The 55,047-nt window shown below is 64.9% G+C and carries 55 protein-coding genes, 1 tRNA gene and 1 pseudogene (2 of these 57 running past the window's edge); 31 read left to right on the top strand and 26 right to left on the bottom strand.

Annotation, left to right across the window (positions count from 1 at the left end; genetic code table 11):
- Positions 1 to 41: transfer RNA gene (locus tag B9Y86_RS17130), tRNA-Pro, on the top strand (it extends 33 nt beyond the left edge of the window).
- A 130-nt stretch (positions 42 to 171) separates the two neighbouring features.
- Here B9Y86_RS17130 and B9Y86_RS17125 read toward each other — a convergent pair.
- Entirely contained in the window at positions 172 to 498 is a 327-nt protein-coding gene (locus B9Y86_RS17125) for a hypothetical protein (RefSeq protein ID WP_085488359.1), read from the bottom strand.
- A 187-nt stretch (positions 499 to 685) separates the two neighbouring features.
- On the opposite strand from B9Y86_RS17125, the gene B9Y86_RS17120 reads away from it, so the two are divergent.
- The 5 genes from B9Y86_RS17120 to B9Y86_RS17100 all read left to right on the top strand — a co-directional run bounded on the left by B9Y86_RS17120 (position 686) and on the right by B9Y86_RS17100 (position 8,253).
- On the top strand, positions 686 to 1,912 hold the full coding sequence (locus tag B9Y86_RS17120; protein ID WP_085488429.1) for an ROK family transcriptional regulator: 1,227 nt from the start codon (positions 686 to 688) through the stop codon (positions 1,910 to 1,912).
- A 140-nt stretch (positions 1,913 to 2,052) separates the two neighbouring features.
- Complete coding sequence (locus tag B9Y86_RS17115; protein WP_085488357.1) at positions 2,053 to 3,408, top strand: extracellular solute-binding protein; 1,356 nt, start codon at positions 2,053 to 2,055, stop codon at positions 3,406 to 3,408.
- Between the two features lie 2 nt (positions 3,409 to 3,410).
- The gene (locus B9Y86_RS17110) at positions 3,411 to 4,361 is read left to right on the top strand and encodes a carbohydrate ABC transporter permease (protein WP_085488355.1); all 951 of its coding nucleotides are present in this window, start codon (positions 3,411 to 3,413) and stop codon (positions 4,359 to 4,361) included.
- Between the two features lies 1 nt (position 4,362).
- Complete coding sequence (locus B9Y86_RS17105) at positions 4,363 to 5,199, top strand: carbohydrate ABC transporter permease (RefSeq protein ID WP_085488353.1); 837 nt, start codon at positions 4,363 to 4,365, stop codon at positions 5,197 to 5,199.
- Between the two features lie 24 nt (positions 5,200 to 5,223).
- Positions 5,224 to 8,253 (top strand): alpha-mannosidase, encoded by a 3,030-nt coding sequence (locus B9Y86_RS17100; RefSeq protein WP_085488351.1) that lies wholly within the window; start codon positions 5,224 to 5,226, stop codon positions 8,251 to 8,253.
- A 10-nt stretch (positions 8,254 to 8,263) separates the two neighbouring features.
- Here the strand turns inward: B9Y86_RS17100 and B9Y86_RS17095 are convergent, their stop codons facing one another.
- From B9Y86_RS17095 to B9Y86_RS17065, 7 genes and pseudogenes are all read right to left on the bottom strand, one after another.
- Positions 8,264 to 9,292: an agmatine deiminase family protein gene (locus B9Y86_RS17095; protein ID WP_085488427.1), complete on the bottom strand. Its 1,029-nt coding sequence runs from the start codon at positions 9,290 to 9,292 to the stop codon at positions 8,264 to 8,266.
- 57 nt (positions 9,293 to 9,349) lie between these two features.
- Entirely contained in the window at positions 9,350 to 12,229 is a 2,880-nt protein-coding gene (locus tag B9Y86_RS17090; protein ID WP_085488349.1) for an aminotransferase, read from the bottom strand.
- A 409-nt stretch (positions 12,230 to 12,638) separates the two neighbouring features.
- Positions 12,639 to 14,312 (bottom strand): annotated as a pseudogene (locus tag B9Y86_RS17085) (amidase); the annotation flags it as partial.
- Positions 14,313 to 14,439: 127 nt separating this feature from the next.
- Positions 14,440 to 15,036 (bottom strand): TetR/AcrR family transcriptional regulator, encoded by a 597-nt coding sequence (locus B9Y86_RS17685; protein ID WP_280522317.1) that lies wholly within the window; start codon positions 15,034 to 15,036, stop codon positions 14,440 to 14,442.
- Between the two features lie 80 nt (positions 15,037 to 15,116).
- Positions 15,117 to 15,335 (bottom strand): hypothetical protein, encoded by a 219-nt coding sequence (locus tag B9Y86_RS17075; RefSeq protein ID WP_085488342.1) that lies wholly within the window; start codon positions 15,333 to 15,335, stop codon positions 15,117 to 15,119.
- Between the two features lie 31 nt (positions 15,336 to 15,366).
- Positions 15,367 to 16,350 (bottom strand): Ppx/GppA phosphatase family protein, encoded by a 984-nt coding sequence (locus tag B9Y86_RS17070; RefSeq protein ID WP_085488340.1) that lies wholly within the window; start codon positions 16,348 to 16,350, stop codon positions 15,367 to 15,369.
- Positions 16,351 to 16,360: 10 nt separating this feature from the next.
- Positions 16,361 to 16,828, bottom strand: a complete 468-nt coding sequence (locus tag B9Y86_RS17065; protein ID WP_085488338.1) for a DoxX family protein — start codon at positions 16,826 to 16,828, stop codon at positions 16,361 to 16,363.
- A 103-nt stretch (positions 16,829 to 16,931) separates the two neighbouring features.
- Here B9Y86_RS17065 and B9Y86_RS17060 point away from each other — a divergent pair, with 103 nt between their 5' ends.
- From B9Y86_RS17060 to B9Y86_RS17050, 3 genes are all read left to right on the top strand, one after another.
- Positions 16,932 to 17,228: a hypothetical protein gene (locus B9Y86_RS17060; RefSeq protein WP_085488336.1), complete on the top strand. Its 297-nt coding sequence runs from the start codon at positions 16,932 to 16,934 to the stop codon at positions 17,226 to 17,228.
- A 105-nt stretch (positions 17,229 to 17,333) separates the two neighbouring features.
- Entirely contained in the window at positions 17,334 to 17,897 is a 564-nt protein-coding gene (locus B9Y86_RS17055; protein ID WP_085488425.1) for a PadR family transcriptional regulator, read from the top strand.
- Positions 17,898 to 17,902: 5 nt separating this feature from the next.
- Positions 17,903 to 19,624: an ABC1 kinase family protein gene (locus B9Y86_RS17050; RefSeq protein WP_085488334.1), complete on the top strand. Its 1,722-nt coding sequence runs from the start codon at positions 17,903 to 17,905 to the stop codon at positions 19,622 to 19,624.
- Between the two features lie 6 nt (positions 19,625 to 19,630).
- Here B9Y86_RS17050 and B9Y86_RS17045 read toward each other — a convergent pair whose 3' ends face one another.
- Positions 19,631 to 20,641 (bottom strand): LacI family DNA-binding transcriptional regulator, encoded by a 1,011-nt coding sequence (locus B9Y86_RS17045; protein ID WP_085488332.1) that lies wholly within the window; start codon positions 20,639 to 20,641, stop codon positions 19,631 to 19,633.
- Between the two features lie 224 nt (positions 20,642 to 20,865).
- Between B9Y86_RS17045 and B9Y86_RS17040 the strand changes: the two genes are divergently transcribed.
- Genes B9Y86_RS17040 through B9Y86_RS17025 form a run of 4 tightly spaced genes read left to right on the top strand, consistent with a single transcriptional unit; the run spans position 20,866 to position 26,366 of the window.
- The gene (locus tag B9Y86_RS17040; protein WP_085488330.1) at positions 20,866 to 22,149 is read left to right on the top strand and encodes an extracellular solute-binding protein; all 1,284 of its coding nucleotides are present in this window, start codon (positions 20,866 to 20,868) and stop codon (positions 22,147 to 22,149) included.
- Positions 22,150 to 22,160: 11 nt separating this feature from the next.
- Entirely contained in the window at positions 22,161 to 23,177 is a 1,017-nt protein-coding gene (locus B9Y86_RS17035; RefSeq protein ID WP_085488328.1) for a carbohydrate ABC transporter permease, read from the top strand.
- Positions 23,177 to 24,052, top strand: coding sequence for a carbohydrate ABC transporter permease (locus B9Y86_RS17030; protein WP_085488326.1), 876 nt, complete (start codon positions 23,177 to 23,179; stop codon positions 24,050 to 24,052). The genes B9Y86_RS17035 and B9Y86_RS17030 overlap by 1 nt, the downstream gene beginning before the upstream one ends.
- Before the next feature lie 4 nt (positions 24,053 to 24,056).
- The gene (locus tag B9Y86_RS17025; RefSeq protein ID WP_085488324.1) at positions 24,057 to 26,366 is read left to right on the top strand and encodes a beta-xylosidase/alpha-l-arabinosidase; all 2,310 of its coding nucleotides are present in this window, start codon (positions 24,057 to 24,059) and stop codon (positions 26,364 to 26,366) included.
- 9 nt (positions 26,367 to 26,375) lie between these two features.
- Here B9Y86_RS17025 and B9Y86_RS17020 read toward each other — a convergent pair whose 3' ends face one another.
- A complete protein-coding gene (locus tag B9Y86_RS17020) occupies positions 26,376 to 26,972 on the bottom strand; it encodes a GIY-YIG nuclease family protein (protein WP_244894820.1) in 597 nt (198 codons plus the stop codon).
- Between the two features lie 92 nt (positions 26,973 to 27,064).
- On the opposite strand from B9Y86_RS17020, the gene B9Y86_RS17015 reads away from it, so the two are divergent.
- Positions 27,065 to 27,634: an ECF transporter S component gene (locus tag B9Y86_RS17015; protein WP_085488320.1), complete on the top strand. Its 570-nt coding sequence runs from the start codon at positions 27,065 to 27,067 to the stop codon at positions 27,632 to 27,634.
- A gap of 265 nt (positions 27,635 to 27,899) precedes the next feature.
- On the opposite strand, the gene B9Y86_RS17010 is transcribed toward B9Y86_RS17015, so the two are convergent.
- Complete coding sequence (locus tag B9Y86_RS17010; protein ID WP_085488318.1) at positions 27,900 to 28,943, bottom strand: NAD(P)-dependent alcohol dehydrogenase; 1,044 nt, start codon at positions 28,941 to 28,943, stop codon at positions 27,900 to 27,902.
- 73 nt (positions 28,944 to 29,016) lie between these two features.
- The gene (locus tag B9Y86_RS17005; protein ID WP_085488316.1) at positions 29,017 to 29,529 is read right to left on the bottom strand and encodes a MarR family winged helix-turn-helix transcriptional regulator; all 513 of its coding nucleotides are present in this window, start codon (positions 29,527 to 29,529) and stop codon (positions 29,017 to 29,019) included.
- Between the two features lie 39 nt (positions 29,530 to 29,568).
- Here B9Y86_RS17005 and B9Y86_RS17000 point away from each other — a divergent pair, with 39 nt between their 5' ends.
- Positions 29,569 to 30,480, top strand: a complete 912-nt coding sequence (locus B9Y86_RS17000) for a DMT family transporter (RefSeq protein WP_085488314.1) — start codon at positions 29,569 to 29,571, stop codon at positions 30,478 to 30,480.
- On the top strand, positions 30,477 to 30,869 hold the full coding sequence (locus tag B9Y86_RS16995; protein WP_085488312.1) for a PPOX class F420-dependent oxidoreductase: 393 nt from the start codon (positions 30,477 to 30,479) through the stop codon (positions 30,867 to 30,869). Before B9Y86_RS17000 ends, B9Y86_RS16995 begins: the two co-directional genes overlap by 4 nt.
- Positions 30,870 to 30,897: 28 nt before the next feature.
- Here B9Y86_RS16995 and B9Y86_RS16990 read toward each other — a convergent pair whose 3' ends face one another.
- Entirely contained in the window at positions 30,898 to 32,718 is a 1,821-nt protein-coding gene (locus B9Y86_RS16990) for a DEAD/DEAH box helicase (protein WP_085488310.1), read from the bottom strand.
- Positions 32,719 to 32,752: 34 nt separating this feature from the next.
- Complete coding sequence (locus B9Y86_RS16985) at positions 32,753 to 33,109, bottom strand: MmcQ/YjbR family DNA-binding protein (RefSeq protein WP_085488308.1); 357 nt, start codon at positions 33,107 to 33,109, stop codon at positions 32,753 to 32,755.
- 30 nt (positions 33,110 to 33,139) lie between these two features.
- Between B9Y86_RS16985 and B9Y86_RS16980 the strand changes: the two genes are divergently transcribed.
- Positions 33,140 to 33,835, top strand: a complete 696-nt coding sequence (locus B9Y86_RS16980; RefSeq protein WP_085488306.1) for a hypothetical protein — start codon at positions 33,140 to 33,142, stop codon at positions 33,833 to 33,835.
- 15 nt (positions 33,836 to 33,850) lie between these two features.
- On the opposite strand, the gene B9Y86_RS16975 is transcribed toward B9Y86_RS16980, so the two are convergent.
- The gene (locus B9Y86_RS16975; RefSeq protein WP_085488304.1) at positions 33,851 to 34,849 is read right to left on the bottom strand and encodes an LLM class flavin-dependent oxidoreductase; all 999 of its coding nucleotides are present in this window, start codon (positions 34,847 to 34,849) and stop codon (positions 33,851 to 33,853) included.
- Positions 34,850 to 34,919: 70 nt separating this feature from the next.
- A complete protein-coding gene (locus B9Y86_RS16970; RefSeq protein ID WP_176223414.1) occupies positions 34,920 to 35,174 on the bottom strand; it encodes a DUF4190 domain-containing protein in 255 nt (84 codons plus the stop codon).
- A 380-nt stretch (positions 35,175 to 35,554) separates the two neighbouring features.
- Between B9Y86_RS16970 and B9Y86_RS16965 the strand changes: the two genes are divergently transcribed.
- The 4 genes from B9Y86_RS16965 to ligD all read left to right on the top strand — a co-directional run bounded on the left by B9Y86_RS16965 (position 35,555) and on the right by ligD (position 39,847).
- The gene (locus tag B9Y86_RS16965) at positions 35,555 to 36,838 is read left to right on the top strand and encodes a quaternary amine ABC transporter ATP-binding protein (RefSeq protein ID WP_085488423.1); all 1,284 of its coding nucleotides are present in this window, start codon (positions 35,555 to 35,557) and stop codon (positions 36,836 to 36,838) included.
- Positions 36,835 to 37,779, top strand: coding sequence for an ABC transporter permease (locus B9Y86_RS16960; protein ID WP_085488300.1), 945 nt, complete (start codon positions 36,835 to 36,837; stop codon positions 37,777 to 37,779). The genes B9Y86_RS16965 and B9Y86_RS16960 overlap by 4 nt, the downstream gene beginning before the upstream one ends.
- A 71-nt stretch (positions 37,780 to 37,850) precedes the next feature.
- Positions 37,851 to 38,753, top strand: coding sequence for a glycine betaine ABC transporter substrate-binding protein (locus B9Y86_RS16955; RefSeq protein WP_085488298.1), 903 nt, complete (start codon positions 37,851 to 37,853; stop codon positions 38,751 to 38,753).
- A 71-nt stretch (positions 38,754 to 38,824) separates the two neighbouring features.
- Positions 38,825 to 39,847, top strand: coding sequence for a non-homologous end-joining DNA ligase (gene ligD, locus B9Y86_RS16950; RefSeq protein ID WP_085488296.1), 1,023 nt, complete (start codon positions 38,825 to 38,827; stop codon positions 39,845 to 39,847).
- Positions 39,848 to 39,879: 32 nt separating this feature from the next.
- Here ligD and B9Y86_RS16945 read toward each other — a convergent pair whose 3' ends face one another.
- On the bottom strand, positions 39,880 to 40,929 hold the full coding sequence (locus B9Y86_RS16945) for an ATP-dependent DNA ligase (protein WP_085488294.1): 1,050 nt from the start codon (positions 40,927 to 40,929) through the stop codon (positions 39,880 to 39,882).
- A 9-nt stretch (positions 40,930 to 40,938) separates the two neighbouring features.
- Positions 40,939 to 41,130, bottom strand: a complete 192-nt coding sequence (locus B9Y86_RS16940; RefSeq protein WP_085488292.1) for a hypothetical protein — start codon at positions 41,128 to 41,130, stop codon at positions 40,939 to 40,941.
- Between the two features lie 261 nt (positions 41,131 to 41,391).
- Here B9Y86_RS16940 and B9Y86_RS17640 point away from each other — a divergent pair, with 261 nt between their 5' ends.
- Both B9Y86_RS17640 and B9Y86_RS16930 read left to right on the top strand, forming a co-directional pair.
- Positions 41,392 to 42,297 carry an aggregation-promoting factor C-terminal-like domain-containing protein gene (locus tag B9Y86_RS17640; RefSeq protein WP_176223413.1) on the top strand — a complete coding sequence of 302 codons (906 nt, stop codon included), beginning with the start codon at positions 41,392 to 41,394 and terminating at the stop codon, positions 42,295 to 42,297.
- 74 nt (positions 42,298 to 42,371) lie between these two features.
- Entirely contained in the window at positions 42,372 to 42,674 is a 303-nt protein-coding gene (locus tag B9Y86_RS16930) for an ArsR/SmtB family transcription factor (protein WP_176223412.1), read from the top strand.
- 19 nt (positions 42,675 to 42,693) lie between these two features.
- Here the strand turns inward: B9Y86_RS16930 and B9Y86_RS16925 are convergent, their stop codons facing one another.
- The 4 genes from B9Y86_RS16925 to pnuC form a co-directional block, all read right to left on the bottom strand.
- Positions 42,694 to 43,380: a DUF305 domain-containing protein gene (locus B9Y86_RS16925; protein ID WP_244894819.1), complete on the bottom strand. Its 687-nt coding sequence runs from the start codon at positions 43,378 to 43,380 to the stop codon at positions 42,694 to 42,696.
- Positions 43,377 to 44,063: a thioredoxin-like domain-containing protein gene (locus B9Y86_RS16920; RefSeq protein WP_085488290.1), complete on the bottom strand. Its 687-nt coding sequence runs from the start codon at positions 44,061 to 44,063 to the stop codon at positions 43,377 to 43,379. The genes B9Y86_RS16925 and B9Y86_RS16920 overlap by 4 nt, the downstream gene beginning before the upstream one ends.
- 79 nt (positions 44,064 to 44,142) lie before the next feature.
- Complete coding sequence (locus tag B9Y86_RS16915; RefSeq protein WP_085488288.1) at positions 44,143 to 45,282, bottom strand: AAA family ATPase; 1,140 nt, start codon at positions 45,280 to 45,282, stop codon at positions 44,143 to 44,145.
- Complete coding sequence (pnuC, locus tag B9Y86_RS16910) at positions 45,279 to 45,926, bottom strand: nicotinamide riboside transporter PnuC (RefSeq protein WP_139824961.1); 648 nt, start codon at positions 45,924 to 45,926, stop codon at positions 45,279 to 45,281. Before pnuC ends, B9Y86_RS16915 begins: the two co-directional genes overlap by 4 nt.
- A 122-nt stretch (positions 45,927 to 46,048) precedes the next feature.
- Here pnuC and B9Y86_RS16905 point away from each other — a divergent pair, with 122 nt between their 5' ends.
- Positions 46,049 to 47,317 (top strand): mechanosensitive ion channel family protein, encoded by a 1,269-nt coding sequence (locus B9Y86_RS16905; protein ID WP_228515453.1) that lies wholly within the window; start codon positions 46,049 to 46,051, stop codon positions 47,315 to 47,317.
- A gap of 75 nt (positions 47,318 to 47,392) precedes the next feature.
- Here B9Y86_RS16905 and B9Y86_RS16900 read toward each other — a convergent pair whose 3' ends face one another.
- Complete coding sequence (locus tag B9Y86_RS16900; protein WP_085488282.1) at positions 47,393 to 48,568, bottom strand: alcohol dehydrogenase catalytic domain-containing protein; 1,176 nt, start codon at positions 48,566 to 48,568, stop codon at positions 47,393 to 47,395.
- Between the two features lie 162 nt (positions 48,569 to 48,730).
- Between B9Y86_RS16900 and B9Y86_RS16895 the strand changes: the two genes are divergently transcribed.
- Complete coding sequence (locus B9Y86_RS16895) at positions 48,731 to 49,672, top strand: J domain-containing protein (RefSeq protein WP_085488280.1); 942 nt, start codon at positions 48,731 to 48,733, stop codon at positions 49,670 to 49,672.
- A gap of 42 nt (positions 49,673 to 49,714) precedes the next feature.
- Here B9Y86_RS16895 and B9Y86_RS16890 read toward each other — a convergent pair whose 3' ends face one another.
- Complete coding sequence (locus B9Y86_RS16890) at positions 49,715 to 50,086, bottom strand: RNA-binding S4 domain-containing protein (protein WP_085488278.1); 372 nt, start codon at positions 50,084 to 50,086, stop codon at positions 49,715 to 49,717.
- Positions 50,087 to 50,161: 75 nt separating this feature from the next.
- Here B9Y86_RS16890 and B9Y86_RS16885 point away from each other — a divergent pair, with 75 nt between their 5' ends.
- Positions 50,162 to 50,785 (top strand): alpha-ketoglutarate-dependent dioxygenase AlkB, encoded by a 624-nt coding sequence (locus tag B9Y86_RS16885; protein ID WP_085488276.1) that lies wholly within the window; start codon positions 50,162 to 50,164, stop codon positions 50,783 to 50,785.
- A 7-nt stretch (positions 50,786 to 50,792) separates the two neighbouring features.
- Here B9Y86_RS16885 and B9Y86_RS16880 read toward each other — a convergent pair whose 3' ends face one another.
- A complete protein-coding gene (locus B9Y86_RS16880; protein WP_085488415.1) occupies positions 50,793 to 51,413 on the bottom strand; it encodes an FMN reductase in 621 nt (206 codons plus the stop codon).
- A gap of 127 nt (positions 51,414 to 51,540) precedes the next feature.
- Between B9Y86_RS16880 and B9Y86_RS16875 the strand changes: the two genes are divergently transcribed.
- From B9Y86_RS16875 to B9Y86_RS16855, 5 genes are all read left to right on the top strand, one after another.
- Positions 51,541 to 51,744, top strand: coding sequence for a DUF1653 domain-containing protein (locus B9Y86_RS16875; RefSeq protein ID WP_217809225.1), 204 nt, complete (start codon positions 51,541 to 51,543; stop codon positions 51,742 to 51,744).
- Entirely contained in the window at positions 51,744 to 52,694 is a 951-nt protein-coding gene (locus B9Y86_RS16870; RefSeq protein WP_085488272.1) for an NUDIX hydrolase, read from the top strand. Before B9Y86_RS16875 ends, B9Y86_RS16870 begins: the two co-directional genes overlap by 1 nt.
- Positions 52,695 to 52,802: 108 nt before the next feature.
- The gene (locus tag B9Y86_RS16865; protein ID WP_228515454.1) at positions 52,803 to 53,279 is read left to right on the top strand and encodes an FHA domain-containing protein; all 477 of its coding nucleotides are present in this window, start codon (positions 52,803 to 52,805) and stop codon (positions 53,277 to 53,279) included.
- The gene (ftsR, locus tag B9Y86_RS16860) at positions 53,280 to 53,981 is read left to right on the top strand and encodes a transcriptional regulator FtsR (RefSeq protein WP_085488270.1); all 702 of its coding nucleotides are present in this window, start codon (positions 53,280 to 53,282) and stop codon (positions 53,979 to 53,981) included.
- Positions 53,982 to 54,227: 246 nt separating this feature from the next.
- Positions 54,228 to 54,713, top strand: coding sequence for a MerR family transcriptional regulator (locus B9Y86_RS16855; RefSeq protein ID WP_044443442.1), 486 nt, complete (start codon positions 54,228 to 54,230; stop codon positions 54,711 to 54,713).
- 85 nt (positions 54,714 to 54,798) lie between these two features.
- Here the strand turns inward: B9Y86_RS16855 and B9Y86_RS16850 are convergent, their stop codons facing one another.
- Positions 54,799 to 55,047, bottom strand: the 3' end of a protein-coding gene (locus tag B9Y86_RS16850) for a ParA family protein (protein WP_085488411.1). The gene runs 570 nt beyond the window's last position; only the last 249 of its 819 coding nucleotides appear in the window; its start codon lies off the right edge, out of view — the gene reads right to left on this strand; its stop codon occupies positions 54,799 to 54,801.

The raw sequence follows: 55,047 nt of genomic DNA, 5'->3' as shown, positions 1-55,047 counted from the left end.
TGGGGGTCAAGGGGTCGCAGGTTCAAATCCTGTCAGCCCGACAGAAGAAGCCCTGATGAGAAGAAGTTCTCATCAGGGCTTTCGTTGTTTTAGGACTCGGTATTTTCTGGTCGGATTCCTCGATCGCGTAATCCGTCGACGCACGAGTGGTGCTGGCGGAGGTCCGGGGCTCTAATAGACGGGGTGGTCAGCCGTGGACACGAGAACGGCAGCTACCACGGTGATGATCGCGAGCGCAACGGCCACGACCCAGCACCAGCGCGGCATCGGCCGGCGGATCACAGCGACCAGGTGCACGAGGAGTGCAAGCGCCGCAATCGCGACCACCACAGTGCCGACCATCGCAGGCATGAATACCGCGACGTGTTTGCTCGCATAACCGTCGTCGACGGGTGGGAGGTAGTAGATCTCGGGGATTTGGGTCGCCACGACGATCAGCCCGAGCAGGGTGATCACGAGCAAGGCTGAGGCGGCGACGATACGCCGGGCGCGGGACATGTCTCTAGTATGCAGAAAAGCGAGCCTCCTATCGCGTCGGTGCTGCGACGCGGCAGGTGTCTGTGGGCACGAGTCGTTTACCGCTCTCTGTAGGCGGCTTGTGCTGGTTGCCCTCGAGTCCCGGCCGCGCGATCCGGCATACTTGCGGATAATGAGGCCACCGGGGCCTGTGCAGGGCAAGGGGATCATGCGACGAGGTTCGAATCTTCACGCTCTCGGGGGCTTCAACCAGACCGTCGTGCTCGATACCATTCGTCGCACGCCAGAAGGTCTCAGTCGGGTGGAGATCGCCGAGCAGACGGGACTCAGTGCCCAGACGGTGTCGAATGTGTCGCGACGTCTGCTCGACGCGGGGGTGATCCGCGAAGCCGGCATCCGGAACCTCGGAGTGGGCAAGCCACGAACCATCCTTCAACTCGACCCTTCCGGGCACTACTCGATCGGAGTGCACATAGACCCGGCAGTGCTCACCTTTGTGCTGCTGAACATCGAGGGCGAGATTCTTACTCATACGACGAGACGCACGCCGTCGGCCGCCGACCCGGGGGCTGTCATCTCGCTGATGCGTGACTCCATCGAGGAGATCATCCTGTCGTCGGGAATCGATCGGGAACGCGTGCTCGGCGTCGGCATCGCATCGCCAGGACCGATCGACATGGCCAGGGGGGTCGTGATGGATCCGCCCCTGCTGACCAGTTGGCACGGCGTGGCTCTGCGCGACGAACTCGAGACCGCTACGGGGTTGTTCGTTCTGCTCGAGAAGGATGTGACGGCCGCCGCGGTCGGAGAGCTGTGGAAGAGCACCGGAAGCGACCGCGACGACTTCTTGTACTTCTACTACGGCACCGGAGTGGGGGTCGGCCTCGTGCTGGACCGCGAAGTCGTGCGCGGCCCCACCAGCAATGCGGGCGACGCGGGACATATCGTGGTTGACCCGACGGGACCCGTTTGCCGTTGTGGGCGCCGGGGCTGTCTCGGCGACGCGATCAGTCCCGTGACGATCGTGCGCTCGGCCATCGACCGCGGCGTGATCGAAGATCCGGGCGCGGAGCTAGACACCGCCTTCATCGACGAGGCGTTCAGTCGGGTGGCGTTGCTGGCGCGTGGTGGTGACGATCGTGCGCTCGGCCTCATCGACAATATCGCGAGGGATGTGGCGGAGGCGATCGTGACGATCGTCAACCTGCTCGATCTCGATCAGGTCGTGCTCGGCGGGCCCTACTGGGGACGTGTCTCGGATTTTCTTCTGGCTCGTATGCCTGAGCTCATCAACGGTTCTGCCGCGCTCGCGACGCTTCGGCGTGTGAGTGTGACCGGCTCTCGGATCGGGGACGACGGCGCTGCTGTCGGGGCAGCGTGTCTGGTTCTGGATGCCACTCTGACGCCCCGGTCGGCCACTCTCTTCATCTCGTAGTGGTGGGGGTGCCGTGGGCGGCGATCGTCGTTCAAAATAATCCTTGACAGTAATTAGTCCATCGGATTTAGTTATAGCGACGAGGTGTCGTCGGCAATGGTGTCGAGGGGAACTGCGTCCGCGGTTCAAAGGAGAGCTCAATGAAGAAATCACTCTTATCCGCCCTGTCACTCGGGGCGGTGGCGGCGCTGGTCCTCACCGGATGTTCTGCGGGCGGCGCCGATACCGAGTCGAAGACCATCAAGGTGGCGTATCAGAAGTTCGGCTCGTTCGTTCAGGTCGATGCGCATATGAAAGCCGTCAAGAAGGAATACGAGGCCAAGCACAAAGGTGTCACCGTCGAGCTCGTGCCGATCGAGGCGCAGGAGAACGACTACGCCACGAAGCTCGCGCTCATGAACAAGTCGGCGGCCACAGCCCCCGACGTGATGTACGAAGACACCTTCCGCGTGCAGTCCGACAGCGATGCCGGCTATCTGGCTCCCCTCGACGACTACACGTCGAAGTGGACGGAGTGGGACAGCTTCTACGACAACGCCAAGAGCGCGGGTCTCGGAAGCGATGGCAAAACCTACGGAATCCCGATGGGCACAGACACCAGGGCTATCTGGTACAACAAGGACCTCTTCGCCCAGGCGGGTCTGCCCGTCCCCTTCGAGCCCAAGACATGGCAAGACGTACTCGACGCCGCCGAGACGATCAAGGCGAAACTGCCCGATGTGATCCCGCTCAACGTGTACTCCGGCAAAGCGCAGGGTGAGGCCTCCTCGATGCAGGGCTTCGAGATGCTGCTCTACGGCACCAAAGACACCCTGTACAACGCGGACTCGCAGAAGTGGGTCACGGGTTCGAAGGGTTTCCGTGACTCTCTCGCCTTCATCAAGGACGTCTACCAGGGCGGACTCGGCCCGACCCCGGAGCAGGCACTCGACAAGAATGTGGGCAACCTCGTCTCGGGCGAGTGGCTGCCGCAGGGCAAGCTGGCGATGGGCATCGACGGCTCCTGGCTGAGTGGAACGTGGCTCGAGGGCGGCACCGCTCCCTGGCCCGAGTGGAACACCGTGATGGGCCAGGCCCCGATGCCCACCCAGGACGGCGGCAAGCCGGGCTCCACGAGCATGTCGGGTGGCTGGACGCTGGCGATGGGATCGAAGTCGCAGAACAAGGACGCGGCCTGGGACTTCATCTCGATGGCGCTCAACAAAGACAACTCGCAGTCCTACGACATCGCGGCAAGCCAGATCGCCGTGCGGGACGATGTGTCGAAGGACCCTGACTACCAGGCAGCGAACCCCACCTTTGGCTTCTTCTCCGGGATCGTGGCGAATACCCACTTCCGGCCCGCAACCAGCGACTATGCCCAGATCTCCACGGCGATCACCGTCGCTATGGAGGCCGTCATGACCGGCCAACAGAGTGTCGACGACGCGGCAGACGCGTACGACAAGACAGTGGTCGGGATCGTCGGCGACAAGAACACTGAGAGCGCCGACTAATCATGTCGCTGCCAACGCTGGCACCCACCGCCAAGCGGCCCGGTCGAGACGAGACTCCTCGACCGGGCCGCCGGCCCCGACGCGGCGCCCGACGCTCCCTGGTGCGGAGCATTCCGCTTCTTCCCGCTGTCGTACTACTCGCGATCTTTCTCCTCGGTCCGGTCATCAGCTCCTTCTACGGCTCCTTCACGAATGCGTCGCTCTCGGGATCGACGGCCCAGAATTCGAACTTCGTCGGCCTGGACAACTACTCGGCACTGTTCGCCGATCCGGACTTTCCGAAGTCGGTGCTGTTGACGCTCGTCTTTCTGATCGCGTCGGCGATCGTGGGGCAGAACGTGCTCGGCCTCGGCCTCGCGCTGCTCATGCGGACATCGAATCGCCTGGTGCGTGCGATCGTCGGTACGTTCGTTGTCACCGCCTGGGTTCTGCCCGAGATCGTCGCCGCCTTCGCTGCCTATGCCTTCTTCAACGACACCGGCACCCTCAACGCCATGCTGTCGGCAGTCGGGCTGGAGGGGCCGAACTGGTTGTACGCCCTGCCCATGCTCTCGGTGATTCTCGCCAACATCTGGCGGGGCACGGCGTTCTCGATGCTCGTCTATTCGGCAGCCTTGCAAGACGTGCCGACCGAGATCACGGAGTCGGCCGAGGTCGATGGGGCGCGCGGGTGGCAACGGCTGATCTTCATCACCGTTCCCATGATCCGTCGGAGCATCTCCACCAATCTCATGCTCACCACTCTGCAGACGCTGTCGGTCTTCACCCTCATCTTCGTCATGACCGGCGGCGGCCCGGGTACCGACAGCTCCACGCTTCCCGTTCTCGCCTATCAAGAGGCCTTCCAGTTCGGTCAGCTCGGTTTCGGAACGGCGATCGCCACGATCATGCTGCTCGTCGGGGCGGCGTTCTCTATCGCCTACATTCGGGCGCTCAAACCGGAGGTCGATTGATATGGGTATGACCTCTCCGAGCGGACGCGCGATGAAGACTGCGTCGAACGGCGTGCTGCTGCTCGTCGCCCTCGCCTTCGCGCTTCCGTTGATATGGCTGCTGCTCGCATCGGTGGATACGAGGGCAAGTCTCTCGATCAAGCTGCCCGACACATTCTCGTTGCAGAACTACATCGACGTGCTGACACCCGAAACCGCGTTCGTTCCTCTGCTGAACAGCACGTTCCTGGCCGGCGGCTGCGCCGTGATCACGGTGATCGTGGCCGTGCTGGCCGCGTATCCGCTCTCTCGCTACAGAATGCGCGTGAACAAGCCGTTTCTCTATGGAGTGCTCTTCGGCTCATGCCTTCCGATCACCGCGATGATGGTGCCGGTCTACGCGCTGTTCGTGGCGTTCAACCTCATCGACTCGCTCGTCGGGACGATGCTGTTCTTGGCCGCGACGAGCCTTCCCATCGCGATCTACATGACGAAGAACTTCATGGACAGCGTGCCGGTGAGTCTCGAGGAGGCTGCCTGGATGGATGGGGCATCCATGCTGACCACCCTGACGAGAATCGTGATCCCGCTCATGCGTCCGGGACTCGCCGTGGTGTTCATCTTCGTCTTCATCGGCGCCTGGGGAAACTTCTTCGTACCGTTCGTGTTGTTGCTCTCTCCAGACAAACTGCCGGCCGCCGTGAGCATCTTCTCGTTCTTCGGGCAATACGGCACGGTCGCCTACGGGCAGCTTGCCGCGTTCTCCCTTCTCTATTCACTCCCGGTCATCACGCTGTACGTCTTCGTATCGCGGGTCCTCGGTGGATCGTCGGCCATGGCCGGCGCCATCAAGGGCTGACGTCAACTCTCAAGGAGAATCATCGTGCACGAGAACACCGCGCTCATCCGCGCCCGCATCCGCCGTTTCGTGAGCGAGCGCATCACGCCCGCGCTCTATCGCAGCTCCAGTCCGCTCACGATGAGCGCCTGGGAGGTGCCCGACGAGCCGGTACCCTTCGCCGAGGCGATGAATCAGGGCTTCCAGCCGTTCGAGACGGGAACGCTGTGGGGCAAGCCCTGGGGAACGACATGGTTTCATGTCACGGGAGTCGTTCCGGAGGAGTGGTCGAGGTTCAACAATCTCGACACCCGCACGGAGATCCTCGTCGACCTCGGGTTCCTGTCGGGTCAATCCGGCTTCCAAGCGGAGGGACTCGTCTACGACCCGCAGGGTCGAATCGTCAAAGCGGTCGAGCCCTTCAACAACTATGTGCCGATCACTGCGGGGCCCGGCGGTGTCGTCGATGTCTACATCGAGGCGGCGTCGAATCCGGATGTCGGTAGCGACTGGAGCTTCCAGCCCACCGCCGTCGGCGACAAGGCCACGGCCGGCACGGATCCGATCTACCGCATGCGCAGAATGGACATCGCTCTGCTCGACCGCAGGGTCTGGCAGCTCGACAGGGACATCTGGACCCTCCTCGGTCTCATGGAGGAACTGAGCGCCGACCTGCCGCGGACCGCTGAGATCCTGCGGGCGCTGGAGGCCATGGTCGACGCGATGGACCCCGACGACGTGAGCGGAACCGCCGAGCTGGGCCGAGGCATCCTGGCACCGGTTCTCGCCCTGCCCGCCTACGCGAGCGCCCACCGGGTCGTCGCCGTCGGGCATGCCCACATCGACTCCGCCTGGCTGTGGCCGGTGCGCGAGACGATCAGAAAGTGCGCTCGCACATTCTCGAACGTCCTCCAGCTCATGGACGAGGACCCCAACTTCATCTTCGCCTGCTCGTCGGCGCAGCAGTACGCCTGGATGAAAGAGCACTATCCCCAGTTGTTCGAGCGGATTCGTGAGCGCGCCATCGAAGGACGCTTCGTGCCTGTCGGCGGAATGTGGGTAGAGTCCGACACCAATATGCCGGGCGGCGAGGCTCTGGCGCGACAGCTGCTGGCGGGCAAGTCGTTCTTCATGCGCGAGTTCGGGGTGGAGCCGCTCGAGGTGTGGCTGCCCGACTCGTTCGGGTACACGGCGGCGTTCCCGCAGATCGTGGCCGCGGCGGGATCGAAGTACTTCTTGACGCAGAAGATCAGCTGGAACGAAACCAACACCATGCCGCACCACACCTTCAACTGGGAGGGAATCGACGGCACCCGCGTGTTCACCCACTTTCCCCCTGTCGACACGTACAACTCGGTGCTCTCGGGAGAGGAGCTCGCCCGAGCCCAGCGCCAATACGCCGAGAAGGGCGCGTCGAACGTGTCGCTTGTGCCGTTCGGCTACGGAGACGGTGGAGGAGGCCCGACCCGGGAGATGCTGGCCGCCGCGGAGCGCACCGAATCGCTGGAAGGATCCCCTCGGGTGAGCATCGCCACACCGCGAGCCTTCTTCGAAACGGCAGAGGCCTCGTATCCCCACCCGCCCGTCTGGTCGGGTGAGCTCTACCTCGAGTTCCACCGGGGAACCTATACCTCTCAGGCGAAGACCAAGTCGGGCAACAGGCGCAGTGAGCACCTGCTGCGGGAGGCGGAGCTGTGGGCGACGGCTGCCACGATCCGCACCGGAGCGGAGTACCCCTACGACCGCATCGAGCGGGCTTGGCAGACGGTGCTCCTCAACCAATTCCACGACATCTTGCCTGGCAGCTCGATCGCCTGGGTGCATCAGGTGGCCGAGGAATCGTACGCGGCCGTGCGAGAGGAACTCGATGACGTCATCGCCACGGCGCTCGCGGCCTTGGCAGGCCCGGATGCCGGTGGCCCGGTCGTATACAACCCGTCGCCGTTCCCGGTCTCGGGCATTCCCGCCTTCTCGGCCGGGGTTCGCGCGGAGGCATCGACGCCGCGCGTGACGCCGAATGGCGGCGGCTTCGTGCTCGAGAACGATGCGGTGCGGATCGAGATCGATTCCAGGGGACTTCTCGTGTCGCTGGTGGATCTCGGCACGGGGCGCGAGGCTGTTCCGGCGGGTGAGCCAGGCAACGTTCTGCAGCTGTTCCGCGATACCCCCACGCAATGGGATGCCTGGGACATCGACCAGCACTACCAGCGCAACGGCGTCGAGTTGCTCGACGCGGACTCGGTCGAACTGGTGCCGGAAGGCAAGGGGAGCGTCGCCGTTCGGGTGACCCGCAGCTTCGGGGCGTCGACGGTGTCGCAGGAGTTGCGTCTTGACGCCGATGAGCCGACACTGCACATCAGTACGAGCGTCGACTGGCACGAGCGACAGAAGCTTCTCAAGTTGGCCTTCCCTTTCGATGTGCACGCCGACAGGGCAGCGTCCGAGATCCAGTTCGGCCACATCTATCGGCCCACCCACGTGAACACCTCATGGGATGCGGCGCGCTTCGAGACGTGCGCGCACCGTTGGGTGTTCGCCGCCGAGCCTGGCTTCGGGGTGGCTGTCGCCAACGACTCCACCTACGGCCACGACATCGGTCGACGTACCCGTGCAGACGGAGGAACCACGACGATGGTGCGTGAATCGCTGCTCCGCGCGCCGACCTTTCCCGATCCCACCGCAGACCAGGGTGTGCACGTCTTTCACACCTCGGTGGGCATCACCCCCGATGTGCTCGGCGCCGCCGAGGCGGGCTACCGTCTCAATCTGCCGCTTCGGGAGGCGCCGGGAGCGGCCGTGGCCCCCGTGGTGACCAGCGAGAACCCGGCCATCGTCATCGAAGCAGTGAAGCTGGCCGAGGACCGTTCGGGAGATGTGATCGTGCGGCTCTACGAGGCGCGCGGTTCGAAGACGACGGGCGCCGTCGCCTTCGGATTCCCTTTTGCGGAGGTGACGGAGACCGACATTCTGGAGCGAGCGAGTCGTCGCCTGGCGATCGACTCGAACTCAGAGGACGGGGTGCGGCTCACGCTCCGAGCGTTTCAGCTGGTCACGCTTCGGATAGCGAGGCGCTGAGGGAGGGGCGTCACGCGACGAGAGGCACCGCGGGCTGCTGTTGCGTGATGCAGTGGATGCCGCCACCGCGGGCGAAGAGCTCGCGGGCGTCGACGGTCACGACCGTGCGTCCGGGATAAGCATCGGAGAGGATGGCGCGTGCCTGGGCATCGGCCTCGACCTCGCCGAAGCCGCACGCGATGACGCCTCCGTTGACGACGAGGTGGTTGACGTAGCTCCAATCGACGAAGCCGACGTCGTCGCGCAGGGTCGACGGGGCGGGAAGATCGGTGATCTCGACAGAGCGACCGAGGGTCTCGAACGCTCGCTCGAGTTCGCCGCGAAGTAGCGCGCTCACCTCGGCATCCGGATGCGCGGGGTCGCGTTGGGCGTGCAGCAGGACGCGGTCGGGCGAGGCGAAGGTCGCGACGATGTCGACGTGGCCGTTGGTGCCGAACTCGTCATAGTCGCGCGTGAGACCGCGCGATAGCCAGATCGCCTGGCTGGAGCCGATGGTGCGGTTCATCTCGGCCTCGACTCGAAACCTGTCGGCGAACGGGTTTCGCCGAGGATCGAGCTGGACGGTATCGGTCAGCAACACGGTGCCGGCGCCGTCGACCTGGAGGCCGCCACCCTCTGCGACCAGCGTGGAGCTGATGATCTCGGCGCCGACATGCTCGCCGACCACCCGTGCGATGTGAGCGGACTTCGTCCACTCGGCCCAGGCAGGCGCTCCCCATCCGTTGAAGATCCAGTCGACCGCGCCAAGAGTACCCGGCCGCTCGTCGTCCACCACGAACGTCGGTCCTATGTCCCGCATCCAGAACTCGTCGAGCGGTGCCTCGACGATCTCGATCGACGAGTCGAGCATTCGACGAGCGCGAGCGATTTCGGTTGGGTCGACGACCATCGAGACGGGTTCGAAGGGGAGGATCGCGTGTGCGACCGCCGTCCAGGCCGCATAGCCTGCCTCCCGCTCTGATTCGTCGGAGCCGAGCGTGAAACCCTCACGGGGAAAGGCCATCCAGGTTCTCGTGTGTTGGGCTGTCTCTGAGGGCATGCGCCACATAACGGGCTCCTTCTCTTTCTCTTCGTATTCGAGGGGTGCTCGAGCGGGTCACCAGCCCGTAACGAGAACACGCGAGAGCTGATCGGCGAAGTAGTCGACCGATTCCCGTGTGATGCAGAGGGGAGGTTTGATCTTGAGCACGTTCTGGTGGTCGCCTGTGGGCTGCATGATGACGCCGAGCTCGAGCAGACGATCGCAGATCGCCGCGGTCTCCTCGGTCGCGGGTTCGAGCGTCTCGCGATCCCTGACGAATTCGAGGCCGAGATACAGCCCGGAACCATGGACGGTCCCGACTATGTCGTGCTCCCTGCCGAGTGCCTCGAGCCGGTTCTTGAGGTGTGCGCCGACGACCCGAGCGTTCTCCTGCAGGCCCTCATCGCGAATGACGTCGAGCACGGCCATGCCGATGACGGCAGACACGGGCGATCCGCCCGTCGACGAGAAGAAGTACCCCTGCGTGCGGTAGCGGTCAGCGATCTCCCGACGAGTGATGACGGCGCCGATCGGCTGCCCAGCGCCGATCGACTTCGCTACGGCGACGACGTCGGGCACGACCCCCTGTTGCTGGAAGCCCCAGAACCACTCGCCGAGCCGGCCGAAGCCGACCTGCACCTCATCGGCGATCGCGATTCCTCCGTGTCTGCGAATCGCTTCATAGACCTGCGAGAGGTATCCGTCGGGCAGGGCGACGCCGCCCGCATTGCCGAAGTAGGTCTCGCAGATGATGCCGGCGGGTGGGGTACCCGCGGCGGCGAGTTCGTCGATCAGCTGCACGGCCTGTGGTCCGTAGCCGGATGCGTCGGCGCCGCGCAGCTCGCCGCGGTACGAGTTCGCCGCCGCGACGGTGTGCACCCACTCGGGGCGGGTCGAGAGTGCCGACGGGTTGTCGGCGACGGATGTCGACACGGCGTCGCTCGCGAAAGTCCAGCCGTGATAAGCCTCGCGCATCGCGACCATGTCGGTGCGCCCCGTCGTGGCCATGGCGAGGCGGATCGCCAGGTCTGCAGCTTCCGAACCCGAGTTGACGAAGAAGACGGTGTCGAGTTCGTCGGGCAGGGTGGCCGCAATCCGCTCGGCGTAGTCCGCTATCGCACGGTAGTTGAACCGCGAGTTCGTGTTGACCAACCGCAGCTGTCGGTACGCTGCCTCGACGACGCGCGGATGCGCGTGTCCGACGGACGCGACGTTGTTGACCATGTCGAGATACACCCGGCCGTCGACCCCGACAAGATATTCGCGCCACCCTCGTTCGATCTGCGGTGGCACCGAATAGTAGTGCTCTTGCACCTCGGCCAGCACGGCCTCCCGCCGGGCGAGAACGTCGTCTGGTGCGGATGGCTCGCCAGCGGGCAGACCGAGGGCGGGGGCGGGGTCGCCCAGCACTGATCGCCACCCCGCGGCGAGGTCCGCGGAGACGAGGTGCGGCGCATCCGGTGTCTCGCCGCTCGCGTGTTGCACACAGAGCCGGGTGCGCGCGGGGAGCATGCCACCCGCTGTATCGACTCCTGCGCCCGAGATCGTGAGCGTCTCGTCGCCCACGGTCACCGAGATCACACCGGGGCGGACGCGGGAGACCTGAGCCGATGCGAGTATCGGCGTCGCGGATGCAAGCCAGAGTGTCGTGCCGGTGGGGATGGTCGCGGGCGCCGACGGTGTGCGGGTCGGAGCCCCCGCAAGCACCGCGCTCCACGCGGGCAGGAACACCGCCTCTGCGCCGGTGTCGAGCTGCGCGATCGCTGCCTCGTCGATGCTGCTCGCCCTCAGCCACGCGCCGTTGTCGTTCAGCGGCGAGACCGTGCCGCCGTCGAGTGCGACCACCCGATCGAACGGGTCGAGCAAGGGCACTGCGCTCCACGACGGGGCCGAACCAGGCTCGAGCCCGAGGGCATCTCGGATTGCGCCGGTCATGACGTCAGACGGCACCGACGCGGCCACCGAGAGGATGCGGAACTCGCGATCGAGTGCGGCGTCGGCGTAGCTGTTCGCCTCGTCGAGCCGCACCTGTTGCCGACCACTCAGCACGAGCACGGCGCCGCGAAGGATCACGAGCGGCCACAGCGCCGCTATCTCGTCGTCGTCGAGTGGACGTAGGGCATGAAACGCGCGCACGGCAGGCAGAGCGGTGGCCGGTGTCGCGCCGTCATGGTGCAGCAGTGATGAGACCGTGATGGCGATTTCGCCGACCCGCCATGATGCCGACACATCGCCGAAGTCGATCACCGCATCGGGGAGCCGCTCCCCGACAGGCCTCAGTACGTTGTCATCGGTGATGTCGAAGTGACCGGCCTGCACAGGCAGGGTGTTCTGCACCGGCTCGAGAGCGCGCAGCGCCCGCTCCGCCGACTGCTGCACGAACGTTCGAACGGATGCGTCGGGTTCGAGAGGCAGCAGGGTCTCGACGACGCGTCGCGCGTAGCGCAGATCCCATTGCAGAACTCGACTCGTCGCCACGTGCTCGAACGTCTCGAGTGCCACGCTCACCCGGGCCGAGAGCTCGCCCATCCGTTCGACCACGGCGGGCGAGAGATAGTCGGAACCCATCAGTGTGCTGCCCGAGATGTTCTCGATCACCCGTGCATGGAATCGGCCCTCTGACGTCTCCCACCAGTCAGACAGGGGACCGAGGGGTCCTTCGACGATGCGGGGGATGCGCAGGGTCTCGTCGTGGTCGGCCACCATCGCGGCGGCGCGGTCTTGCATGTCGATCTCCGCCTCGCTGAACACGGGGTTGCTTATCTTCAGAACCCCGAGAGGATGGCCGGAATCTCGGGAGAACAGGCGGAAATTCTGATCCTGCTGGCTGCCGAGCGAGCGAGCCTCGACGTCGAGTCCGAAGCGCGAGGAGACGAGGTGCAGCACTTCGGCCACATCGAGAGTCGGCGTCGGAAGTTCGACCTGCGCGAAGTAGTCGAAGGGTGTGCCCGACATGATGCTCCTTGTGAGGTGGTGGGGTGGAGGGTGCCGTGTGGTGGCGTCGGTCAGGGAATCAGAGGGGTGCGTCGATGCTCGTGCCGACCGCTCCCGCGACCGATCCGTCGGCGCTCCGCGCCACGACGATGACGAGGGGGCCGTAAGCCGGTCGCCATTCGCTGTGGGGATGCGCGTACGCGTCCGCATCCATTCGTCGTGCGCCGACGATCTGATGGCCCTGTCGTGTCGCGGTGACGCGGTGACCGTCGATGAACGTCGCGTACTCATTCGCCGCCCCCGCCGTGACGGTAGCTGAGAAACGCACGGTCGTGTGTGCGTTCGACACCTCGACCTCGACCGCATCGATGCGCACCGCGAGTGCGCTCGCGGAGGGCGGGAGTGCGGTGGGGAACAGTGTTTCGTCGGCGAGAGGGGGAGTCCGCGGTGGGGTGACCCGGCGCGGTCGGAGGCTCGAGATGGCCGCTGCCAGTCGGAGAAGTTCGACATCGTCATGAGCGGGGCCCGCCACGGTCACGCCGACCGGCATGAGCGTGTCGGCCATCGCTCCGAGGGGAATCGTGACGGTCGGGATTCCGAGATGCCGGGGAACGAGATTGCCGTTCGACACCCAGACGCCGTTTCGCCAGGCGATCTCAGCGGATGCTGGATTGACGTCGGCATCCGCAGGCCCGACATCGGATGCTGTGGGAAAGATCACCGCGTCGAAACCTTCGGCGCTCAGCCAGTCCTCGAAGTCGACCTGGCGGGTCTTCTCGAGGCCGCGCAGGCCCGATTCGAGCGTATCGATCTGCATGGCGTCGGCGACCCCCTGCGATGCGCTCGCGACGTACTCGGAGACCTCGTAGGCGAGGTCGAAGTCGAAGACGCCGTAGCGGTCGGCGAGAGCTCCGTGCGGGTGGGGGAAGATGAGCGAGGCATCCACGTCTGCGAGTCGGTCGAGTCTCGGGTCGGCGTTCTGGCGCAGAAAATCGTCGAGGGCCCACGCGGAGAGCCGGCCTATCTCGTCGTTCAGGAACTCGCGACTCACCCAGCCCCGATCGACGAAGTCGCGATCGCCCTCGTGCAGTTTCTCGTAATTGTCTGCGGCCGGAAAGGACGTCTCGATCACTTCGGCACCCGCCGCCTCGAGATCGGCGCGCAGCTCGGTCCACAGCTGAATGATCGATTCTCGCGTCTCGATCGGGTATCTGCTGTCGGGGTCGCCGTTGACGTAGATTCTCGGGAGGGCCAGCCGTAGTCCGTCGAGGGGAAGATCAGGGAGAAGAGCAAAGGACTCCGGTCGAATCTCGGAAGGCCGAGGCAGGCTGACCCAGGGCTGGATGCGCCACAGGTCACCGGCGGAGGAGGGATCGTCAGCGACCACGACGTCGAGGACATGCTTCATATCCGCGATCGAGCGGGTGTGGGGCACGACGACGTCCATCGTCGGCACGAGGGGCCAGTTGCCGCGCACCGAGATGACTCCGCGCGACGGGGTGTACGCCACGAGCGAGTTGTTCGATGCGGGCGCGCGACCCGACGACCACGTCTCTTCTCCGAGCCCGAATGCGGCGAAACTCGCAGCAGTCGCCGTGCCTGAGCCGTTCGAAGAGCCGGAGCCGAAGGCCGACGTCAGATACTCGGAGTTGTACGGCGATTCTGCGCGTCCGTGGAGTCCGCGCTGCATGCCGCCCGCGGCCATCGGCGGCATTGTGGTGAGGCCGAGGAATACCGCGCCTGCCTCGCGAAGGCGCGAGACGGCGAAAGCATCGTCTTGGGCGATCAGCTCCGCGAAGGCCGGTGACCCCGATGCTACGGCGAGGCCCTTGACCCGATAGCTGTCCTTGGCCGTGAACGGGATTCCGTCGAGAACCCCGCGCTCCGTGCCGCGTGCACGTCGCGCGTCGGACTCTCGAGCCTCGTCGAACACCGTGGGGTTGATGACGGGAACGGAGTTGAGCCGGATGCCCGCTCTGTCATAGAACGCGATGCGGTTCAGATAGCGAGCTGTCAATTCGACGCTGGTGACCGTGCCCGATTCCAGAGCGCCATGAAGCCGGTCGATGTCGGCTTCAACGATCGTGAAGTCCCGCGAATCCATGGTTCTCGCTTTCAGGGGAGACCTGTCGATGTGACGCCCCGAGGCGTTACACCTGAAACATACACCGTTTGTTTTAGCTGCACCATAGTCGATGCGAACCTGATTCGTGAGAGACCGCGGTCTGCGATCAGCGGGCGTCGTAGTGTTCTGGCCTGGCAGAGGAGATGAGCATGGCGAGGCCGAGTTCGAAGGCTCGTGAGGCCACGGGGTCGTTCGGATCCTCGTGCTCAAGAGAGGAGAATGCCGCGGCGAAGCGAGGGAACTGCTCCTCCTGACCCGTAGGGTCGAAGACCACCGCCGGACCGGACATGTCGAGGACGCTGCCGAGGATGAAGGACTCGAAGGCGGTCAGCAGTGGCAGAACCTGCGTACTCGTCCAACCCACCGCCTCTGCGGCCACAGCGAAGTCCTCATATTGGGCCATGAGAACCGGGGTCGACGAGCGTGTGGTCATCAGCAAGGGGATGGCGCGAGGGTGGCCGGCGAACGCCGATCGATAGGATCGGGCCCAAGTTCGAAGACCGTTCTCCCACGATGTCTCTCGGAGGGGGCGGGAATCGATATTCGCCGACACGATGGCTCGCACGTCTTCGATGATCGCCGCCCGGTTGGGAACGTGGTTGTAGAGAGACGTCGGATTCACGCCGAGGTTCGCGGCGATGCGACGAACGCTCGCGCCGTCGGACCCATCGCGGTCGATGAGGCCGAGGGCGGTGCGCGCGATCAGATCGCGACTGAGCAGCGGGTGAGGCGGGCGGGCGATGGGGGCCTCCTTCGGCTTCAGCCACTCAGCCTACGCATCGATTACTTCAGGGCGCCGCGCCGCACGTAGATGAGCGATACGAAGCCATAACCGAAGAGGCCGCCGCCGACCCAGGTCAGAACGTGCAACGCTGACGGGCCACCGTTGAGATCGAGCACGAAGCCGATCGTGCCCATCAGGATTCCCATGATCACGAATGTGATTGCGATCGAGCGTCGTGTCGCCAATGAGGTCGGAACAGGGTTCTTCGGATCATTCATGGATCACACATTAGTGACGAGCGCCACGATCTCACAGGTTTTTCTCGGCCCCGGGTGACGAGCCTCGGGTGCTGAAGAGGCTCTCGCGCCCGTCGAGCGCATCGATGTAGCGAAGAACGATTCCTTCACGCAGGGCCCACGGCGAGATCGTCATCGTGTGAACGTCGAAGACCTTCATCGCCGTGCGGAGCACGACCGCACCCGCGAGAATCTGATATCCCCGCTCTGGAGTGATGCCGGGCAGGTGCTCGCGGGCGGCTCCGGTCATGGCCCGCAGGGAGGGCTCCCACTCGCGAAGACCCGCGTAGTGCAATTGCGCGAGGTCGCCCGTGATCGGATCGGGCGGACCACCGACGAGCCGCGCGAGAGATCGGATCGTCTTCGACGTGCCGACGACCCGCTTGGGGCGGGGCCTGTCTGCGAAACGCTCCTTTCGGAGGTGCGTCAGTTCAGCCCGGGCGTGTGCGCGCAGCCGGGAGATATCCGCCGGAGGAGGCGGATCCTGCGCCAGGAATCCGACCGTCGTTCGACCGGCGCCCAGGGGGAGCGAGGCCTGCACGTCTGGGTACTCGTCCGCGCCCTGGGCGATCTCGAACGACCCGCCACCGATGTCGAACAGCAGGATCTCGCCCGCAGACCAGCCGAGCCAGCGCCGTACGGCGAGCATGGTGATGCGCGCCTCGTCTTCACCCGAGAGCACGTGCAGTTCGACGCCGGTCTCGCGCGCGATCCGAGCCAGCACTTCTTCGCCGTTGCTCGCCTCGCGGATCGCGCTCGTGGCCGTGGAGATCAGGTCGTCTACCCCGATGTCTCGGGCAGTCTCGGCCGATTCCTTTACGGCGGCGACGATGCGCTGAACGCCCTCGTCGATGATCGCGCCGTCAGCATCCAGGTAGCGCATCAGCCGCAGCGTCGATCGCTGGGAACGGTAGGGCACCGGGCTCGCCCCGGGATGTGCATCGACAACCAGGAGATGGACCGTGTTGGACCCGACATCGATTACTCCGAGGCGCATGACCCGGAGTCTATTGGCTGTCGTGATGTGCCGGACGACGTCGGCGTGCACGCCATGACTGCCATGCCCCGGTCGACCACAGCGCCCAGATCACCAGCAGCGGTTGGAAGAGCAGTCGGATGGATCGGGCAAGGTCTGTGTTCAGGCCGAAGGAGTCGGTGTGCGTGACCAGTTGAGAGATGTTGCCGGGAAAGATGGCGACGAAGAACGCAGCCACGATCCAGCCCACCTGCACGCGGTAGCGGCCCAGCACGACGAGCGAGAGGCCGAGCGCGATTTCGACCATGCCGGATGCCACGACCACGACGTCGCCGTCGATCGGCAGCCAGGTGGGCACCTGCGCCAGGAACGCCACGCGGTTGACGGTCAGGTGACTGACGCCCGCGAGGAGGAGAAACAGGCCGAGCGCGATGCGGAACGCGGTTCGCACGAGTGAGGTTCGAGCGGGGCGCGGAGGAGTGGTGGCAGAGGTGGTCACGGTGCAACTTTCGGCAGAGCGGAGATTCGCGGGGGGCGTTGAATCAAGACTCTCACCCATCCGCGTCGCGGTCGGCACGCACCTAAGGCGCAGAATAAGACCCATGTCACGATCCACGGTCCTGAGGCAGTTCGCTGCCGGTGTGTTTCTCGTCAACGCGGTGCCGCACGGCATCGCCGGAGTGCAGGGCAGGCGCTTTCCGTCGCCGTTCGCGCGTCCGCCCGGCCGCGGACTCTCGTCGCCGACGGTGAACGTGGTGTGGAGTGCCCTGAACGCTGCAGCCGGCGCGGCGTTTCTCCGTCGCAACCGCACGACCGGCGAAAGTGTGGCCGTCGGAGTGGGTGCCGCGACCATGGCGATCTTCCTGTCGCTCTACTTCGAAAAGAGCGAGAAGGGCTGAGAATTCCCGAATCGCCGCCGTCGGAATTGTGTCGAATACGGAGTCGCCTGTCAGCTTCGACGATATATCGTTGAGTATCGTTCGCGAGTCTATTTGGAGGACATCATGGGCAACTCATTCCCCGCAGGCGGGTTCAACTTCGGAAATCTCGGTGGTCACACCGACGGCATGTGGCAGGCGATGGAGCAGTTGCGCGCCACCTTCGAGAAGAAGGCCGGAGCGGGAACGCGTATGGGCAAGGGCGACGTGCGCGCGGCAGTTCTTTCGCTGCTCGCCGAACAGCCCATGCACGGATATCAGATAATCCGCGAGATCGAGGAGCGGTCCGGAGGAAGCTGGAAGCCCAGTGCCGGAAGCGTCTACCCGACCCTGCAGCTTCTTGCCGACGAGGGGCTCGTGAGCGCCGAGGAGTCGAACGGTCGCAAGACCTACGCGCTCACCGACGCGGGTCGCCAGGTCGTCGACACCGATGGCACGTCTACCCCGTGGGCAACGACCGATGCGAAGGAAGATGCTCCGGCATTCGGCGCTCTTCCCAAGGCCGGTATCGAACTCGCCCAGGCTGCTGCGCAGGTGGGGCGCACAGGAACACCGGAGCAGGTGCAGCAGGCCGTTGCCGTTCTCGAAGATGCCCGTCGACGCCTGTACTCGATCCTCGCCCAGGACTGAACCGAGTGTCGTCACTCAGGCCGGCCCGGGCAGACTTCTCGTCCGGCGCCGGCAACACCCGCGCGCGGTACCGCCGCATCCTGCGCTTCTCGGCCTGGCATCTGGCGGTGACGTGGTGGTTCGAGCTGTTCTTGCCGCGCATCGGGCTGGTGAAGATTGCCGAGCGCACCCGCACGCGGCGCATGCAGCGATTCGCGCGCAGCTTCCACGTGTTGGCCGTCGACCTCGGCGGGCTCATGATCAAAGTCGGCCAATTCATGTCGTCGCGTCTCGATGTGCTTCCCCCCGAGATAACGAAAGAACTCGAGGGCCTGCAAGACGAGGTTCCCGCCGTTCCCTTCGCTGCGATCCGGGCGCTCGCGGAGGCCGAATTGGGCGTGCCGCTCGACGCGGCGTTTGCGCGAGTCGATGAGACACCGGTCGCCGCGGCATCCCTCGGCCAGGCCCATCGGGCCATGCTCGCGCCGACGGCCGCAGCCGACACAGGACTCACCGGAGTCGTGCTCAAGGTTCAGCGACCGGGAATCGACGAGATCGTCGATGTCGACCTGGCCGCACTACGCAAGGTCGGCGGATGGCTGAGTCACGTGCGGCTCGTCTCGGATCGGGTCGACATGCCCGCCCTCGTCGAGGAGTTCGCGGCGACGAGCCTCGAGGAGATCGACTACCTGCACGAGGCAGCGAGCTCCGAGAGGTTCGCCGCGGACTTCGCCGGCGACGAACGCGTCTCCGTTCCACAGATTGTGTGGGAGCGCACCACCCGCCGGGTCCTCACGCTCGAGGACGTCACGGCCATCAAGATCACCGACGCGGCGGCCCTCCACGCGGCGGGCATCGATCCCGCCGATGTGGCCCCGGTCTTCGCCGCGGTCATGTTCGATCAGATGTTCACGAACGGCTTCTTCCACGCCGATCCGCACCCCGGCAACATCTTCGTCACGCCCACGGGTCAGGTATCTGAGACGACCGGCAAGCAGGGCTTCACGCTCACGTTCATCGACTTCGGCATGATGGGCGAGGTTCCGTCGAACACCCGCAGCGGGCTTCGCAAGCTGCTCATCGCCGCCGCCTCACGCGATGGCAAGGGCCTGGTGGATGCGATCCGCGACGTGGGCGTCTTGCTCCCGTCTGCAGACACTCGGGAACTCGAGCGCGCCATGACGCAGCTGTTCGCCCGCTTCGGCGGCATGGGATTCGCCGAGCTCCGAGAGGTCGATCCACGGGAGTTCCGCGAGTTCGCCGATCAGTTCGGACATGTGGTCAGGTCGCTGCCCTTCCAACTGCCCGAGAACTTCTTACTGATCATCCGTGCGATGTCGCTGACCTCGGGTGTGTGCAGCGCGCTCGACGCGTCATTCAACCTCTGGGACTCGGTCGAGCCCTACGCCGCCCAGTTGATTCGAGACGAGCGAGGCAACGTGGTGAGCGACCTGGGGCGGAAGGCGCTCGAGGGTGCCGTTGTCGCAGTGAATCTTCCGAAGCGCATCGATGGCCTGGTGACGCGCATCGAAGATGGTTCGGTGGCCGTCGCCAATCCGGGGCTGGAGCGACGGGTCATTCGCCTCGAGCACATGGCGAGGAGGCTCGTGTCGGCCATGCTCTTCGGAGCTCTTCTCATAGCCGGCGCGCTGGTGCGTTCAGATGACGTGGTCTTCGGCACAGTGCTGATGGCGGTCTCGGCGGTTCCGTTGCTGCACGCCCTGTTCTCCGGACGCCGCGCCGGCTGACGCGCCTCAGCTCGACGCGGAGGCGGGTGGTGCGGTGGTGGCGCGCGCGACGAGTCGTGTCGGCAGAAGCACATGCGTCGATGCCAGGGATTCACCGTCCATCAGGCTGGTGAGCATGCGTGCGGCAGCCTGACCGATGCTCTGCATCGGCTGGCGAACGGTCGTGAGGGGCAGAACGAGCCGGGATGCCTCGGGCACGTCGTCGAAGCCGACCACCGATAGATCGCGGGGGACCGCCAGGCCCAGCGACTGCGCAACCTCGATGATGGCGATCGCCGATAGGTCGTTCGCCGCGAACACTGCCGTCGGCCGGTTGTCTCGAGTCAGGAGATCCTGGGCCGCACGGCGTGCCGTGTCGGCCTCGTAGAAACCGACGCGAACGAGCGTGGGGTCGAAGGCGATGGATGCCGCGGCGAGAGCTTCGCGATAGCCCGTGTCGCGGAGACGCGACGACTTGAGGTCGGGGCGGCCCGATACGAAACCGATGCGCCGATGCCCGAGGCTGATCAGATAGGTGGTGGCTTCGAATGCGCCGCCGCGGCTATCGGCTTCGACGGTCGGCAGGTCGGCGCGACCCGTGTGCGGGTCGACGGCCACGATGGGCACATCGGCTGCGACATTGACGATCGTCGGGGTCACGATGATCGCCCCGTCGATCAGGGTGCCGCTCAGGCGGCTCAGCGAGCGACGTTCCCAGCCGTCGCCTTCGCCGCGACGTGATCCGCTGTAGGCGAGCAGGTCGTACCGCGAGTCGCGGAGGCCGACTGCGACACCCTTCAATACCTCGGCGCTGAACGGCTCGAAGCCGGCGACCAGCACGCCGATGACCCCGGTGCGACGCGAACGCATGCTGCTCGCGACGAGGCTCGATTCGTACCCGAGCGCCGCGACGACCTCGAGAACGCGATCGGTGGTTCCCGGTGAAACGCCGTACCTGCCGTTGACCGCCTTCGACACGGTGGCGACGGAAACGCCCGCCGCCGCAGCGACATCGTGGATTGTCGCCCTCGCCATCATGGGCCGAGCCTAGTGCCGAAACGAGGCGTGCGAAAATGATTTCGAAAACGTTTGACGGCCCCCATCGACTCACGCACACTGATCACGCCCGACCAGACAGCGTTGCTTCGGATCCTGATGAATCCGAGTACTCGGTGGGACGGCACGACGCACCACCCGTGCACCAGCAAAGCGCCCGCACTGCCGCGGCCGCCCCCTCAATGAAGAGAGCAGGTTCGAATCACATGAGACTCACCAAATTCGTCGCTGGCTCGGCCGCGATTCTCCTGGGTGCACTCGCGCTCAGTGGATGCAGCGCCGGATCGAGCGACTCGTCCGACGGAAAAGTCACGCTGACGATGTGGCAGAACTCCACGACCGGCGACGGCAAGAAGTACTGGGACGACACCGCAGCGGCGTTCGAGAAAGCGAACCCCAACGTCACCGTCAAGCTCCAGTCGATCCAGAACGAGGAGATGGACGGCAAGCTCCAGACCGCACTGAACTCGGGCGATGCTCCGGACATCTTCATGGCGCGCGGTGGCGGCAAGCTCGCCGACGTCGTCAAGGCCGGTCAGGCGATGGATCTCACGGCGGGACTCAGCGACGCAACGAAGAAGGCCGTCGGAAACAGCCTGTCGGCTTTCGAGATCGACGGTAAGAACTACGGAGTTCCCACGGCGGTTCTGCCCTCCGGCTTCTTCTATTCGTCGGATCTGTTCGCTCAGGCGGGGGTCACGGACACCCCGAAGACGATCAGCGACCTCGAGGCCGCCGACGAGAAGCTGAAGGCCGCGGGCATCGCCCCGATCGCCGTCGGCGCAAAGGATGCGTGGCCGGCAGCCCACTGGTACTACAACTTCGCGCTTCGTGCCTGCTCGCAGGATGTGCTCAACAAAGCAGCCACGAGCCGCAGCTTCGATGACGATTGCTGGCTGAAGGCGGGCGAAAACCTGCAGAAGTTCATCAAGACGGAGCCATTCAACGATGGATTCCTCACCACGTCCGCGCAGCAGGGTGCAGGCTCCTCGGCCGGCCTGCTCGCGAACAAGCAGGCCAGCATGGAGCTGATGGGTGCGTGGGATCCGGGAGTGATCGCATCCCTCACCCCCGACGAGAAGCCGCTTGCCGATCTCAAGTGGTTCCCGTTCCCCGAGGTACCGGGCGGCGACGGAGAGAACGGCGCCATGATGGGCGGCGTCGACGGCTTCAGCTGCTGGGTCAATGCTCCGAAAGAGTGTGTCGACTTCCTGAACTTCATCGCAGAGAAGGCCAACCAGGAGGCGTACGCCACCGCGTTCCAGACCCTGCCCGCATCGACCGAGGCCCAGTCGAGTGTCTCCGACCCCGCTCTGAAAGACGTGCTGGCCGCCTACAACAACGCTCCTTACGTGAGCGTGTGGCTGGACACACTGTACGGACAGAACGTGGGTAACGCGCTCAACGTGGCCGTCGTCGACATGTTCGCTGGCAAGGGCGATGCTCAGAGCATCGTCGACGCAGTGAACGCCGCCGCAGCGAAGTCCTAGGAGAAGCAACGATGGCTGTCCTGCGCGAAGAAACGCACACGAAAGAAGCTGCGCGGGGCAGCCGGAGCCCTGTCGGGGGAGGCGCTCCGGCGCTGCCCCCGGCGGGCGCGCTCCCACGAGCGCGTTCTCGCTGGCCCAAGCGTGCAGAGCTGCTTCTGCTCATCGGTCCCGCACTCGTCGTTTTCGTCGCCTTCGTCATACTGCCGGTGGCGCTGGCGGCATACTACGGATTCTTCAGTTGGTCGGGCTACGGAGCGGCCACCGACTTCGTCGGGCTGCGCAACTACGTCACGATCCTCACCGATCCGGCATTCCTCGAGGCTCTCAGCCACAACGCGTTCATCGTCGTGATGTCGCTCGTGCTCCAGGGGCCCCTGGCGCTCGGAATCGCGCTCCTGCTGAACCGCAGGCTTCGCTTCCAGTCGCTGATCCGGGTGCTCATCTTCGTTCCCTACGTCATCTCCGAGGTCGTCGTCGGTCTCGGCTGGAGCCTGATGCTCCAGTCCAATGGCGCGCTCAACGGTCTCCTCGAGAAGGTGGGCCTCGGAAGCCTCGCCACTGACTGGCTGAGCGATCCGGGCGCCGCGATCTGGACACTGTTGGTCATCATCACCTGGAAGTACGTCGGATTCGCCGTGATCCTGTTCCTCGCCGGCCTACAGGGGATCCCCGACGAGATCACCGAAGCCGCGCGCATCGATGGCGCCAGCTACTGGCAGGTTCAGCGTTACATCGTTCTGCCGCTCATGGGTCCGACCGTCCGCATCTGGGCATTCCTGTCGATCATCGGCTCGCTGCAACTGTTCGACCTCGTCTGGATCGTCTGGGGGCAGTACGTGGCCGGAACTGCCGGCACCTCCACGATGGCGACATACATGGTGGCCAACGGTCGTAGTTCCGGCAGTTACGGCTACGGCAATGCCGTCGCGGTCGTCATCTTTCTCATCTCACTCGTCGTCGCGCTGCTCTATCAGCGCTTCATTCTTCGCCGCGATTCAGCGGTCACCACTACCGGAGGCGCACACTGATGGCCATCGCCGCACCCGTCGCATCCCGACCCCGCCCCAAGAGGCGCGTATCGGAACAGAGCAGGCGTTCGAGCCTGGTCTCCTACTTCGTAGCGCTCGTTCTCGTCGGACTGATGTTGGCCCCTGTGGCGTACATCATTCTCGGCGGCTTCCGCTCCAACTCCGAGATCACGGTCGATCCATCGGGATTCCCGCAGGCCTGGGCATGGTCGAACTTCGGCAGCGTCCTCGCCAGCGGTTCGTTCTGGACCCAGGTGCTCAACTCGACGATCACCGCGGTGTGCACGACGGCATTCGTCGTCGCGCTCGGTCTGATGGCCGCTTACGGCCTGTCACGCTATGCCTTCCGCGGCAGGGGTGTTGTCTACGGGCTCTTCACCGCCGGCCTCATGTTTCCGCTCACGGTCGCGATCACGCCGCTGTACATCCTCGTACGCGATCTGGGTCTGACGAACTCCCTTGCCGGCGTGATCGTTCCGCAGATCGCCTTCGCGTTGCCGCTGACGATCATCGTCTTGGTGCCGTTCCTCGCCGCTATCCCGAATGAGTTGCAGGAGGCGGCGGCGATCGATGGGCTGGGCCGGCTCGGCTTCTTCTTCCGCATGGTGCTGAGACTCTCTCTGCCGGGAGTCATCACGGTGGGAATCCTCGCCTTCATCGGAAGCTGGAATGCCTACCTCCTACCCCTGTTCATCTTGAACGGCGAGTCGTCCTTCACCCTGCCGCTCGGGACGCAGGCGTTCGCTTCGCAATACGCGGTCGACACGGCCAAGGTGCTGGCGTTCACCTCCTTGTCCATGATTCCCGCGCTGATCTTCTTCAGTCTGTTCGAGCGCCGTATCGTCGGCGGACTCACCGGCGCGGTCAAGGGCTGAGGGCATGAGCATCGATCACGTGGAGTTGGCCGCGGCGACTCCCGAGGCATCGAGCCGTGTGCTCGAGCTGCTGTCGCAAATGACGCTCGACGAGAAACTCGCGCAACTCGTGGGGTTCTGGGTCGACCAGGGCGACGAGGTCGTCGCGCCTATGGCTGGCGAGATGGCGTCGTCGGCCAGGTACGAGGATGCGACGGTGCACGGACTCGGGCATCTCACCCGGGTCTACGGAACGCGCCCGGTCGAGCCCGCGGAGCGCGCCTCGTGGTTGTGGTCTGAACAGCGACGGCTGCAGACCGAGACCAGGCTCGGGATCCCCGCTCTCGTGCACGAGGAATGCCTGACCGGCCTCGCCGCGTGGAAAGCCGCCACCTTTCCCACTCCGTTGGCCTGGGGTGCGGCTTTCGATCCGCAGCTCGTCGAACGCATGGGTCACGCGATCGGCCGTTCCATGCGCGAACTCGGGGTGCACCAGGGGCTGGCTCCGGTGCTCGACGTCATTCGAGACCCGCGTTGGGGGCGTGTCGACGAATGCATCGCCGAAGATCCCTACGTCGTCGGCACGATCGGCACGGCATATGTGCGCGGACTCCAGGGCGCGGGGGTGCACGCGACGCTCAAACACTTCGTTGGCTACTCGGCCTCGCAGTCCGGCCGAAACCATGCACCGGTGCATGTCGGCCGACGTGAGATCGAAGACGTGTTTCTGCCGCCCTTCGAGATGGCGCTGCGCTCGGGCGGCGTTCGCAGCGTGATGAACTCCTATGCCGAGATAGACGGGATACCGGTCGCGGCGACCGCGGACTATCTGACGGGCATCCTGCACGATCGCTGGGGTTTCGACGGTGTCGTCGTCTCGGACTACTTCTCTGTCGCTTTCCTCGAGACGATGCATGCCGTCGCGGCCGACAAGGGCCACGCGGCGCACCTCGCCCTCGAGGCGGGAATCGACGTCGAGCTTCCCAGCGGGGACGCCTACCTCGCGCCCCTCGCCGAGCGTGTTCGAGACGGGCGGACTCCGGAAAGGCTCGTCGATCGCGCAGTTCTGCGGGTGCTGTCACAGAAGGAGCAACTCGGTCTGCTCGACGCCACCTTCGACTCGCCCCCCGCATCCATCGATCTCGACGACACCGAGCACCGTGCGATCGCGCGTGAACTCGCGGAGAAGTCGATCGTGCTGCTGTCGAATGATTCGACCTTGCCCCTCGGCGCTCCCGCGAAGATAGCCCTGATCGGTCCGAACGCCGACAGTGCCGAGGCCCTGATGGGCTGCTATTCGTTCGCCAACCACGTACTCGCTCACCACCCCGGAGTGCCGCTCGGATTCGAGATTCCGACCGTGGCTGAGGAGCTTCGCGCGCGGTATCCGGACGCGCGGATCGATCGTCACGAGGGATGCGCGGTGGAGGGCGACGACCGCTCGGGCATCGCGGCAGCCGTGGAGTCCGCTCGATCGAGCGACGTCGCCATCGTCGTTGTGGGGGATCGTGCCGGACTCTTCGGGCGTGGAACCGTCGGTGAAGGCAACGATGTGGAATCGCTCGAGCTGCCAGGTATCCAACGTGAACTCGTCGAGTCGGTCATTGCCGTGGGAACGCCCGTCGTCATGGTGGTGCTCTCGGGCCGTCCGTATGCGATCGGGTGGGCCCTCGACGGCGGAGGCGCCGCCGCAGCGGTGGTGCAGTCGTTCTTTCCAGGGGAGGAGGGCGGTTCGGCTCTCGTCGAGATCCTGGCAGGAGACGCGCACCCCTCTGGCCACCTGCCGGTCTCGCTTCCGCGCTCCGCTGGAGCGCAGCCGTACAGCTACCTGCATCCGCTCCTCGGCGGACCCAACGACGTGACCAGCTCAGACAGCACACCCGTGCGAGCTTTCGGCTTCGGGATGGGCTACACGACCTTCGATAGAACGGACCTGCGAGTCGACGGGGATGTGCCGACCGACGGTGTCATCCGGGCGAGCGTGCTCGTTCGTAACACGGGAAAACGTGCGGGGAGCGATCTCGTGCAGATCTATGGGCACGACGTGGTCGCAAGCGTGACCCGTCCTGTTGCGCAATTGCTCGGCTACGTGCGCGTCGACCTCGAGCCGGGCGAGCAGGCGCGAGTGGTGTTCGACGTTCCTTCCGCGCGGCTCGGTTTCACGAATCGCGACTTCGTTCGGGTCGTCGAGCCCGGCGACGTCGAGCTGTGGGTGGGAAGCTCGTGCGCGCACAAGCAGACCACGGCATCGGTGCGGCTGACCGGAGGAGACTACCTGTTCGGTTCGGACGCGCCGGCCGTGACGACGGCGACGATCACGCACGATCGGTCGTGATAGCGCTGGTCAGCCATGCGTCGCGAGGTGCTCGCTGACCCAGAGGCTGTAGCTGTTCCACGGATCGTCGACTCCTGCACGGAGAAGCTCGATGTGCGCGAGCAGTTCGTCGTTCGTATCGAACCACTCGCCTCGACCGATGCGGTGGGCGGCGAACTGCGAGTGTCGCTGCTGCTCGAGCAGTCGGTTGCCGCGCTCGAAGGCCAGGAGGTCGTCGAAGCTCAACTGGGCGAGGCGGGCGCGTGGATTGGCAGACGTTCCGATCTTGATGCGCTGGCCTGCCCGAAGGTAGTAGACGACGTCGAGGCGAGTGGATGCGACGATCCCGTCGGGTAGGTCGCCCACCTTCCACTCGCACACGGCGCACAGCCAACCCGATGGGTAGCGCACGCCGAGCCGCGAGCCGCACGCCAGGCAGGGCGAAGGAAGCACGTCGGTGACCCCGACGTCTCGAGAGACCCAGTCGTAGGCGGCGAGGTGATGCCGAAGGCACAGATTCAGCTCGGCTCCGGGTGGAACGGGGGCACCACATGCTCCGAGGAGTCCCATGAGACCGCAGTGCGTGGAACTCGACGAGGGAGCCAGTGGCGGAGACGGCGCATTCATGGCGACACGGTATCGCGCACCGCCGACATCCCCGCTAAGTTAGGGTTGCCTAAGTCGAGCCTCGACACGGCACGATCGGAGAAGACGACACCATGAAACGCGCCTCGACCGCCTACCTGCTGACCTGCGCCGTGCTCGGCGTCGCGGGTGGACTGCTCCTCGCCCCCGCCAACTGGCTGTCGACGGCGCTCTACGCCTCGGTGCCGTTCTTCTCTGTTGCCATCGCTGGCCTCTGGTTGCTGCCGGCCGTCATCGCGCTGAGATTGATCCAGCGCCCCGGCGCAGGACTGCTGGTGGGCATCATCTCAGGCCTGGTGCTCGCCCCGTTCTCGGGATACGGCTTCGCGACAGTGGCGACGAACGTCTGGTGGGCGTTCTTCGCCGAGGTCGGCTTCCTCCTCGTGGGCTATCGATTCTGGTCACTCTGGCAGCACTACGCGGGCGCTGTCGTCGTCGGCGTGGCGTATCCGATTCTGGCTCGCCAGTCGTTCAACCTCGATGCCTATCCTCTGGGGGTGCAGATCGCCTTCTTCGGGCTGACCCTGGCGAGCTGCGTCGCCGGGACCGCAGGAGGAATCGGGATAGCTGCAGCCCTGCGCCGTGCGGGCGTGGGAGCTGCGGCCCGCCGACGCCCGGCCAGGGTCGCGGCCGAAGTGGCCTAGCGGGTGGGATCGGGCTCCGTCGTCACTGTCGAGATGCCGCGGTTTGCGTAACGAGACCTGATCTCGGGATGATGCTTGATCACCCGGTCGAGCTCGTGGAGCCAGTTGTCATGTTCGCTCCTCATCCACTGTTGTGGCGTGCGAGAACGTAGTACCGCGAGTAGTCCGGTTCTTCACTGAGCTTCCTCGCGATGACGTCGATGTGCCCGGCGCCCGCCGCGTTATGCGGAGGGGCCGGGCACAGGTCGGTCGTCGGTCGGGCCGATCAGGCCAGCGTCGCCGCATCGATCACGAAGCGGTAGCGCACATCTGATGCCAGCACGCGCTCGTACGCTTCGTTGATGTAGTCGGCGGCGACGAGTTCGGTCTCGGGTGCGATGCCGTGCTCGGCGCAGAAGTCGAGCATCTCCTGGGTCTCGCGGATGCTGCCGATTCCGGAACCCGCGAACGAGCGTCGGTTGCCGAACAGGCTGAAGACCTGCACGGGCAGAGGCTCGGGCGGCGCTCCGACGCTGACGAGAGTTCCATCGAGTCGAAGCAACGAGAGGTACGCGTTGATATCGATTTTCGCGCTCACCGAGTTGACGATGAGGTCGAAAGTGTTCTTGAGCTTGTCGAAGGTCGCCGGGTCGCTCGTGGCGTAGTAGTGGTCTGCACCGAGACGCAGACCGTCCTCCTGCTTGCTGAGGCTTTGAGAAAGGACGGTGACCTCGGCGCCCATGGCGTGGGCGATCTTCACGGCCATATGGCCGAGTCCGCCCATGCCGACGACGGCGACTCGTGATCCGGGGCCGACCTTCCAGTGGGCGAGGGGCGAGTAGGTGGTGATGCCGGCGCACAGCAATGGCGCGGCCTTCTCGAAGGGAATCGCCTCCGGCACGCGCAGCACGAAGTCCTCGACGACCACGATGTGGGTCGAGTAGCCGCCCTGGGTGATGGTGCCATCGCGGTCGACAGAGGCGTAGGTGCCGGTGTTTCCATTGAGGCAGTACTGTTCCTCGCCGGCGATGCAGTTCTCGCATTCGCGGCACGAGTTGACCATGCAGCCCACGCCGACGCGGTCGCCGACCTTGTGCAGAGTGACCTCGGAGCCGACCTCGGTGACGGTTCCGACGATCTCGTGGCCGACGACCTGCGGGTATGTGATGTCACCCCACTCGCCGCGCACGGTGTGGATGTCGGAGTGACAGATGCCGGAGTAGGCGATCTCGATCAAGACGTCTTTGGTGCCGACATCTCGGCGCTCGATGGTGGTTCTGGAGAGGGGTCCGCTGGCTGAGGTCGCGGCGAACGCGTTCACTGTAGGCATAGTCGATTATCTCCCGCCTAGCTGATGCTCCGGTGGCTGGCGAGAGTGTGCTAGCCGTCGGCCGGATGCCGGCTCAGCCCTCGAAGCGGGCGAGCCATGTCGTCAAAAGCTCTTCGAGCTGCGCTGTCTGCTGCTCGGTGAGGCCGTCGAGCAACTCCTTTTCGTTCTCCATGTGCTCGGTGAACGCGGCGTCGATCAGCGCCCGACCCTTCTCTGTGAGGGCGACGACACGCGAGCGGCTGTCGTTCTCATCGACCCGCCGCGCCACGAGTCCGGCGCGTTCCAGCCGGTCGACCCGTTTGCTGATCGCCCCCGTGGTGACCATGGTGTGCGCCGCGAGCTCACCGGGGACGCGTTCGTATGGATGCCCCGCGCGGCGAAGCGCGGCGAGTACATCGAATTCGCCTTCACCCAGACCGTGCTTCGCATAGACCTCGAGGATGGAGTCGGTGAGATGCATGCCCACACGGTGCAGCCGCCCGATGACTCCCTGTGGACGCACATCGACATCGGGTCGCTCCCGCGCCCATTCCTTCTGGATGCGTGCCACATGGTCGAGGTCGGGTCGCGGCGGGTCTTCTGGCATGAGTCCATATTACCTTCCACGGAAGCTAAACTATCTTCCATGGAAACTAAATCGATGGGCGACGACCGGCATCGGGCAGGAGCGTGGGCGCTGCTCACGGCTATTGCGCCGATCGCCTGGGGAACGACCTACTTCGTCACGCGGGAATTCCTTCCTGACGGCTACCCGTTCTATGGAGCGCTGATTCGAGCGCTTCCCGCGGGAATTCTCCTGCTGATTCTTGCGCGGCGCAGACCGCGGGGATCGTGGTGGTGGAAGTCGGTGGTGTTGGGCGTGCTCAACATGGGCGCCTTCTTCGTTCTGGTGTACGTGGCCGCCCAACTCCTGCCCACGAGCATCGCGTCGACGGTCATGGCGGCTGGCCCGGTGGCCATGATGCTGCTGGCCTGGGGCCTCCTCGGCGCGAGACCGCGAGCCGCGCAGGCCGTCGCCGCGCTGATCGGCATCCTCGGGGTCGCCCTGCTGCTGCTGACCGGAACCCAGGCCGTGAATGGTCTCGGCGTTGCGGCATCCGTCTCTGCGCTCATCATGTCTTCGCTCGGCTACGTGCTCGCGAAGAAATGGAGCTCCGATGTCGATGCTCTCTCATCGACCGCATGGCAGCTCATCGCCGCCGGTGTGATTCTCGCGCCCGTCGCCGTCGTCACCGAAGGCCTGCCGCCGGCGATGGATGCGACGACCTGGCTCGCGTACGGCTACATCTCGATCGTCGGCACGGCTGTGGCGTTTGTCGCCTGGTTCACCGGCCTGCGGCATCTCGGCGCGGGAACGGTCGGACTCATCGGTCTGCTGAACCCGGTGACCGGGGTTCTGCTCGGAACGCTTCTCGCAGGTGAGTTTCTCACTCTCAGGCAGGCCGTGGGGGTGCTCGTCATCCTCTGTGGCGTACTGCTGGGGCAGCCGATATTCTCAGGCGCTCTGATACGCGTGCGTGCTTGGATGAGGGCATGACAGAGATCATCCCCGACGGATACGCGGAACTGCTGGAGAACCCGAATTACGGGCACCTGGGAACGATTCGGCCCGACGACACGGTTCAGGTGAATCCGATGTGGTTCCTGCGCGATGGTGACACCGTGAAGTTCACTCATACGACGAAGAGGGCGAAGTTCAGAAACCTCCAGCACAACTCCGCTATGAGCCTGTCGGTGATCGATCCCGACGACCCGTTCAGGTATCTCGAGGTGCGCGGCAGGCTCATCGCCGTCGAACCAGACCCAACCGGTGCGTTCTACGTGGTGCTGGGCAAGCGCTACGGCAATGCGGAGCAGACGCCGCCACCCGATTCAGCCGATCGCGTCATTCTCGTGATGAGCATCGAGAAGACGACGAAGCAGTAGCAGCGGGCGGCGGCGCGAGCGGAATCCGTCAGTCGCGACCGTAGCGAGGACGGTCTTCGCGCTTGGCTGAGTTTCCGGCGCGATCGGGGCGTAGCTCGATGAGCTTGCCGCTGATCCGCGTGTTCTGAAGCCGGTCGAGCACATCGCCGGGCAGATCAGACGGCAGCTCGACCAACGAGAAGTCGGGCCTGATCTGGATCGCTCCGAAGTCGCCGCGGTTGAGTCCGCCCTCGTTGGCGATGGCACCGACGATCTGGCGCGGCTCGACTTTCTGGCGCTTGCCGACAGCGATGCGGTAGGTGGTCTTAGGCCCACCGGAGCTTCTCGGTGCGCGGTCGGGGCGGTCGCCGCGTTCGGGACGCTCCCACTTGTCTCCATGGGTTCCGCGCTCGGCGCGGGCCGGACGATCATCGCGGAACCGATCGTTCCTGTCAGAGCGCTCCGGGCGGTCGCGAGAATCGCGTTCGAACCGCGGAGTGCGCACAGGCTCAGGGTCGAGCAGCAGGGGAGTGTCGCCCTGTGCCACCACGGCGAGCGCCGCGGCGACGTCTGCCTCGGGCACATCGTGGTGCTCGACGTAGTGGCCGACGATATCGCGGAACTGCTGAATCTGCTCGGGCTGGCTGAGGGCCGCGGTGATCGCGTCGTCGAAGCGAGTGAGGCGAGTGGCATTCACATCGTCGACACTCGGCAGTTTCATCTCTGTCAGCGGTTGGCGGGTCGCCTTCTCGATGGCCGTGAGCATCCGGCGCTCTCGAGGCGTGACGAAGCTGATCGCATCGCCCGTGCGCCCGGCGCGGCCCGTTCGTCCGATGCGGTGCACATACGACTCGGTATCGATCGGGATGTCGAAGTTGACGACGTGGCTGATGCGCTCGACGTCGAGGCCTCGGGCCGCGACGTCGGTGGCCACGAGGATGTCGAGTTTGCCTGACTTGAGCTGGTTCACCGTTCGTTCCCGCTGGGCCTGAACGATGTCGCCGTTGATGGCCGCGGCAGAGTAGCCGCGCGCGCGCAGCTTCTCGGCGAGCGTCTCCGTCTCGTTCTTGGTGCGGGTGAAGACGATCATGCCCTCGAAGTTCTCGGTCTCGAGGATGCGTGTCAGTGCGTCGACCTTCTGCGGATACGAAACGATGAGGTAGCGCTGCGTCGTGTTGACCGACGTCGTGGTCTTGTTCTTGACCGTGATCTCTTCGGGGTCGTGCAGGTATTTGGCCGAGATGCGTCGGATCTGCGAGGGCATCGTGGCTGAGAAGAGGGCGACCTGCTTCTCTTCAGGGGTGTCGGCGAGGATCGTCTCGACGTCTTCGGCGAAGCCCATCTTGAGCATCTCGTCGGCCTCATCGAGAACGAGGTACTTCAACTGCGAGAGATCGAGCGTGCCCTTCTCGAGGTGATCCATGATGCGACCGGGCGTGCCGACGACGATGTGCACGCCACGGCGCAGAGCCGAGAGCTGCACTCCGTAGCCCTGGCCGCCGTAGACGGGAAGCACGTGTACGCCGCGCAGGTGGGAGGCGTACTTTTCGAACGCCTCGCAGACCTGCAGGGCCAGTTCACGCGTCGGGGCGAGAACGAGAGCCTGCGGGGTCTTCTGCGACAGATCGAGACGAGACAGGATCGGCAGAGCGAAAGCTGCGGTCTTGCCGGTGCCCGTCTGAGCAAGTCCGACGACGTCGCGACCGTCGAGAAGAAGGGGGATCGTTGCGGCCTGGATCGCAGACGGGGTCTCATAACCCACGTCTTTCAGTGCCTTGAGTACCGCGTCATCGAGCCCGAGATCAGAGAATGTCTGCTCGACCTGTGCGGTGTCGGCCTCGGTCGGGCCGGAAATTGTAGAGGATGCCATCCTCCAACGGTAGCCCAACGCGTGGGCGCGAGCGTCAGGTCGGCCGTTTGTCGCGCGGCAGTCCTGCCACGACGAGTTCATAGGAGTTCACGATCAGGTCGGTGACGAGCTGCGAATCGGCGTCGGGACCGAGCGTCAGAGTCACCCAGTGACGCTTATTCATGTGATACCCCGGCGTGATCCACGGGTGGTCCCTGACCAGCGCCTCGGCGTGGGGAGGATCAGCCTTCAGCGTCACGGTCACGGGCTCGCCGTCGAGGTTCGTGATGGCGAACACCTTCCCCACGACTTTGTAGACGCTCGTCTCGGGCCCGAAGGGGTTCTCGTCCCGCGTGGCCGGAAGGGCAGCGCAGACGGCGAAGACGTCGTCTCTCGAGAAGTACTCCTGCATGATCCGAGCGTACAGTTGGCGTAGCCGCCCATGAACAGCTATCACCAGCCCCCGTTGAGGCCGGTCGCCCGACCCGCCTCCCGACGCGCACGACTGACGCGTCGCATCCTGGCCGTCGCCGCGGGCGCCGCCGTACTGGCGCTGGCATCCCTCACCGCGATCGCGCCGCCCCCTCCTCCCAGCCAGGATGAGTTGCTTGCCGCGAGCTCCGCGTCCGGATCGACAGCGTCGGAGCAGGTGTTCGACCTTCCTGCCGGGTTCGCTCAATCGTCGATCACACGAGATTCGGTCGCGGCCGTTCCCGGAGTCCAGGGCCTGGCACAAGGACGCACGAATCGGGATTGGGCAGAGCTCGTGCTGCTGCTCGGCGATTTTCCGCGCACAGACGACAACATCACGGTCATGATGCGGTGGATGCGACAGGAGAATGGCCCTGACGACTGGTGGAACCGCAACAATCCGCTCAATAACGGCTGGGGATCCGGCGGCAACAGCGGTCTGGGCAGTTATGACAATCTCGTGATCGCCGCTGAGAACGCCGCCGAGGCCCTCCGCAGCAACCCGGGCTATTCCGCGATCGTGGCAGGGTTCTCGTCATCGGCTCCCACTGCCCAGATCGAGCAGGCGATCTGGGCGTCGCCCTGGGCGACGAGTCACTATGCGAACGGCAGCCACTGGTCGTACACTCCCGTGCCGGTGATCGAATCTCCCGCCGGTACCTGGTGACCGTCGGCGCGGCCGCTAGACGGACACACCGTTCATCGCATCGGCCGTGAGTTCGACCGAGCGAAGTCGTCCGGTCAGGTCGGGGGACTGGTGGGCGATGATCAGCTCGTCGGCCTGCGCATGGTTGGCGAAGTCCTCGAGATAGTCGCGTACCTCGGAGGGGGTGCCCACGGCAGAGTAGGTCATCATCGACGCGAGCTGGCGGCCGTTCGGCGTTGTGAGGAACTCGTCGATCTGCGCGTCGCTGTAATCGGGAGTCGCGGGGCCGCGCGAGATCATTCCGCGCACGCGGGTGCGCCGTGTGGTGGCCGCCTGTTCGACCGCATCGTCGTGATCATCGGATGCCACGACATTGACTCCGGCGATCACGTGCGGTGTGGCGAGCTGCTCCGAAGGCCGGAATCCGCCACGATATGCCGCGACGGCCTCGTGCAGCGCATCCGGCGCGAAGTGCGACGCGAACGCGTATGGCAGCCCGAGTTGTGCCGCGAGCTGCGCTCCGAAGAGGGACGAACCGAGTATGTAGAGCGGCACGATGCCGCGGGCACGGGGCACGGCCTCCACGCCGGGAATGCGCGACTCGCCACTCAGAAAACCCTGGAGCTCCACGACGTCTTGCGGAAAGGAATCCGCCGACATGGGGTCGCGGCGGAGTGCGCGCATCGTGTTCTGGTCGCTTCCAGGCGCGCGCCCCAGGCCGAGGTCGATGCGCCCCGGGAAGAGGGTCTCGAGGGTGCCGAACTGCTCCGCGATCGTCAAGGGGGAGTGGTTCGGAAGCATCACGCCTCCGGACCCGAGTCTGATCGAGGACGTGTGCGCCGCGACGTAACCGATGAGAACACTCGTCGCTGACGACGCGATGCTGGCCATGTTGTGGTGTTCGGCGTACCAGACCCGACGATATCCGGACCGTTCGGCGGCTTGGGCGAGGGCGACACTGCCCTCGAAGCTCTCGCGTGCGGTCTGGCCGGGCGCGATGGGGGCGAGATCGAGAATGGACAGCGGAATCGACATGGTCAGACGGCTTTCGTTTCGAGTGCTCGGATGGCGCTCGGAGCTAGCCATCCTGTGAGGACAACGGTGCTCAGCCGCCTAACATTCCGCGACTGACGAAGATGGCAATGGTCACCGTGATCGCGATGAGATATCCGAGCAGGGTCAGGTATCCGATGACGAGCCCGATGATCGCCATGACACGACCCTGCTCCCGTGTACGGCTGATCTGCCTGAGGGAGATGTGCCCGAGAACGACCGGCACAATGGCGAAGCCGAGGATGCTCGTCACGAGGGTGACGATGGAAAGCACGTTCGTGCGCGGATTTTCGGGGTAGGTGTCCATTGACCTCACGTTACTCGAAGGTAACGAATCGGCATCGTCTGTGATCGCCGCCATCTAGCGGATCGTGCCGCATCCTTCGTGTCATATCGCTCGGATTACCCCCGTTCGAGGGTGACATTTGCTCCACTCCGCCTTCAATAGCTGTTACGGTTGTGCCCGGTCCATTGGCCAATCACCCCCAAGACGCGCACCCGCAGGCCTCATTGCCGCGGGTTCGTACGGTAAACCGTGACGAAGCGATCTCATGATGGCTTCCGCCCGCGCAGAGCGATGCGTCGAGAGCGATCACGGCAACCCGTCTGCGAGTACGGAACACGTCTGGCGACCGCCTTTAACAGTCGAGAGCGCCGCCGGTCGTGATGGAGATTCCTCACGTGACATTGACAACCCCGGCATTGAAGGCCGAACACCTCTACAAGGCATTCGGTCGCCGATCAACCGACATCGTCGACAAGTTGAAAGCCGGCAGCACCAGAGCGGAGCTGTCATCGCTCGGAACGGCCGCCGTCATCGACGCGTCCTTCGACGTACAGCCCGGCGAGATCTTCGTGGTCATGGGCCTCTCAGGCTCAGGCAAGTCGACGCTCATCCGTATGCTCAATGGATTGCTCGACGCCACTAGCGGCAGCGTGACCATCGGCGGGTCTCCGATAACCGGCGTACCCAAAGCCAAACTGCGCGAGGTTCGTCGCCAGAAGGTCTCGATGGTGTTCCAGCATTTCGCGTTGCTTCCGCATCGCTCCGTCGTCGACAACATCGCCTACGGACTCGAGATCCAGGGCGTGTCCAAAGCAGAGCGCACACAGCGGGCTCGCGACATGGTCATGACCGTCGGCCTCGATGGATGGGCCGACTCCCTGCCCGGAGAGCTCTCGGGAGGAATGCAGCAGCGCGTCGGCCTCGCCCGCGCGCTGGCCGCCGACACCGACGTCCTTCTGATGGACGAAGCCTTCTCGGCCCTCGACCCCCTGATCCGACGCGAGATGCAGGAGCAGCTCATCGAGTTGCAGCAGAAGCTCGGCAAGACCATCGTGTTCATCACCCACGATCTCAATGAGGCCATGTTCCTGGGCGACAGGATCGCCGTCATGCGCGACGGGCGAATCGTGCAGATCGGCACTCCGGAGGAGATCCTCACCGACCCCGCGAACGACTACGTCGCGCAGTTCGTGCAGGATGTCGACCGAGCACGCGTGCTCACCGCCTCGAGCGTGATGGAACAGGCGAAGGCCGTCATCCCGTTGTCTGCCGGACCACGCGCGGCCCTGCGGATCATGCGCGACCTCCAGACATCAGCGGTCTTCGTCACCCGACGCGACCGCAGCCTCGCCGGCGTCGTACGCGATCGCGATGTGCTTCGTCAGGTCAAGTCCAATCAGAACGACCTCGAGGCGATCCTTCGTCATGAGGCCACCGTCGTTCCCACCGACGCGCATCTCGTCGATCTGGTCGAACCATCGGTGGGCAGCGACCTCCCGATCGCTGTTGTCGGCGATGACGGACGACTGGTCGGCGTCATTCCCCGTGTCACCCTGCTTGCCGCACTCGGCAACGTATCGACCAACACGGGAGATCTGCCGGTGCAGCTTCCGCCGACGACCCTCACTCTCGAGGTCATCGCCGAGACTCTTCGCGAGTCGACGACGGAAGGAGTAGCGCGATGACCGACTTCCGCCTCGACTTAGGAACCTGGGTCGCCGGGTTCATCTCGTTCGTCACCGACACGTTCGGTGGCGTCTTCGACGTCATTCGCGCCATCTTCCTCGCCGCGTACGACGTCGTCGACCTGTTGCTCGCGTCGCCGCCTTTCTGGATCGTGATCGTGATCGCCGCTGTTCTCGGGTACCTCGCCCGAGGCTGGAAGTTCGCGCTCGGCACCGCCGTAGGCCTCTTCGTGATCGTGAGCGTCGATCAGTGGGAGAACGCGATGGATACGCTCGCGCTCGTTCTCGTGGCAAGCGTGCTCGCGATCGTCGTGAGCATCCCTCTGGGTATCTGGGCGGCCACCTCGTCCATCGCGTCTCGGATCATCCGACCGATTCTCGACTTCATGCAGACGATGCCCGCCTTCGTCTACCTGATTCCGGCGCTCATCCTCTTCCGCGTCGGCGTCGTTCCGGGAATCGTGGCGACGGTCATCTTTGCTCTCGCCCCGGGCGTCAGGCTGACCGAGCTGGGCATCCGCGGCGTCGACAAGGAGATCGTCGAGGCCGGCCAGGCCTTCGGCGCCTCGCGGTGGCGCATCCTCCGGCAGATCCAACTGCCACTCGCCCGCCCCACGATCATGGCCGGTGTCAACCAGGTGATCATGCTCTCGCTCTCGATGGTCGTCATCGCCGGAATGGTCGGCGCCGGAGGCCTCGGTGCCCAGGTGGTGCTGAGCCTCAACCGCATCGACGTCGCACTCGGCTTCGAGGCAGGCCTCTCCGTGGTCATCCTCGCGATCTTCCTCGATCGACTGACCGCCGCTCTGGGCGACGGCGACACCGTTTTCGGCCGGATGCTGGGGGCACGTGCCGCACGACGTCGCGCGTCGGCCGCATCGTCGGCCCCGGAGAGCGCCGCGGAGCCGGCGCCGGAGCGGGCAGAGCCGGCCCTCGTCTGACCGGCGGCGGCTCTGACATCTTTTTCTCTATCGACGGGTGGCCCATCCGGTCGCCCAGAACAGGAATACCCATGAAGAACAGCACTCGCATCATGTCTCTGCTCGCCCTCTCGACCGCCGGGGTCCTCGCGTTCGGAGGCTGCGCGGCCGTCGAGGCCGAGACGGTAGGAGACGGCAACGACGACAAGAAGGAGCTCAGCCTCGCCGTATTCAACGGTTGGGACGAGGGCATCGCCGCATCAGAACTCTGGAAGGCGATCCTCGACGAGAAGGGCTACGACGTCGAACTCGAATACGCCGACGTGGCACCGGTGTTCTCCGGTCTGTCGACCGGCGACTACGACCTCACCCTCGACGTCTGGCTGCCCGACACGCACGCGTCGTACCTCGACGAGTACGGCGACGACATCGTCGACATCGGCGCCTGGAACAACGAGTCGAAGCTGACCATCGCGGTCAATAAGGACGCTCCCATCGACTCGCTCGCAGAGCTCGCCGACAATGCCGACAAATTCGACAACCGCATCGTCGGGATCGAACCTGGCGCCGGCCTCACGAAGGCGACGACCGAGCGGGTCATTCCCACCTACGGTCTCGAGGACATGGACTACGTGACGAGTTCGACGGCGGCGATGCTGACCGAGCTCAAGGGTGCGACAGACAAGGGCGAGAACATCGTCGTCACCCTGTGGGAGCCGCACTGGGCATACTCCGATCTGCCGATCAAGACCCTCGAAGACCCCGAAGGCACCCTCGACTCGGTCGAGAGCCTGCACGCGTTCGCCAAGACGGACTTCGCGAAGGAGTTCCCGCAGGCCGCGAAGTGGATCGGCAACTACAAGATGGACCTCGAGCAGCTGTACTCGCTCGAAAAGGCCATGTTCGTCGACTACAAGGGCCAGGACTTCGAACCTGTCGTCGAGAAGTGGATCTCCGAGAACCGCGAGTACGTCGACTCGCTGACAGCCGAGTAGCACACAGCACGATGAGAGGGGCGACGTCACGAGGGTGACGCCGCCTCTTTCGCGCGAGTAGCCTTCCCCCTATGGCGAGCGAAGCGGCAAGCATCAGTGTTCCCGGCCCCCACGGCGACCGCGAGGTTCGTCTATCGAGCCCGTCTCGTGTGCTCTGGCCTGAGCCGGGCATCACGAAGCTCGATCTCGCACACTATCTCGTCGCCGTAGGTGAGCCGTTCATCACCGCGAACGGCGATCGGCCGGTGTCGCTGCAGCGATTCTCCGGGGGCATCGAGGGTGAGCAGTTCTTCTCGAAGAATCCGCCGAAGGGTGCGCCCGACTATGTGCGCAGCGAGATGGTGGTCTACCCGAGCGGACGAAAGCACCCGCAACTGGTGCTCGACGAGCCGGCAGCCGCAGTCTGGGCGGCACAGATGAATACCATCGTGTTCCACCCCTGGGCCTCGCGCGCCTCGTCGAGCGACTTCCCCGACCAGCTTCGCATCGATCTCGACCCGCAGCCGGGCACCGACTTCGACGATGCGAAACCCGTGGCGCACGAGCTTCGGGCTGTGCTCGCCGAGGCGGGTCTGGATGCCTTCATCAAGACCTCGGGAAATCGCGGGCTGCACGTCTTCGCGCCCATCCGACCCGATCACGAGTTTCTCGACGTCAGACACGCGGTGATCGCTGCGGCTCGCGAACTCGAACGTCGGATGCCGCGCGAGGTCACCACGAACTGGTGGAAAGAGGAGCGCGGTGAGCGTATCTTCGTCGACTACAACCAAGCCAACCGCGATCGCACGATGGCCGGTGCCTACAGTCCGCGAGCGCTCGGCCACGCTCCCGTCTCGTGCCCGATCGAGTGGGGCGAGCTCGATGGCGCGGATCCGTCGGCCTTCACGATTCTGACGGTGCCGGAGAGGCTGTCGGCCATAGGAGATCCGTGGAGGACGATGCACGCGTCGCCGGGATCGATCGATCTGCTTCTCGAGTGGTGGGCGCGCGACGCCGAGAACGGCCTGGGTGAGCTGCCCTTTCCTCCCGACTACCCCAAGATGCCGGGGGAGCCCCCGCGGGTGCAGCCTAGCCGGGCCAAGAAGCAGCCCTGACGGGTCTTCACCTTCACGCTCCGCCGTCGCCGCTACGCGAGCACATCTCCGAGGTCGTAGGCCACGGGAGTCTCGAGCTGGTCGAACGTGCACGAGCTGGCGTTCCGATCGGGCCGCCAGCGCTCGAACTGCACGCTATGGCGGAACCTCGGGCCTTCCATCTGGTCGTAGCGCACCTCGGCGACAAGCGTGGGCTCCAACCGCACATACGACACACCCTTGCCCGACGAGAAGCGGCTGCGTTCGCCCTCACCCGTGACGACGGTACCGTCGGCAGTGCGCATCACAGCGTGGTCGAGCTCGGCCACGAGCTCGAGGCGTCGCGACGCGGTAAACGCGGCTGCGCCGCCTACGCTCCGGAGTTCTCCATCGTCGTACAGCCCAAGGAGCAGAGACCCCACACCCTCGCCGCTGGCGTGCACGCGATAGCCGATCACGATCACGTCGGCGGTGCGGTGATGCTTCACCTTGAGCATCACGCGCTTGCCCGGGGCATACGAGGACGCCAGGGGCTTGGCGATGACACCATCGAGCCCGGCACCCTCGAATTCGACGAGCCAGCGTCGCGCGAGGTCGACGTCCTGAGTGAGCTGGCTGAGATGAATCGGTGGGGCGGCGTTGTCGAGCAGCTCCTCGAGCGACCTGCGTCGCTCGATGAACGGCTTCGGCATCAACGACGCTCCGCCGCGGTCGATCAGATCGAATGCGATGAAGTCCGCGGGTGTCTCGTGCGACAGGCTCTGGATGCGACTGGCGGCCGGGTGGATGCGTTGCGACAGCGCGTCCCAGTCGAGTCGTTCCTGGCCGGGTGATCCCTGTCGCACCACGATCTCACCGTCGATGACGCATGGCTCTCCCAGTTGAGATAGGAAGGCCTCGACGAGTTCGGGAAAATACCGGGTGAGAGGTTTCGCTCCGCGGCTGGTGATCTCGACGGACTCGCCGTCGTACGAGACGATTCCGCGAAAGCCATCCCATTTGGGTTCGAAGCCGAGTCCGCCCGCCACACTGTGCGCATCGGGAAGAGCGGCGACAGCCTTCGCGAGCATCGGAACGGGTACAAGGACGTGTGAATTCGCCATGCTGATGAGCTAGTTTTCGAGGTCTTCCTCATCGGTCATCGAGAACTGCTCGAGCTCGACTCCTTCGGCGTCCTCGACCCGATCTGCGGATGTGGAGGCTGATGTGCCTTCGTCGAGGGTGCCCGTGCCGTCCGGATAGCCGGCCGCGTCGGGATACTCCTCGTCGGCGCCGGGACGCGCCGCGGATTCGTTCTGTGACATCGATGATCTCCTTCTTCTGCACACTCACAATGCCATGCCGCCGGCTCCGGCAACAGGCCAGGTCCACCAACTCGTGCACGGAGCGCACAGGGGTTTAACCGTGAAATCTCAGGGCGGCTTCGCATACTGTCGGCTTCGCCCGCGTGCCGACAAGGCCGAGGGCGCACCCGACAAAGATTCGTCACGCCACGAGGCCGCGCCCCGCTTACCCGGTTGCGATGACGGCCTCGTCCCCTCCGGACAGACAGAGAACCACGGGGGATGCGAGCATCTGCCACGAGCGCGCTTGCTTTCGGCGTGCCGGTCGAAGATCCATTGGACGACATGCACCAGGCTCCACACAACGACTCGACCCGACCCGCCTCCACCCGACGTGAGCTGGCCAACACCCGCCGACAGACCACCCGAAAGCGATACCTCGCCGCGACAGCAGTGGTGGCCGTCGCTGGTTCGCTCGTGGGCACCGGTTTCATTGTTCAGTCGAACGCCGCCTCGGCCGAACGTGCGGCAGCGACCGCGCAGTTGTCGAGCGGCACCGGTCTGCAGCATGAGCAGCTGGGTGTCTACGCCACCATTGCCAAGGCGCAGACCGACCAGAAGGCGAAGGCGACCATCGACGACGCGAACCAGGTGATCGCGGCAGTGCAGAACAAGGTCGACACCACGCCGCTGTCCACGACGGTGGCGTCGCTGGCTTCGTATCAGAAGCTCGACAGAGACACGGTGCTGTCGTTGATGAAGAAGGCAACTGAGGCGAAGGCGAATGTTCAGGCTGCGGCCAGCCAGGCAGACCAGGCGGCAGCAGATGCCGCTGCTGCCGCGGAGGCCGCCGCCGCGGAAGCGCTTGCGGCCGGAAATACGGTCGCGGGCGCGAAGGCCACCGCTCAGTCTCTCGCCGCGTCGAAGTACGGGTGGGGCGACGATGAGTTCTCGTGCCTGGTCTCGCTCTGGACGAAGGAATCGGGATGGAACTACCAGGCCCAGAACTCGTCGAGCGGAGCGGCGGGGATCCCTCAAGCTCTTCCCGGGAGCAAGATGGCGTCGGCCGGCTCTGATTGGGAGACGAACGCCACGACACAGGTGACCTGGGGACTGGACTACATCAAACGCGGCTACGGAACTCCGTGCGCGGCCTGGTCGCACTCGCAGTCGGTCAACTGGTACTGATCCTCCTCACAGCAACCGTGAGGTTGCCCTAGACTGGCCACGCCCGCTGCCGGTCTCGTCGAAGGAGTATTTCTGTGGCTCACGATCTCGAACACCTGAGGCAGGTGTGTTCTGCCCTCGGCGAGGCGACGAGATGGCAGATTCTCGGCAGGATCGCGGGTGCCGAGCTTTCGGCGTCGGCCCTTGCCGAATCGCTGCCGGTCAGTAGACAGGCGATCGCAAAGCACCTCGCAGCCCTCGGCACAGCCGGACTGGTGTCGTCGAAACGGGTCGGTCGTGAATTGCGCTACTCGGCGCGCCCCGACGTGCTGAGCGAGGCATCCCGCCATCTCGGCGAGATCGCCGATGCATGGGCTCAGCGAACCACCGATTCGTAGAGCATGCTCGACGCGGTGATCACATCGCCCGCTGAGCGAGGAGACTCTCCATGTACTCGATCTCGCCCGACTGAGCGAAAACGATGGCTCGAGCCAATGTCGTGACGAGAGGATGAGTGCTGCGATCGAGGATCGCCTCGGCCATGTCGACACCGCCCTTGTGGTGCGCGATCATCAGCGTCAGAAACTGCGTCTCTGCGTCTGATCCACTGGCGTTGCGCAAGCGCTCCAGGTCTGCTTCGCTGGCCATCCCCGGCATGGCGCCGGCGAGGGCAGGCGAGCTGCTCGTCGTGGTCCCCGCGCCGTGATCGTGTCCGCCGTCGGCGTCGCCACCGAGCGTCGGAGTGGACATCCACTCCATGACGGTGCCCGGACGCGCCTGGGGAACTCCCCAGTCGTTGAGCCACGCGTACATCTGGCCGGACTGCTGTGCCTGGCTCGTGGCGATGTCGTAGGCCAGACTGCGGATGTCGGGGTCGTCTGTACGATCTCGAACGATGAGGGCCATCTCGACGGCCTGGTCGTGATGTGTCTGCATATCGCGGGCAAATCCCGCCTCGGCGCTCGTCGAGGTCGGGTCGGCACCCCGGGCCGCGAGCATCCAACCCCCGGCCAGACCGACCGTGAGAACGAGCGCTGCTGCGATGACACCGGCCGTGACGAGCCGCCAGCGACTTCCCGCCTGAGCCGGCTCCACCCCGGTCACGCCACGCGGCCCGGTGCGTCGATGCCACCCGTGCAGGCGGCTCCGGGTTCTGGCGCATCGTTGGAGCGCCAGAACCTGTCGAGGAATGATCCGAGACGCACGTCTCCGGGACTGTCGAGGGCGACCTGGGCTCCCCAGGCGCTGGCGACGATCGGTGAGTCGAGTCCGGAGACGGGGGAGACCACGATGTAGGAGTCGGGGAGCTTGGATCGAAGTGCATCGACTCCGGCGGCGTCGAGTTTCGCGGGGTCGTAAGCGACCCAGACGGCTCCATGCTCGAGCGCGTGCACGGCGTTTTCGTTGGGTACAGGCTGCGAGTAGACACCGCAGTTCAGCCAGACGGCGGCATGATCGCCGCCCACGGGCGGGTTCTGCGGGTAGTCGACGGGGGTAGTGACGTGATTGGCGGTGAGCCCCGGGTATGTCTCGAGCCCGTCGATGGCGATACTCGACGGATCGGGCTTGGGCGTGGCCGAAGTGACGACGAATCCGATGAGCAGGCCGACAATGGCGACAGCTGCGACCGATCCGGTGACGATGGCTATCAGACGATTGCGCTTCTGCCTGGCCTGAGTCCGACGAAATGCCGCCAGTTTCACCTCTCGATCCGCGGCCCGCTGCTGCTTCACCGTCAGCTTCTGGGGGCGGTGTGATTCTCGGGCGTCTTCGGGCGGCGGGTTCACGTCTCTCGATTCGGTCGGATTTTTCGGTTGTAGCTACAACTTGTCACGGGCAGGCTGGAGAAAGTCTGTGAACGGCGAATCAGGGCCCTTCGCCACCGGATAGGCGCGTCACATCGGCCCATGAGGGCGAGACGAACGTCGAGTTGCGCGCGAACAGTGCGTCGATCACCTCGACCGAATAATCCAAACGAGTCCGATGCGATCCTCTCAGCAGCACCCAGGGCAGGCCTCGGGCGGTCAGACCGTCGACGATCCACCGGGTCATCTCTGGGCGTATGTGCTCGCCATCGCGCCAGCCGTCCTGATCGAACGGCACGCCGACGTGGTCGGTGATCAGGTAGAGATCGCGGCGTGGCAACTCCGTCGTCGCCGCACGGAGCGCTTCCGTACTATGAGCTCCGACGTATCGCCGTTCCCACAGTGAGGTTGCGAAAGCATCCGTGTCGGCGATCACCAGCGCGCAGTCGAGGGCTGCGGCCTGCTCCATGCGCGTCTGTTCACGGGCGATATGCGCGAAGTGCTCTGGCAGCCAGACGAGATCGTCGATAGTCGGGCCCGGTAATCCGGATGCGGCTGCGTCGGCCGCGGCGCGTTCGTGCAACTCATAGGTGAATCGTCGGCCGTACTCGTCGACCTCCGTGATCGCCTCGAAACCTGGCTGAGCCCGGTAGTGGTTTCGCAGTGCCACGGCAAGCGTCGTCGTGCCGGTCGACTCTGCGCCGATCACGATGATCCGCGTTGCGAGGTCGAGGCGCGCGGGCTCGACGAGCTGCGCCCATCGTTCGGCCAGATTCTCTCTTGCAGCGGTTCCGCTCATGGCAATTCGTCGGCGCTCGGGGTCATCGAGCACGTGCGCAGCGCCCAACCGTGTCGCCAGTTCTCGTCCGTAGTCTTCAGAACTGAAGACAACGTCGACAGCATCGATTCCCGCGTTCCGGAGGGCTGCCTCGGTGACTTCGAGGTGGGCGACCCAGGCGATCTCGCTCTCGTAGTGCACGGGTGCGTCGTCGAGAACTCCGAGCACGGTCACAGACCTGAGTTGGGCGGTGGCCGCCGTCACCCATGCCACGCGCTGCTCGAGTGGAACCGTTTCGATCTGCGTCGCCATCACCAGCACCACAAGACGGTCGGATTCTCGAGATGCTCGCTCGATCAGGGAGATGTGCCCGAGGTGTGGGGGATAGAACTTTCCGATGATCAGTCCCGTACGCGTCGTCATGGGGTCCGGACCCGACGATCGTGGACATCGCTCGAGTGGGAGGTCGCCGTCGTGCGTCGAAGCTCGATCCTCCATCGACGGAGACCGTCGACGCAGAGTGCGAGGAAGCCGGTGTACAGAATCGCCGTGAGCCAGAGCCCCTTCGAGACGTAGAGGGGAATCGACACCACATCGACGACGATCCATACCCACCATTGCTCGATGATCTTGCGTGCTTGCCCCCACGTGGCGAGAAGCGAGGCCGACAGAACGAATGCGTCGGGCAGGGGCACGCTCGAATCCGTCGCTGCGCCGAGCATCACCGCTGCGGCCGCCGTGAGCACTACCGTCGCCCCTGCTCCCCAGACCATTTCGCGACGCGTGGCACGACGCACCGCGGTGACCGACGGGGAGGCGGCCGACGTGCGGCGGGTCCAGAGGAACCATCCGTACACGGCGATCGCAGCGAAGATCACTTGCAACGCCGCATCCGCGTAGAGGCCCGCCCCAACGAAGAGAACCACGAACGCGACATTGTTCGCGATGCCGACCGGCCAGTTCCACACGAACTGGCGCGTCACGGCCCACACGCAGAGCGCCCCCGTGACGAATCCGATCACCTCGATGACGGTCACGCTCTCGCCGAGCACTGAGAAGGCTGTCATCTGAAAGAAGTCGAGCAGATCGAACACGATGGAGCATGGCCTTTCGCGGGCACCGGACAGGAGGGAGGATTCAAGACTAACGATCGGACGCAGCACGGAGGATTTGGCGTGCATGCCCCTGCTTGCGAGCATGGAGAGGGTCGTTCAGCCCGCTCACCACACAGCTCCGCTGCATCACCGACCGCCGCATCATCGACAGGGGAACGCGAATGCTCACCGACATCCTTCAATCCGAGCTCGTGCGGAGCATCCTCGGGGCGCTCATCGCCATCGCCGCAGCGATCGTCGTCGTCATCATCGTCGCGATCGTGTTTCGAGTCACCGCCCGGCACCGACCGTGGGCAGGTCAGCTGGTCGACACGGCGCGGAGACCCTTCCGGGCGGCCCTCGTCGTGAGCTTCGTCTGGGTGTCTCTGAGCATCACCGTGACCGATCCGCAGCTCGCCTCCGCCATGAGCCTCGTGATGAGGATTCTCGCCATCGTCACCATCGCCTGGCTTGTGGGGGCCATCATCGTCTTTCTCGAGAATCTCGGTCTGGCGCGCTATCGCATCGACACTCCGGACAACCGTGTGGCTCGCCGCGTTCGCACTCAGGTCCTCATTCTCAAGCGGCTCAGTATCGTGATCGTGGTGGTGGTAGCCCTCGGGGCCGTCCTGCTGTCGTTTCCCGGTGCCCAGACCTTCGGGGCCAGCCTCCTTGCGTCCGCCGGACTGCTCTCGATCATTGCGGGCCTCGCGGTGCAGTCGAGCCTCTCGAACGTCTTCTCGGGAATGCAACTCGCTTTCAGTGACGCGATCCGCGTGGATGATGTGGTGATCGTCGAGGGGGAGTGGGGCCGTGTCGAGGAGATCACCCTCACCTACGTGGTGGTGCACATCTGGGACGACCGTCGCATGATCCTTCCCTCGACGTATTTCACGTCGAAGCCTTATCAGAACTGGACGCGACGGAACTCCGAGTTGCTCGGCTCGGTGGAATTCGATCTCGACTGGCGAGTCACGCCGCAGCATATGAGAGATGAGCTCGACCGCATCCTGTCGCGCACCCCGCTGTGGGATGAGCGGGTGAAAGTGCTTCAGGTCACGGATGCGATCGGCGGCTACGTGCGAATCCGCATTCTGGTCAGCGCCGTCGATGCCCCCACGCTCTTCGACCTGCGGTGCTTCGTGCGAGAGGAACTGGTGACCTGGCTCCACGAGCAGAGCCCGGTATCGCTTCCGCGCGTGCGGGTGCAAGATACGGCGGAGTCGGATATGCGCCGACCATCTCTGGAACCCGAGCCGAATCCCGGGACGGGCGGACTGTTCTCAGGCGACCCCGAGGCCGAAGACAGAGCAAGCCTCTTCACCGGTCGCATCGACGTGATTCGCCCGCCCGAGGCCGATTGAGGCTCAGGCTGCAGGGCGAGTGGAGTCCGTCCCGGCGTCGCGTCTCCTCGTCGCAGCCGCACGGCCCACTTCCGATCAGGGCGTCAGCACGACCTTGATGCAGCCGTCCTCTTTCTTTTGGAACACCTCGTACATGGCCGGCGCCTCTTCGAGCGAGACGCGGTGGGTGGTCAGATCGAGAACCCCGAGTGGATCACGAGAGTCCTCGACGAGGGGAAGCAGCTCGTCGATCCAGCTGCGCACATTGCACTGTCCCATTCGCAGCGAGACCTGCTTGTCGAACATCGACTTCATCGGCAACACATCGGCCTCGCCGCCGTAGACGCCGCTCAGCGATACTGTTCCGCCTCGACGCACGACATCGAGTGCCGTGTGCATGGCGGCAAGTCGATCGACGCCGGCCTTGTCCATCGCCGGTCGCGCCAGTGCGTCAGGCAGGATGCCGACGACAGCCTGTGCGAATCCCGCACCGGGGGAGCCGTGCGCCTCCATACCGACAGCATCGACCACGGAGTCCGGCCCGCGACCGTCCGTCTGATCGCGAAGCACCTCGACGATGTCGTCGTCGAGGTCCCACACTTCTGCGCCATAACGGGCCGCCAGCTCTCGCCTCTCGGCAACGGGATCGACGGCGAGTACCCGGTAGCCGAGATGCGCGCCGACTCGTGCGACGAATTGACCGACAGGGCCCAATCCGAGCACGCCGAGGGTTCCGCCATCCGGCACATTCGCGTACTTCACGCCCTGCCACGCAGTCGGCAGGATGTCGCTCAGGAACAGATAGCGATCGTCGGGACCGTCTGCCGAGACCTTCACAGCGTTGTAGTCGGCCAGGGGTACGCGCAGCAACTCCGCCTGACCTCCCGGAACCTGCCCGTAGAGCTTCGTGTAGCCGAACAACGACGCGCCGGAGCCCTGCTCCGTGACCTGCGTCGTCTCGCACTGCGACTGCAGACCGCGACGGCACATGTAGCAGTGGCCGCACGCGATGTTGAAGGTCACGACGACGCGGTCTCCCACTGCGAGGTTGCGCACGTCGGAACCGATCTCCTCGACGATGCCCATTGGCTCGTGCCCGAGTATGTCGCCGCGATCGAGGAATGGCCCGAACAGTTCGTAGAGGTGCAGATCGGATCCGCAGATCGCTGTCGATGTGATGCGTACGATCGCGTCGGTCGGGGCCACGATGACCGGGTCCGGCACGGTCTCGACGTGTACATGACGTTTTCCTTGCCAGGTGAGTGCTCTCATGTGTCCATCGTGCGCTGTATCTGCCGCGCGGCGCCGATGGGTGGACACACAGCAGGCGACGGTGTACGGCCGGATGCTCCGGGGTGCGACGTCAGGTTTGGCCGGTATTCTCGTGCTCGGGACCTGTGGGTCACACCCTGATCAGGAAGGTTCACGAGCGGCATGTCTGACAGTCCGGCCTCGGCCACTCCGTACGAGGTGCTCGGCATCGCTCCCTCTGCGAGCCTCGACGAGATGCGGCGGGCCTATCGTCGCCGCCTGCGCGAGACCCACCCCGACACGGGCGGTTCACCGGCGCGATTCCATGCCGTCCAAGCTGCCTGGGAGGTGGTGGGCGATCCGGTATCCCGCTCGGCGTACGACAGGGGGGCGTCGTCCGGCTCGGCTCGCACGGGTTCGGCCCGTGCCGCGGGATCGTCGTCGTGGGCCGCTCGCGCGGCAGCGCCGTCGAGCGCATCGAGTTTGAAGGCACGCTCCTATGGGCACCCGGGTGGACAGGCGAGAGAACGATTTCTGACTCTCATCAGAGAGTGGGCGGGGCGCGGCTCCGAACTGCCCGATCCTTACGACGCCGCGCTCGTGCGAAGCGCCCCTCGTGAGATCCGCTGGCTGCTCGGCAAGGCACTGGCCGAAGAGCAGACCGCTCGCTCCCTCTCAGACCTGGGTATGGGATTCACCGTCTGGAATGACGTCGCCACGCCCACCGGCCACAAGATCGACCATGTCGTGCTCGGCCCTGCCGGACTCTTCGCCGTGATGTCGGAGGACTGGGGAGAAGCCGTGCGCCTTCACCGGGGCGAGTTGGCGGGTGACACCATTCCCGATGGCGAACTGCCTATTCGCGACCTCGTGCGATCGGCGCGAAAGCTGGGCAGGTCGCTCGGGGTGAGGTTCGACGGCCAGGTCATCGTGGTTCCCGACGGGGCGCTCGTCGAGGCGTCGTCCGAGTCGGTCGACAGAGGCCGGAATGCCGGCACTCTCGTCATCGCGCGCTCACGGTTGTCGGATGTGCTGCGTTCCGGGGTGTCGAGCGGCGCCGCGCGGCGCCAAGGCGATGTCTTCGAGGTGCGGACCCGCCTGCAGCAGGGTGTGCAGCTGGTCTGACAGCGCGGGCATAAGACCCGGCGCAGACGACGCCGCTACGTATCAGTGGCCCCGCAGCTTCTCGATGTCGCGACGCTCGCGCTTCGTCGGACGTCCGGCACCGCGATCGCGGATGGGCACGAACGGCACGTCCTCACGGGCCGGTGGGGGTGGGGTGTTGTCGGTGAGGCTCTCGGCCGCGACGGCCGCGCTCACTCGTTTTGCGAGAACCCGCTTCACCACAACGATGCGCTCGGCATCCGGAGTGCGGAGTCGGACTTCGTCGCCCACCCGCACAGAGTGGGCTGCCTTCACCTTCTCGCCGTTCACCCGCACGTGGCCGGCGCGGCACGCGGAGGTGGCGAGGGAGCGCGATTTGATCAGCCGCACGGCCCAGATCCAACTGTCCACTCGGATCGATGAGCCTGCTTCCATTCCTCGACTCTACGAGACCTGATGCTGCCCGCGACGCGAGTAGAACATATGTTCGAATTTACGTATGCTCGAGTTATGACTCTCGCATATCAGGCCTCGCTGTTCGATGACCCGGGTGCCGCCGCCGTTGTGGGTGTTCTCGGCGAGAGCGTTCAGCGCATCCCTCTCGATTCGGGTGCGTGGATCGACCTGAGGCCGGGTTGGGTTGCCAACTCCGACTCGCTGTTCGAAGACCTCGTCGGCGCTGTCGAGTGGCGAGCCGATCGACGTGAGATGTACGACAGAATCGTCGAGGTGCCCCGGCTGGTGAGCTGGTTCGGCGAGGCGGATCGGCTTCCGCATTCGACGCTCGACGACGCCATGCGGCTGCTCAACGAGCACTACGCTCATCTCGATGCCGAACGGTTCGCCACGGCTGGCCTCTGCTTCTATCGAACAGGCGATGACAGTGTCGCGTGGCACGGCGACCGCGTGGGCCGATCGACGCAGCGTGACACGCGGGTCGCTATTCTTTCGGTCGGTGCAGAGCGCGTGCTCTCGGTGCGTCCCGTCGGCGGTGGGCAGACCGAGCGGTTTCCGGTCGGGCACGGCGATCTCATCGTGATGGGAGGCAGTTGCCAGCGCACATACGAGCACGCCATCCTCAAGTCGGCCAAGACTGTCGGGCCCCGCATCAGTGTGCAGTTCCGACGCGCCTGAACTGCGCTTATGCCGAAACGGCGAGATTCGCCAGCTGCTGAGCGAAGGGGATGACGGGCTCCTCGACGGGCCGGGTCGCGGGGCGTCCCTCGACGATCTCGGCCAGTTCGCCGGCCGCCCGAGTGATGCGCACGGCGAGTTCTCCGTGGGTTCCGCCGGTGCTGCCCCAGTCCTCCGAGGCGGCAAAAACAGAGGTGGGCACGATGATCGACTGCAGATAAGCGAAGAGCGGGCGCACTGAATACTCGAGTGCCAGAGAGTGGCGAGCGGTGCCGCCCGTTGCTGCGAGGAGCACGGGCTTTCCGGCCAGGGTGCGCGGCTCGAGGATGTCGAAGAACGACTTGAACAGCCCGCTGTACGACGATGAGAAGATCGGGGTCACGGCGATGACGGCGTCTGCGTCGGCGATCGTCTCTATCGCCGACGCGAGGTCGCCGGCGGTGAATCCGGTCAGCATGGTGTTCGTGATGTCGTGTGCCAGGTCGCGGAGTTCGATAACGGTGATCGTCGCGTCGGAACCCGCGTCCGACAGGGCTCGCGTCGTCGCTTCGCCCAATCGATCGGCGAGCAGGCGCGTCGACGAGGGCTGACTGAGGCCAGCCGAAATGATCGCGATCGACTTGTTCATGATGTTCTCCACTCCACACATTTCAATGCGTTTGCATCTACATGGATTCGAAACCGTCGGTGTGCGGTGAATATTCCCGGCGATCGGACCCCGCGCCGCGTGCGGGAAGATGAGGCAGAATCGGGTGATGGATACCTTGGAGCCCGGCGCATACGTTCACTTCAAGGGCGGTCGATACGACGTCGTCGGCGAAGCCCGGCACAGCGAGACAGAAGAGAGACTGGCGCTCTACCGATCTGCGGACGGTTCCCTGTGGGTCCGTCCCCTCGATATGTTTCTCGGCGAAGCGCTGGTCGACGGTGTCGCTGTACCGCGCTTCACCAAACTGTGATGGCCGAGAACTCGCTCGGCGCGGTCGGCCGTCGTCCGCACGGAAGTGGGGACGCCTGGGTCACCGCGTCTGACGGGCGAAAGTTCTGGGGCACGTTCGGGGCTGCGGGTCTTCTTGTTCACGACGACCGTGGAGTGCTGCTGCAGCTCCGGGTCGAATGGAGCCACCACGGGGGCACCTGGGGTCTCCCCGGCGGGGCGCGACACGAGGGCGAATCCGCGGTGCGTGGCGCTCTGCGGGAGGCCTATGAAGAGGCTGGGGTGCCCGCGGACGCGCTCGAACTCGAATTCACGAGCGTTCTCGACATCGGAATCTGGAGTTACACGACGGTCGGAGTGCGTGCAACGCGTGCATTCGACGCGGTCATCGGCGACGCGGAGAGTATCGAGCTCCGCTGGGTTCCGATCGACGAGGTCGACTCGCTCCCTCTACATCCCGGCTTCGCCGCACGCTGGCCGTCGCTCAAGAGCCTCCTACAGAACTCGATCAGCGTCGTGGTCGATTCGGCCAATGTGATCGGCTCCCGGCCGAACGGGTGGTGGAAGGATCGGGCGGGCGCTGCCGCGAATCTGCTCGATTCTCTCGCCGACAGGGCGGACGAGGGAATCCCGGGAACGCTTCTCGGCCTCGATGTCGACGTGTACTGGCCATCGATCGTCGCCGTGCTCGAAGGGCAAGGCAGGAATGCTCCGGATCGTCAAGTCCGCGACTCGGCTCGCACCCTGGCTGATGGCATCCGTTCCCCGGAGATCGTCGTCGCTCGCGCCGAAGGCGAGGGAGACGAATCGATCGTCGACATCGCCGATTCACGACTGAACGCAGGCGACACGGTGCTCGTAGTGACTGCCGATGCGGAGCTTCGAAGGCGTGTCGAATCGCTCGGATGCTTTACCAGAGGAACCGTGTGGTTGACGGGGATGCTCGGAGCTTCGTCCGTCGCATCTCAATGACGCCCGATTCGGTGGCTGAACGCGCACTCACAGGTGGCCGTTCGGCGTATTCCCTGCTCGCTGGCAGACTCGCATCGGCTACGCTGGACACCCTAGGAGGTCACGAACTTGGCTGATGACACGAACGCACACGAGTCCGCGAACCGCGCACGCAATGAAACTGACACGACCCTGCATTTCACTGCGGAGTTTGCGGCCCAGCTGGCGGCTCTCGAAGGCGGGGTCACTGCCGAAGAGCTCGAGGCGATCGCCGCTCTACCGTCGGGATCAGCGCTCCTGATCGTGCGCCGTGGGCCCAACAACGGGGCTCGTTTCCTCCTCGACTCCGACAGCACGATCGCCGGGCGCCACCCCGAGGCAGATATTTTCCTCGATGATGTCACCGTGTCTCGCAAGCATGCAGCTTTCACCCGCCGCGCCAACGCCTTCGAAGTGACCGATCTGGGGTCACTCAACGGCACGTACTTCGACGGTGTACGGGTAGACCGGGCTCTTCTGAGCGACGGCGCAGAGGTACAGGTCGGCAAATTCCGTCTCACGTTCTACCCGTCGCGGCTCGACGTCGTCACCGCCCCCGGCGAGTAGATGGCCGGCACACCCGCATCGGCGCGCGGATCGGCATCGGCTCAGCTCCTCAGCATCGGCCAGGTTCTCGCCCGGCTCACGCCCGAATTTCCTGATCTGACCCCCTCAAAGCTTCGGTTTCTCGAAGAGCGAGGGCTCGTGCGGCCCGCTCGAACAGAATCGGGCTACCGCAAGTTCTGCCAACAAGATCTCGATCGACTCCGGCTCATCCTCACGATGCAACGGGATCGCTATCTGCCGCTCGTCGTCATCAAGTCCTACCTCGACGACGTCGACGCGGGTCTGGGGCCACTCCTTCCCGGGTCGACGACCGATCGCGGTCCATCGATGCTGCCGAGCGGTCGACGCCTCAGCCGTGATGAGTTGATCCGCGAAGCCGGTGCCACTCCGATGCTGCTCCAGGACGCCGTGTCTGCTTCGGTGATCACTCCGGGCGACACGTTCGGAGACGACACTCTCGCGGTGCTGAAGGCCCTCGTCGAGCTCCAGCGCTGCGGCATCGAACCACGCCACCTGCGCGGCTTCCGCGTCGCCGCAGAGAGAGAACTCGGACTCATCGAGAGCGCACTTGTGCCCGTATCGAGGCGCAATGACGCATCGAGTCGAGCGCGCGCGGCAGAGCTCGCCGTCGAAATCGCGGGTCAGCTCGAGATCGTGAGAGGGAGTCTGATCAGATCGGCCCTCGGGCGACTCGTTCCCTGACCGGTGGGCGTCGTAGACTGGCTGAACGTCGACTCTGCACGACACGCCGACTAATAAATGCGGATGTCGTTGCCGCTGGTCGATCCCCTCGCTAGCGTGGACTGAGTAGACACAGACGGCTTTCAACGGCCGATAATTTTTCTGGAAGAGGCGCGTTTCTTGAGCGAGAACATCGGAACCGGTGCCGGACCAGGCACGAAGCGTAGCGACGATGCCCGCTTCGATGGCCTTCTTTTCACCGATGGCATGGCCGAGCTCGACGCCGACTCCGGATACCGTGGAGCCGTTGCCGCCCGCGCCGCCGGAATCACGTACCGGCAGCTCGACTACTGGGCGCGCACGGCGCTGGTCGAACCCACTGTTCGTGGCGCCGCCGGATCAGGTTCTCAGCGTCTCTACGGGTTCCGAGACATCCTCGTGCTCAAGCTCGTCAAGCGTCTGCTCGACACAGGCATCTCGTTGCAGCAGATCCGCACAGCGATCGAGCAGCTCCGCGAGGCCGGCATCAACGACCTCGCCCAGACGACTCTGATGAGCGATGGAGCCAGCGTTTATCTGTGCACTTCGAACGACGAGGTCATCGACCTGGTCAGCCGCGGTCAGGGCGTCTTCGGCATCGCCGTGGGCAAGGTTCTGCGGGAGGTCGAGACCACTCTCGTCTCGATCGACTCGAATGTTCCTGACCCGATGGACGAACTCGCCGCGCGTAGGGCGAACCGCAAGATCTCCTAGCGGGCTCTTCGCCAGGCTCCGCGAATGGGAGCTTCGACAAGCCCAGCGAACGGCATCCGTTCCCTGAGCCCGTCGAAGGGAAGATCTAGCCGCGTGTGGTCTTGGTCTCGGCGTACTCGCCGAGCCTGCCTGTGCGCATCACGCGCTCGAGGAGAAGGTCGAAGTTGCGCGCCATCTCTTGCGCGCCTTCGCCGGGCCACACGTGCAGAGGCTTCGCCGCACCCTGCGCCTGCTGCAACGACGTGCGCTCGGGCAACTGCGGGCTGAGGACCAGGGGTCCGAACATGTCGCGCAGTTCCTTGATGCGGAACTGATGCTCCAAGGACTGCGACCG

Origin of the sequence: Agreia pratensis (assembly GCF_900177685.1) — a bacterium.
GTDB classification, from domain to species: Bacteria; Actinomycetota; Actinomycetes; order Actinomycetales; family Microbacteriaceae; genus Agreia; species Agreia pratensis.
This window is presented reverse-complemented; position numbering and strand designations above follow the sequence as displayed.

Excerpts from the sequence above, each read along its gene's own strand:
- B9Y86_RS17115 (WP_085488357.1), top strand. The coding sequence starts at position 2,053 with ATGAAGAAATCACTCTTATCCGCCCTGTCACTCGGGGCGGTGGCGGCG.
- B9Y86_RS17035 (WP_085488328.1), top strand. The coding sequence starts at position 22,161 with ATGGCTGTCCTGCGCGAAGAAACGCACACGAAAGAAGCTGCGCGGGGC.
- B9Y86_RS17030 (WP_085488326.1), top strand. The coding sequence starts at position 23,177 with ATGGCCATCGCCGCACCCGTCGCATCCCGACCCCGCCCCAAGAGGCGC.
- B9Y86_RS16970 (WP_176223414.1), bottom strand. The coding sequence starts at position 35,174 with ATGGACACCTACCCCGAAAATCCGCGCACGAACGTGCTTTCCATCGTC.
- B9Y86_RS16985 (WP_085488308.1), bottom strand. The coding sequence starts at position 33,109 with ATGCAGGAGTACTTCTCGAGAGACGACGTCTTCGCCGTCTGCGCTGCC.
- B9Y86_RS17120 (WP_085488429.1), top strand. The coding sequence starts at position 686 with ATGCGACGAGGTTCGAATCTTCACGCTCTCGGGGGCTTCAACCAGACC.
- B9Y86_RS17025 (WP_085488324.1), top strand. The coding sequence starts at position 24,057 with ATGAGCATCGATCACGTGGAGTTGGCCGCGGCGACTCCCGAGGCATCG.
- B9Y86_RS17125 (WP_085488359.1), bottom strand. The coding sequence starts at position 498 with ATGTCCCGCGCCCGGCGTATCGTCGCCGCCTCAGCCTTGCTCGTGATC.
- B9Y86_RS16890 (WP_085488278.1), bottom strand. The coding sequence starts at position 50,086 with ATGGAAGCAGGCTCATCGATCCGAGTGGACAGTTGGATCTGGGCCGTG.
- ftsR (WP_085488270.1), top strand. The coding sequence starts at position 53,280 with ATGGCCGGCACACCCGCATCGGCGCGCGGATCGGCATCGGCTCAGCTC.
- B9Y86_RS16855 (WP_044443442.1), top strand. The coding sequence starts at position 54,228 with ATGGCCGAGCTCGACGCCGACTCCGGATACCGTGGAGCCGTTGCCGCC.
- B9Y86_RS17105 (WP_085488353.1), top strand. The coding sequence starts at position 4,363 with ATGGGTATGACCTCTCCGAGCGGACGCGCGATGAAGACTGCGTCGAAC.
- B9Y86_RS16940 (WP_085488292.1), bottom strand. The coding sequence starts at position 41,130 with ATGTCACAGAACGAATCCGCGGCGCGTCCCGGCGCCGACGAGGAGTAT.
- B9Y86_RS16975 (WP_085488304.1), bottom strand. The coding sequence starts at position 34,849 with ATGTCGATTCCGCTGTCCATTCTCGATCTCGCCCCCATCGCGCCCGGC.
- B9Y86_RS16960 (WP_085488300.1), top strand. The coding sequence starts at position 36,835 with ATGACCGACTTCCGCCTCGACTTAGGAACCTGGGTCGCCGGGTTCATC.
- B9Y86_RS17010 (WP_085488318.1), bottom strand. The coding sequence starts at position 28,943 with ATGCCTACAGTGAACGCGTTCGCCGCGACCTCAGCCAGCGGACCCCTC.
- B9Y86_RS16885 (WP_085488276.1), top strand. The coding sequence starts at position 50,162 with ATGACTCTCGCATATCAGGCCTCGCTGTTCGATGACCCGGGTGCCGCC.
- B9Y86_RS17110 (WP_085488355.1), top strand. The coding sequence starts at position 3,411 with ATGTCGCTGCCAACGCTGGCACCCACCGCCAAGCGGCCCGGTCGAGAC.
- B9Y86_RS17015 (WP_085488320.1), top strand. The coding sequence starts at position 27,065 with ATGAAACGCGCCTCGACCGCCTACCTGCTGACCTGCGCCGTGCTCGGC.
- B9Y86_RS17045 (WP_085488332.1), bottom strand. The coding sequence starts at position 20,641 with ATGATGGCGAGGGCGACAATCCACGATGTCGCTGCGGCGGCGGGCGTT.
- B9Y86_RS17040 (WP_085488330.1), top strand. The coding sequence starts at position 20,866 with ATGAGACTCACCAAATTCGTCGCTGGCTCGGCCGCGATTCTCCTGGGT.
- B9Y86_RS17095 (WP_085488427.1), bottom strand. The coding sequence starts at position 9,292 with ATGCCCTCAGAGACAGCCCAACACACGAGAACCTGGATGGCCTTTCCC.
- B9Y86_RS16895 (WP_085488280.1), top strand. The coding sequence starts at position 48,731 with ATGTCTGACAGTCCGGCCTCGGCCACTCCGTACGAGGTGCTCGGCATC.
- B9Y86_RS17640 (WP_176223413.1), top strand. The coding sequence starts at position 41,392 with ATGCGAGCATCTGCCACGAGCGCGCTTGCTTTCGGCGTGCCGGTCGAA.
- B9Y86_RS16915 (WP_085488288.1), bottom strand. The coding sequence starts at position 45,282 with ATGACGACGCGTACGGGACTGATCATCGGAAAGTTCTATCCCCCACAC.
- B9Y86_RS17000 (WP_085488314.1), top strand. The coding sequence starts at position 29,569 with ATGGAAACTAAATCGATGGGCGACGACCGGCATCGGGCAGGAGCGTGG.
- B9Y86_RS16870 (WP_085488272.1), top strand. The coding sequence starts at position 51,744 with ATGGCCGAGAACTCGCTCGGCGCGGTCGGCCGTCGTCCGCACGGAAGT.
- B9Y86_RS17020 (WP_244894820.1), bottom strand. The coding sequence starts at position 26,972 with ATGAATGCGCCGTCTCCGCCACTGGCTCCCTCGTCGAGTTCCACGCAC.
- B9Y86_RS16880 (WP_085488415.1), bottom strand. The coding sequence starts at position 51,413 with ATGAACAAGTCGATCGCGATCATTTCGGCTGGCCTCAGTCAGCCCTCG.
- B9Y86_RS17090 (WP_085488349.1), bottom strand. The coding sequence starts at position 12,229 with ATGTCGGGCACACCCTTCGACTACTTCGCGCAGGTCGAACTTCCGACG.
- B9Y86_RS16995 (WP_085488312.1), top strand. The coding sequence starts at position 30,477 with ATGACAGAGATCATCCCCGACGGATACGCGGAACTGCTGGAGAACCCG.
- B9Y86_RS17005 (WP_085488316.1), bottom strand. The coding sequence starts at position 29,529 with ATGCCAGAAGACCCGCCGCGACCCGACCTCGACCATGTGGCACGCATC.
- B9Y86_RS17070 (WP_085488340.1), bottom strand. The coding sequence starts at position 16,350 with ATGCGCCTCGGAGTAATCGATGTCGGGTCCAACACGGTCCATCTCCTG.
- B9Y86_RS17055 (WP_085488425.1), top strand. The coding sequence starts at position 17,334 with ATGGGCAACTCATTCCCCGCAGGCGGGTTCAACTTCGGAAATCTCGGT.
- B9Y86_RS16900 (WP_085488282.1), bottom strand. The coding sequence starts at position 48,568 with ATGAGAGCACTCACCTGGCAAGGAAAACGTCATGTACACGTCGAGACC.
- B9Y86_RS16990 (WP_085488310.1), bottom strand. The coding sequence starts at position 32,718 with ATGGCATCCTCTACAATTTCCGGCCCGACCGAGGCCGACACCGCACAG.
- ligD (WP_085488296.1), top strand. The coding sequence starts at position 38,825 with ATGGCGAGCGAAGCGGCAAGCATCAGTGTTCCCGGCCCCCACGGCGAC.
- pnuC (WP_139824961.1), bottom strand. The coding sequence starts at position 45,926 with ATGACAGCCTTCTCAGTGCTCGGCGAGAGCGTGACCGTCATCGAGGTG.
- B9Y86_RS17075 (WP_085488342.1), bottom strand. The coding sequence starts at position 15,335 with ATGAATGATCCGAAGAACCCTGTTCCGACCTCATTGGCGACACGACGC.
- B9Y86_RS16875 (WP_217809225.1), top strand. The coding sequence starts at position 51,541 with ATGGATACCTTGGAGCCCGGCGCATACGTTCACTTCAAGGGCGGTCGA.
- B9Y86_RS17060 (WP_085488336.1), top strand. The coding sequence starts at position 16,932 with ATGTCACGATCCACGGTCCTGAGGCAGTTCGCTGCCGGTGTGTTTCTC.
- B9Y86_RS16955 (WP_085488298.1), top strand. The coding sequence starts at position 37,851 with ATGAAGAACAGCACTCGCATCATGTCTCTGCTCGCCCTCTCGACCGCC.
- B9Y86_RS16945 (WP_085488294.1), bottom strand. The coding sequence starts at position 40,929 with ATGGCGAATTCACACGTCCTTGTACCCGTTCCGATGCTCGCGAAGGCT.
- B9Y86_RS16980 (WP_085488306.1), top strand. The coding sequence starts at position 33,140 with ATGAACAGCTATCACCAGCCCCCGTTGAGGCCGGTCGCCCGACCCGCC.